Origin of the sequence: Bradyrhizobium japonicum USDA 6 (genome assembly GCF_000284375.1) — a bacterium.
GTDB lineage: Bacteria > Pseudomonadota > Alphaproteobacteria > Rhizobiales > Xanthobacteraceae > Bradyrhizobium > Bradyrhizobium japonicum.
Genome location: NC_017249.1, coordinates 340622 through 396929 on the forward strand (window position 1 = coordinate 340622; position 56308 = coordinate 396929).

The 56308-nt window shown below is 64.5% G+C and carries 51 protein-coding genes, 1 tRNA gene and 3 pseudogenes (1 of these 55 only partly in view); 18 read left to right on the plus strand and 37 right to left on the minus strand.

Translation table 11 applies throughout. From position 1 onward, the window contains the following. A protein-coding gene (locus tag BJ6T_RS01550) for a thermonuclease family protein (protein WP_014490529.1) crosses the window boundary here: on the plus strand, window positions 1–538 show its 3' portion. It extends 188 nt beyond the left edge of the window; 538 of the gene's 726 nt are visible here — the last part of the coding sequence; its start codon lies off the left edge, out of view; the stop codon is at window positions 536–538. Window positions 539–702: 164 nt separating this feature from the next. Beyond that, window positions 703–1890 carry a pyridoxal-phosphate-dependent aminotransferase family protein gene (locus BJ6T_RS01555; protein ID WP_014490530.1) on the plus strand — a complete coding sequence of 396 codons (1188 nt, stop codon included), beginning with the start codon at window positions 703–705 and terminating at the stop codon, window positions 1888–1890. A 175-nt stretch (window positions 1891–2065) separates the two neighbouring features. Here the strand turns inward: BJ6T_RS01555 and BJ6T_RS01560 are convergent, their stop codons facing one another. Together BJ6T_RS01560 and BJ6T_RS01565 are read right to left on the minus strand one after the other, a co-directional pair. Next, window positions 2066–3169, minus strand: a complete 1104-nt coding sequence (locus BJ6T_RS01560) for a hypothetical protein (protein ID WP_014490531.1) — start codon at window positions 3167–3169, stop codon at window positions 2066–2068. Then, window positions 3169–4605 (minus strand): MBOAT family O-acyltransferase, encoded by a 1437-nt coding sequence (locus tag BJ6T_RS01565; protein WP_014490532.1) that lies wholly within the window; start codon window positions 4603–4605, stop codon window positions 3169–3171. Before BJ6T_RS01565 ends, BJ6T_RS01560 begins: the two co-directional genes overlap by 1 nt. 229 nt (window positions 4606–4834) lie before the next feature. On the opposite strand from BJ6T_RS01565, the gene BJ6T_RS01570 reads away from it, so the two are divergent. Then, window positions 4835–6940 carry a S9 family peptidase gene (locus tag BJ6T_RS01570; protein ID WP_014490533.1) on the plus strand — a complete coding sequence of 702 codons (2106 nt, stop codon included), beginning with the start codon at window positions 4835–4837 and terminating at the stop codon, window positions 6938–6940. Window positions 6941–7062: 122 nt separating this feature from the next. Here BJ6T_RS01570 and BJ6T_RS01575 read toward each other — a convergent pair whose 3' ends face one another. From BJ6T_RS01575 to BJ6T_RS01600, 6 genes are all read right to left on the minus strand, one after another. Then, window positions 7063–8154, minus strand: a complete 1092-nt coding sequence (locus tag BJ6T_RS01575; protein ID WP_014490534.1) for an SMP-30/gluconolactonase/LRE family protein — start codon at window positions 8152–8154, stop codon at window positions 7063–7065. A gap of 74 nt (window positions 8155–8228) precedes the next feature. Then, window positions 8229–8948: a ribonuclease activity regulator RraA gene (locus BJ6T_RS01580; RefSeq protein ID WP_014490535.1), complete on the minus strand. Its 720-nt coding sequence runs from the start codon at window positions 8946–8948 to the stop codon at window positions 8229–8231. Between the two features lie 126 nt (window positions 8949–9074). Next, entirely contained in the window at window positions 9075–10814 is a 1740-nt protein-coding gene (gene araD / locus BJ6T_RS01585; protein WP_014490536.1) for an L-arabinonate dehydratase, read from the minus strand. Beyond that, window positions 10811–11674, minus strand: coding sequence for an ABC transporter permease (locus BJ6T_RS01590; protein WP_014490537.1), 864 nt, complete (start codon window positions 11672–11674; stop codon window positions 10811–10813). Before BJ6T_RS01590 ends, araD begins: the two co-directional genes overlap by 4 nt. An 11-nt stretch (window positions 11675–11685) precedes the next feature. After that, window positions 11686–12447, minus strand: coding sequence for an ABC transporter ATP-binding protein (locus tag BJ6T_RS01595; protein WP_014490538.1), 762 nt, complete (start codon window positions 12445–12447; stop codon window positions 11686–11688). Then, window positions 12447–13466 (minus strand): ABC transporter substrate-binding protein, encoded by a 1020-nt coding sequence (locus tag BJ6T_RS01600; RefSeq protein ID WP_014490539.1) that lies wholly within the window; start codon window positions 13464–13466, stop codon window positions 12447–12449. The genes BJ6T_RS01595 and BJ6T_RS01600 overlap by 1 nt, the downstream gene beginning before the upstream one ends. 95 nt (window positions 13467–13561) lie before the next feature. On the opposite strand from BJ6T_RS01600, the gene BJ6T_RS01605 reads away from it, so the two are divergent. From BJ6T_RS01605 to BJ6T_RS01620, 3 genes and pseudogenes are all read left to right on the plus strand, one after another. Beyond that, a complete protein-coding gene (locus BJ6T_RS01605; RefSeq protein ID WP_014490540.1) occupies window positions 13562–14278 on the plus strand; it encodes a GntR family transcriptional regulator in 717 nt (238 codons plus the stop codon). A 204-nt stretch (window positions 14279–14482) separates the two neighbouring features. Beyond that, entirely contained in the window at window positions 14483–14899 is a 417-nt protein-coding gene (locus BJ6T_RS01615; protein WP_014490541.1) for a response regulator, read from the plus strand. A 67-nt stretch (window positions 14900–14966) separates the two neighbouring features. Then, a pseudogene (locus BJ6T_RS01620) lies at window positions 14967–18468 on the plus strand (PAS domain S-box protein). Between the two features lie 193 nt (window positions 18469–18661). Here the strand turns inward: BJ6T_RS01620 and BJ6T_RS01625 are convergent. Continuing rightward, the gene (locus BJ6T_RS01625; RefSeq protein ID WP_014490543.1) at window positions 18662–19297 is read right to left on the minus strand and encodes a response regulator transcription factor; all 636 of its coding nucleotides are present in this window, start codon (window positions 19295–19297) and stop codon (window positions 18662–18664) included. Window positions 19298–19446: 149 nt separating this feature from the next. On the opposite strand from BJ6T_RS01625, the gene BJ6T_RS01630 reads away from it, so the two are divergent. Further along, the gene (locus BJ6T_RS01630; protein ID WP_014490544.1) at window positions 19447–19737 is read left to right on the plus strand and encodes a hypothetical protein; all 291 of its coding nucleotides are present in this window, start codon (window positions 19447–19449) and stop codon (window positions 19735–19737) included. A gap of 54 nt (window positions 19738–19791) precedes the next feature. Here BJ6T_RS01630 and BJ6T_RS01635 read toward each other — a convergent pair whose 3' ends face one another. The 7 genes and pseudogenes from BJ6T_RS01635 to BJ6T_RS43020 all read right to left on the minus strand — a co-directional run. Next, window positions 19792–20295 (minus strand): response regulator, encoded by a 504-nt coding sequence (locus tag BJ6T_RS01635; RefSeq protein ID WP_014490545.1) that lies wholly within the window; start codon window positions 20293–20295, stop codon window positions 19792–19794. Window positions 20296–20450: 155 nt separating this feature from the next. Further along, on the minus strand, window positions 20451–20768 hold the full coding sequence (locus BJ6T_RS01640; RefSeq protein WP_014490546.1) for a hypothetical protein: 318 nt from the start codon (window positions 20766–20768) through the stop codon (window positions 20451–20453). Window positions 20769–20770: 2 nt separating this feature from the next. Then, entirely contained in the window at window positions 20771–21652 is an 882-nt protein-coding gene (locus BJ6T_RS01645) for a CheR family methyltransferase (RefSeq protein WP_014490547.1), read from the minus strand. Between the two features lie 59 nt (window positions 21653–21711). Then, the gene (locus BJ6T_RS01650; RefSeq protein ID WP_014490548.1) at window positions 21712–22098 is read right to left on the minus strand and encodes a response regulator; all 387 of its coding nucleotides are present in this window, start codon (window positions 22096–22098) and stop codon (window positions 21712–21714) included. Window positions 22099–22134: 36 nt separating this feature from the next. Then, on the minus strand, window positions 22135–22608 hold the full coding sequence (locus tag BJ6T_RS01655; RefSeq protein ID WP_014490549.1) for a chemotaxis protein CheW: 474 nt from the start codon (window positions 22606–22608) through the stop codon (window positions 22135–22137). A gap of 84 nt (window positions 22609–22692) precedes the next feature. After that, window positions 22693–25506 (minus strand): hybrid sensor histidine kinase/response regulator, encoded by a 2814-nt coding sequence (locus BJ6T_RS01660; RefSeq protein WP_014490550.1) that lies wholly within the window; start codon window positions 25504–25506, stop codon window positions 22693–22695. A 462-nt stretch (window positions 25507–25968) separates the two neighbouring features. Next, window positions 25969–26229, minus strand: a pseudogene (locus tag BJ6T_RS43020) (response regulator); the annotation flags it as partial. A gap of 437 nt (window positions 26230–26666) precedes the next feature. Between BJ6T_RS43020 and BJ6T_RS01670 the strand changes: the two are divergent. The 4 genes from BJ6T_RS01670 (at window position 26667) to BJ6T_RS01685 (ending at window position 29216) form a co-directional block, all read left to right on the plus strand. After that, a complete protein-coding gene (locus tag BJ6T_RS01670; RefSeq protein WP_028169660.1) occupies window positions 26667–27377 on the plus strand; it encodes a Crp/Fnr family transcriptional regulator in 711 nt (236 codons plus the stop codon). 190 nt (window positions 27378–27567) lie between these two features. Beyond that, a complete protein-coding gene (locus BJ6T_RS01675) occupies window positions 27568–28266 on the plus strand; it encodes a Crp/Fnr family transcriptional regulator (RefSeq protein WP_014490553.1) in 699 nt (232 codons plus the stop codon). A 152-nt stretch (window positions 28267–28418) separates the two neighbouring features. Beyond that, entirely contained in the window at window positions 28419–28796 is a 378-nt protein-coding gene (locus BJ6T_RS01680) for an Hpt domain-containing protein (protein WP_014490554.1), read from the plus strand. A 171-nt stretch (window positions 28797–28967) separates the two neighbouring features. After that, complete coding sequence (locus BJ6T_RS01685; RefSeq protein WP_014490555.1) at window positions 28968–29216, plus strand: hypothetical protein; 249 nt, start codon at window positions 28968–28970, stop codon at window positions 29214–29216. Between the two features lie 63 nt (window positions 29217–29279). Here the strand turns inward: BJ6T_RS01685 and BJ6T_RS01690 are convergent, their stop codons facing one another. After that, the gene (locus tag BJ6T_RS01690) at window positions 29280–29903 is read right to left on the minus strand and encodes a helix-turn-helix domain-containing protein (RefSeq protein WP_014490556.1); all 624 of its coding nucleotides are present in this window, start codon (window positions 29901–29903) and stop codon (window positions 29280–29282) included. 340 nt (window positions 29904–30243) lie between these two features. On the opposite strand from BJ6T_RS01690, the gene BJ6T_RS01695 reads away from it, so the two are divergent. After that, window positions 30244–31407 (plus strand): hypothetical protein, encoded by a 1164-nt coding sequence (locus tag BJ6T_RS01695; RefSeq protein ID WP_014490557.1) that lies wholly within the window; start codon window positions 30244–30246, stop codon window positions 31405–31407. Between the two features lie 13 nt (window positions 31408–31420). Here BJ6T_RS01695 and BJ6T_RS45150 read toward each other — a convergent pair whose 3' ends face one another. Continuing rightward, window positions 31421–31921, minus strand: a complete 501-nt coding sequence (locus tag BJ6T_RS45150; RefSeq protein ID WP_141379510.1) for a hypothetical protein — start codon at window positions 31919–31921, stop codon at window positions 31421–31423. 314 nt (window positions 31922–32235) lie between these two features. Here BJ6T_RS45150 and BJ6T_RS01700 point away from each other — a divergent pair, with 314 nt between their 5' ends. Beyond that, window positions 32236–33450, plus strand: a complete 1215-nt coding sequence (locus BJ6T_RS01700) for an EAL domain-containing response regulator (protein WP_014490558.1) — start codon at window positions 32236–32238, stop codon at window positions 33448–33450. 10 nt (window positions 33451–33460) lie between these two features. Here the strand turns inward: BJ6T_RS01700 and BJ6T_RS01705 are convergent, their stop codons facing one another. Next, window positions 33461–34321, minus strand: coding sequence for a DMT family transporter (locus tag BJ6T_RS01705; RefSeq protein WP_028169662.1), 861 nt, complete (start codon window positions 34319–34321; stop codon window positions 33461–33463). A gap of 161 nt (window positions 34322–34482) precedes the next feature. Here BJ6T_RS01705 and BJ6T_RS01710 point away from each other — a divergent pair, with 161 nt between their 5' ends. Beyond that, window positions 34483–35841 carry an aminotransferase-like domain-containing protein gene (locus BJ6T_RS01710; protein WP_240538014.1) on the plus strand — a complete coding sequence of 453 codons (1359 nt, stop codon included), beginning with the start codon at window positions 34483–34485 and terminating at the stop codon, window positions 35839–35841. Between the two features lie 7 nt (window positions 35842–35848). Here BJ6T_RS01710 and BJ6T_RS01715 read toward each other — a convergent pair whose 3' ends face one another. The 4 genes from BJ6T_RS01715 to BJ6T_RS45160 form a co-directional block, all read right to left on the minus strand. After that, window positions 35849–36463 carry a GDYXXLXY domain-containing protein gene (locus BJ6T_RS01715; protein WP_014490561.1) on the minus strand — a complete coding sequence of 205 codons (615 nt, stop codon included), beginning with the start codon at window positions 36461–36463 and terminating at the stop codon, window positions 35849–35851. Continuing rightward, entirely contained in the window at window positions 36460–37731 is a 1272-nt protein-coding gene (locus BJ6T_RS01720; RefSeq protein ID WP_014490562.1) for a DUF2157 domain-containing protein, read from the minus strand. Before BJ6T_RS01720 ends, BJ6T_RS01715 begins: the two co-directional genes overlap by 4 nt. A gap of 344 nt (window positions 37732–38075) precedes the next feature. Beyond that, window positions 38076–38585: a hypothetical protein gene (locus BJ6T_RS45155; protein ID WP_141379512.1), complete on the minus strand. Its 510-nt coding sequence runs from the start codon at window positions 38583–38585 to the stop codon at window positions 38076–38078. Continuing rightward, window positions 38582–38773, minus strand: a complete 192-nt coding sequence (locus BJ6T_RS45160; protein ID WP_141379514.1) for a hypothetical protein — start codon at window positions 38771–38773, stop codon at window positions 38582–38584. Before BJ6T_RS45160 ends, BJ6T_RS45155 begins: the two co-directional genes overlap by 4 nt. A gap of 278 nt (window positions 38774–39051) precedes the next feature. Here BJ6T_RS45160 and BJ6T_RS01730 point away from each other — a divergent pair, with 278 nt between their 5' ends. Then, window positions 39052–39447 carry a VOC family protein gene (locus BJ6T_RS01730; protein ID WP_014490564.1) on the plus strand — a complete coding sequence of 132 codons (396 nt, stop codon included), beginning with the start codon at window positions 39052–39054 and terminating at the stop codon, window positions 39445–39447. Between the two features lie 17 nt (window positions 39448–39464). Here BJ6T_RS01730 and BJ6T_RS43025 read toward each other — a convergent pair. From BJ6T_RS43025 to BJ6T_RS01745, 4 genes and pseudogenes are all read right to left on the minus strand, one after another. Further along, window positions 39465–39599 (minus strand): annotated as a pseudogene (locus BJ6T_RS43025) (IS5/IS1182 family transposase); the annotation flags it as partial. Between the two features lie 163 nt (window positions 39600–39762). After that, complete coding sequence (pip, locus tag BJ6T_RS01735) at window positions 39763–40719, minus strand: prolyl aminopeptidase (protein WP_028169665.1); 957 nt, start codon at window positions 40717–40719, stop codon at window positions 39763–39765. A 122-nt stretch (window positions 40720–40841) separates the two neighbouring features. After that, complete coding sequence (locus BJ6T_RS01740; RefSeq protein ID WP_028169666.1) at window positions 40842–41822, minus strand: Bug family tripartite tricarboxylate transporter substrate binding protein; 981 nt, start codon at window positions 41820–41822, stop codon at window positions 40842–40844. A 79-nt stretch (window positions 41823–41901) separates the two neighbouring features. Further along, window positions 41902–43542, minus strand: a complete 1641-nt coding sequence (locus BJ6T_RS01745; RefSeq protein WP_080593939.1) for an FAD-dependent oxidoreductase — start codon at window positions 43540–43542, stop codon at window positions 41902–41904. A gap of 116 nt (window positions 43543–43658) precedes the next feature. On the opposite strand from BJ6T_RS01745, the gene BJ6T_RS01750 reads away from it, so the two are divergent. Then, the gene (locus BJ6T_RS01750) at window positions 43659–44552 is read left to right on the plus strand and encodes a LysR family transcriptional regulator (RefSeq protein ID WP_014490568.1); all 894 of its coding nucleotides are present in this window, start codon (window positions 43659–43661) and stop codon (window positions 44550–44552) included. A gap of 39 nt (window positions 44553–44591) precedes the next feature. On the opposite strand, the gene BJ6T_RS01755 is transcribed toward BJ6T_RS01750, so the two are convergent. The 9 genes from BJ6T_RS01755 to BJ6T_RS01795 form a co-directional block, all read right to left on the minus strand. After that, window positions 44592–45467 (minus strand): ABC transporter permease, encoded by an 876-nt coding sequence (locus tag BJ6T_RS01755; RefSeq protein ID WP_028169667.1) that lies wholly within the window; start codon window positions 45465–45467, stop codon window positions 44592–44594. After that, window positions 45464–46297 (minus strand): ABC transporter ATP-binding protein, encoded by an 834-nt coding sequence (locus BJ6T_RS01760; protein ID WP_014490570.1) that lies wholly within the window; start codon window positions 46295–46297, stop codon window positions 45464–45466. The genes BJ6T_RS01755 and BJ6T_RS01760 overlap by 4 nt, the downstream gene beginning before the upstream one ends. Next, window positions 46294–47343, minus strand: coding sequence for an ABC transporter substrate-binding protein (locus BJ6T_RS01765; protein WP_014490571.1), 1050 nt, complete (start codon window positions 47341–47343; stop codon window positions 46294–46296). Before BJ6T_RS01765 ends, BJ6T_RS01760 begins: the two co-directional genes overlap by 4 nt. Then, window positions 47343–48482 carry a 3-isopropylmalate dehydrogenase gene (gene leuB / locus BJ6T_RS01770; RefSeq protein WP_014490572.1) on the minus strand — a complete coding sequence of 380 codons (1140 nt, stop codon included), beginning with the start codon at window positions 48480–48482 and terminating at the stop codon, window positions 47343–47345. Before leuB ends, BJ6T_RS01765 begins: the two co-directional genes overlap by 1 nt. Continuing rightward, window positions 48479–49126, minus strand: coding sequence for a 3-isopropylmalate dehydratase small subunit (gene leuD / locus BJ6T_RS01775; protein WP_014490573.1), 648 nt, complete (start codon window positions 49124–49126; stop codon window positions 48479–48481). The genes leuB and leuD overlap by 4 nt, the downstream gene beginning before the upstream one ends. Then, window positions 49127–50560, minus strand: a complete 1434-nt coding sequence (gene leuC / locus BJ6T_RS01780; RefSeq protein ID WP_202557019.1) for a 3-isopropylmalate dehydratase large subunit — start codon at window positions 50558–50560, stop codon at window positions 49127–49129. It abuts the gene before it with no gap. Window positions 50561–50702: 142 nt separating this feature from the next. Further along, a complete protein-coding gene (locus BJ6T_RS01785; RefSeq protein WP_014490575.1) occupies window positions 50703–51656 on the minus strand; it encodes a LysR family transcriptional regulator in 954 nt (317 codons plus the stop codon). A gap of 126 nt (window positions 51657–51782) precedes the next feature. After that, on the minus strand, window positions 51783–52910 hold the full coding sequence (locus tag BJ6T_RS01790; RefSeq protein WP_014490576.1) for an FUSC family protein: 1128 nt from the start codon (window positions 52908–52910) through the stop codon (window positions 51783–51785). Window positions 52911–52930: 20 nt separating this feature from the next. Beyond that, window positions 52931–54031: an HlyD family secretion protein gene (locus tag BJ6T_RS01795; protein WP_080593822.1), complete on the minus strand. Its 1101-nt coding sequence runs from the start codon at window positions 54029–54031 to the stop codon at window positions 52931–52933. A 107-nt stretch (window positions 54032–54138) separates the two neighbouring features. Here BJ6T_RS01795 and BJ6T_RS01800 point away from each other — a divergent pair, with 107 nt between their 5' ends. After that, the gene (locus BJ6T_RS01800) at window positions 54139–55014 is read left to right on the plus strand and encodes a LysR family transcriptional regulator (protein WP_014490578.1); all 876 of its coding nucleotides are present in this window, start codon (window positions 54139–54141) and stop codon (window positions 55012–55014) included. Window positions 55015–55073: 59 nt separating this feature from the next. Here the strand turns inward: BJ6T_RS01800 and BJ6T_RS01805 are convergent. Beyond that, a tRNA-Ser gene (locus tag BJ6T_RS01805) sits at window positions 55074–55163 on the minus strand. A 234-nt stretch (window positions 55164–55397) separates the two neighbouring features. Here BJ6T_RS01805 and BJ6T_RS01810 point away from each other — a divergent pair. After that, window positions 55398–56261: an alpha/beta fold hydrolase gene (locus tag BJ6T_RS01810; protein ID WP_014490579.1), complete on the plus strand. Its 864-nt coding sequence runs from the start codon at window positions 55398–55400 to the stop codon at window positions 56259–56261. Window positions 56262–56308: the final 47 nt, after the last annotated feature.

A 56308-nucleotide genomic window follows, 5' to 3' on the forward strand; every position in this document is an offset into this window, starting at 1 on the left:
CTGGACCTGCGGCATCGCGGCGCGCGACGAACTCGCCAAATACACCGAAGGCAAGAACTGGGTCTGCCACGCCCGCGCGATCGACCGGCGCGGCCGCACCGTGGCGCGCTGCGAGGTCGGCGGTGAGGACATCCAGAAATGGCTGGTGCGCAACGGCTGGGCACTCGCCTACACCCGCGTCTCTCGCGACTACGAACCCGACGAGGCCGCCGCGCGCGAGGCAAAGGCCGGCATGTGGCAGGGCGCCTTCATCGCGCCGTGGGACTGGCGCGTCCGCAACAAGAAGACCCCCATCCTGGGCGCGACCAAGCCGCCCGAGGGCGCGCATGCGGTGCTGCTCGCCTCGGCCTCCGGGCCGGTCGCGCCGTCGCCGGACTGCACCATCAAGGGCAACGTCAACACCGCCGGCGAGTGCATCTATCACCAGCCGACCAGCCGCTGGTACACCCAGATCAAGATGAAGATCAGCAAGGGCACCCGCTGGTTCTGCTCGGTGGAAGAGGCCGAAGCCGCCGGCTGCCGCGAAACCAAGAGATAAGTGCATGGTCCGGAAAAGTGTGAGGCGTTTTTCCGACAAGACCATGCTCGAAGCAAAAACCACCCCAGACCTGCGTTTTGCGTGCTTTTCTTGGGCTTCCACGGCGCGTAGAACGTGAGTCAGCGACCCACCAGCCTGTTCTCAAGCAACAAGGACCAACAGCAATGACCGTTCGCGCGGGCCGGGAATTTCTGGCCATCCCCGGGCCCACCACGATGCCCGACGAGGTGCTGCAGGCGATGCATCGTCCGGCGATCGACATCTACTCCAAAGAGATGCACGGGCTGACCGATACACTTCTCGCAGACATCTCGAAGCTGTTCGCGACCAAGGGCAAGTCCTACATCTACATCGCCAACGGCCATGGCGCCTGGGAAGCCGCGCTGAGCAACGTGCTGTCGCGCGGCGACAAGGTGCTGGTGCTGGAGAGCGGGCGCTTCGCGATCGGCTGGGGCAACGCCGCCGCCCTGATGGGCGCCGAGGTCGAGGTGCTCAAGGGCGACTGGCGCCGCGCGGTGCGGCCGCACGAGGTCGAAGAGCGCCTGCGCCGCGACAAGGAGCACACCATCAAGGCCGTCGTCGTCGTCCAGGTCGACACGGCCTCGGGCGTGCAGAACGACATCGAGGCGATCGGCAAGGCGATCAAGGCGAGCGGCCATCCCGCGCTGTATATGGTCGACACCGTCGCTTCGCTCGGCTGCATGCCGTTCGAGATGGACAAATGGGGCATCGATGTCGCGATGTCCGGCTCGCAGAAGGGCCTGATGACGCCGCCCGGCCTCGGCTTCGTCGCCGCCAACGCGCGCGCGCTCGAGGTGCAGAAAAAGGCCAACATGTCGACGCCCTATTGGAGCTGGAGCGAGCGCGAGGGCACCGAGAATTATCGCAAATATGCCGGCACCGCGCCGGTGCATCTGCTGTTCGCGCTGCGCCAGGCGATCGACCTGCTGCACGAGGAAGGGCTGGAGAACGCGTTCCGCCGCCACAGCCTGCTCGGCGAAGCCGCGCGCCGCGCCGTCGCCGCCTGGTCGGAAGGCCAGGTGCTCGGCTTCAACGTCGCGGAGGCGAGCGAGCGCTCCAACACCGTGACCACGGTAACCATGAGCAACGGTCATGATCCGGCGCTGCTGCAGCGCTATTGCAAGGACAAGTGCGGCGTCGTGCTCGGCACCGGCATCGGCGATCTCTCCGGACAAGCCTTCCGCATCGCCCATATGGGCCACGTCAATGCGCCGATGCTGCTCGGCACGTTGGGGGTGGTCGAGATCGCCCTGAATGCGCTGAAGATCCCGCACGGCAAGGGCGGGCTGGAAGCCGCGGTCGCGTATCTCGGCGAGCAGGTGGCGGTGTAAGGCGGGCTCCGCTGTCGTCCCTGCGAAAGCAGGGACCCGTACCGCGTGATCTGTCGATAAGGCGCGGTGCCAGTACCGAGGGCCTTTCCACCACGAGTCTTCGCCAAACTCCTCCCTGTGGTCATGGGTCCCGGATCTGCGCTTCGCTTGTCCGGGACGACAGCGGAGTGTTTGGTTACGGCCGCGGCACGCGATACGCCTCGATCTGCGACTTGAGCTCTTCGAGCGATCTTAACGGCGCCTCGGGATCGACGCGATACTCTCCGCGCGCCAGCCATTTCAGCACCATCGCATCGACCGTCGGCGAATGGTGGATGACGTCGCTGTAATTGCCGAGATCGTGCGTCACCTCCCTGGTCGCGCGGAAATCGTACAAACGCACATTCGGAAGCTGCGTCAGCCGCTCGGCGATGCGCGCGGTGAGGTCGGTGACGATCTTCAGCGTCGCAGGCGAGGCATCGCGCATCGCGACGAACTGCAGGATCGAATAGGGCGGCAGGTAGATGTCGAAGGTCACGTCGGGATGACGCGTGATCAAGCCGACGGCGTCGCGTTCGAAATGCCGGAGCATGGCGTCGTAACCGTAGCCTTCGCCGAGGAAGCGGCTGCGCACGGGGCTCGTGATGTAGGCGAACGAGGCAAGCGTCTTCTTCGCATTATAGTCACGCGCGACGTCGAAATCGCGCGGCAGCGCGTAGATGTCGTCGACGTCGGACAGCGCGAACTTGACGGGCAGAAACGGCGCCGCCTGGGTCAGCTTCTGCTGCAGCGGCGGTATCGACCGCAGCAACGCGAACAGGGATTCCTTCGCCATCGCGGCGCTGAACAGATAGGACGCGATGCCCTTCGTTGTCTGGCGATAGAGATCGACGGACAGATAAGGATCGGCCTCGATATCGGCTGCATCGACAAAGATGAAATCGTCCATCGCCCAGATCACGCGCCGGGTCCCGCGCTCGATCGCCCGTTCCAGCACAAAACCCTGCTGGCGCGAATTGGACCCGGTCATTGCCAGCTTGAGCGAGTGGACGCCAAGCGCGCGATCGATGTCGCTCTGGCGAAAATGGATCGCGAGCGAGGTCCCCATGAAGGCGGTGTCGAACGACTGGCTGCGGATCAACCCGGCATTCTGCACGCGCGTGTCGTCGGAATAGAAGGCCAGTCGCGACGGGCGAAACAGTTGCAGGGGATCGACGAGATAGGTGAGCACCGCCGCGCCCAGCACGCAGGCGATGCTGGCGAGCAGAAGACGCCTCAGATGTGTGAAAGTCCCCCGCATCAGAACCGGAAATAGATGAATTCGCTGTGGCTCTGGATGCCGAGAATCCCGAGAGCGAGCACCAGCGACGCGCCGTAGAGAATCAGCGGCCGCATCCGTCCTGCCGGCAGGGCCTCGCCGACCCTGCGATTGTCGTGATCGTATCCCATGATCGCTTGCGTGTTCGGCGTCAGCCACACCAGCGCGGCGTAGATCGACACCAGAACCAATGCGGCGATCTCCTCGCGGCCGAGGACGATATTCGACGGATCGGCCATCGCGTGGAGGACGCGCAACGCCCAAGTAACGCTCTCGGCGCGGAAGAAAACCCAGGCCACGACGACGGCGAGGAACGTCAGCACGGCTCCGACGATGCGGACCGGGCGCACGAGCAATGTCGGGACGTTGGGCACCAGCGCGTTGAAGGCATGATTGACGCAGAGATAAGCGCCATGCAGCGCGCCCCAGGCGACAAAAGTCCAGGCCGCGCCGTGCCAGAGCCCGCCGAGCAGCATCGTGATCATCAGATTGACGTAGCGCAGGACGCGGCCACGGCGATTGCCGCCGAGCGAGATGTAGAGATAGTCGCGCAGGAATTGCGACAAGGTCATGTGCCAGCGGCGCCAGAACTCGACGATGCTGGTGGCCTTGTAGGGTGAGTTGAAATTCACCGGCAGGAAGATGCCGAACATCAGCGATATCCCGATCGCCATGTCGGAGTAACCGGAGAAGTCGAAATAGAGCTGGAACGTGTAGGCGAGCGCACCACACCAGGCCTGATCAAAGCTCGGCGAGCGCGCCTCGAAGGCGAGCGCCACCAGGGGCTGGATGCCGTCGGCAAGGCAGGTCTTCTTGAACAGGCCGATCGCGAAGATGACGATGCCGCACAGGATCAGGTGCTCGTCCGGATGCTTGGTCTCCTTCCGCTCGAATTGCGGGATCATGTCCTTGTGGTGGAGGATCGGCCCCGCGATCAGATGCGGAAAGTAGGTCACGAACAGCGCATAGTGCGGCAAGGCGTAACGCGCGACCTGGCCACGATAGGCATCCACCAGGAACGCGATCTGGGTGAAGGTGTAGAAGGAGACGCCGACAGGCAGCAGGATGTGGACCGCGACATGCGTGCCGGCCAGCGCATTGATGTTCTCGGCGACGAAGCCGGCATATTTGAAGATGCCGAGCACGAGGAGGTCGCCGACGACGCCGAGCGCGAGCGCCGCCTTTCGTTGCATTGTGGCGAGCTTCGCCGCGATCAGGAGATGACCGACGCCGTAGTTGAAGGCGATCGAGATCAGCAGCAGGGCCACGAACTGCCAGCTGCCGATGGCGTAAAAGGCGAGCGAGGCCAGCGCCAGCCAGATCACCGGCGCCAGATTGCTGCGCCGCCCGAGCCAGAAATAGCCGGCCAGCACGGCCGGCAGGAACAGCAGGATGAACGGGTAGGAATTGAACAGCATCAGGCTGGACCGGCGGCGGGGTATCGCCCCTAAAGCATACAAGGGGGCGATCAACAACCCGGCGACTTGGCGCAGTCCTTGGCGCAGCGGCGCTGGCAATTCGCGGAATCGGGACGATATAAGGTGGAACACGGCGAGCGATGCGGCGCGCCTTTCTTCTCCCTCTCCCCGTTCTTACGGGAAGAGGTAAAGAGGGAGCGCAGCGCGAGTACGAGATGATGAGGACCGAGTGACCCAAGCCAAGACACCTTCCCAGCCCCCCGTCGCCCCGCGCCGGCCGCATTCCTTCACGCGGCACGGCATCACCGTGACCGATGACTATGCCTGGCTGAAAGACGAGAAATGGCAGGAGGTGCTGCGCGATCCCGCCGTGCTCGATCCCGACATCCGCAAATATCTCGATGAAGAGAACGGCTACACCGAGAGCCTGCTCGGCCACACCTCGTCACTTCAGAAGACGCTGGTGCGCGAGATGCGCGGGCGGATCAAGGAGGACGATTCCAGCGTGCCCTCGCCCGACGGCCCGTTCGCCTATTTCCGCAGGTTTCGCGAGGGCGGCCAGCACGAATTGTTCGGCCGCATGCCGCGCGACGGTGGCGAGGGCCATATCGTGCTCGACGGCGATGCGCTCGCCAAGGACCACAAATATTTCAAGTTCGGCGGCAGCCGCCACTCGAACGATCACAAGCTGCAGGCCTGGAGCGCCGACACCAAGGGCTCGGAGTATTTTTCCATCCGCGTCCGCGACTGGGCCACGGGCAAGGATCTTGACGATTTGGTCGAGGAGACCGACGGCGGCGTCGTCTGGAGCAAGGACTGCAAGAGCTTCTTCTATGTGAAGCTCGACGACAACCATCGCCCGATGCAGGTGTGGCGGCACAGGCTCGGCACCAAACAGGCCGACGACACGCTGGTCTATGAGGAGCAGGATCCCGGCTGGTTCACCCATCTGCACGAGAGCACCAGCGGCCGCTTCTGTGTGATCGCGGGCGGCGATCACGAGACCTCGGAGCAGCGGCTGATCGATCTCGCCCATCCCGAAGCGCCGCCGCGCCTGGTCGCAGCGCGCGAGGACGGCGTGCAATATTCGCTGGCCGACCGCGGCGACGAGCTGTTCATCCTGACCAATGCCGACGACGCCATCGACTTCAAGATCGTCACCGCGCCGCTTGGCGCGCCCGAGCGCAAGAACTGGCGCGACCTGATCCCGTATCGTCCCGGCATCTACATCATCGACCTCGATCTCTATGCCGGCCATCTGGTGCGGCTGGAGCGCGCCAATGCGCTGCCGTCGATCGTGATCCGCGATCTCAAGACGAGTGAGGAGCACGCCATCGCCTTCGACGAGGCGGCCTATTCACTTGATACAATGGGCTCCTACGAATTCGAGACGACGAATTTGCGCTTCTCCTATTCGTCGATGACGACGCCGTCGGAAGTCTATGACTACGACATGGTCAAGCGCACGCGCACCTTGCGCAAGCGCCAGGAGATTCCGTCCGGCCACGATGCGGCCGACTATGTCACCACGCGCATCATGGCCAAGGCGCATGACGGCGCCGAGGTGCCGGTCTCGATCCTCCATCGCCGCGGGCTGAAGCTCGACGGCTCGGCGCCGCTGCTGCTCTACGGTTACGGCTCCTACGGCATGGCGATGCCGGCCTCGTTCAACGCCAACCGGCTGTCGCTGGTCGACCGCGGTTTTGTCTACGCCATCGCCCATATCCGCGGCGGCGCCGACAAGGGCTGGGGCTGGTATCTCGACGGCAAGCGCGAGAAGAAGACCAACTCGTTCGATGATTTTGCCGCCAGCGCCCGGGCGCTGATCGATGCGCACTACACCAGCGCAAAACGCATCGTCGGCCATGGCGGCTCGGCCGGCGGCATGCTGATGGGCGCGGTGGCAAACCGCGCCGGCGAATTGTTCGCAGGCATCGTCGCCGAAGTGCCGTTCGTCGACGTGCTCAACACCATGCTCGACGACACGCTGCCGCTGACGCCGCCGGAATGGCCGGAATGGGGTAACCCGATCGAGAGCGAAAAGGATTTTCGCACGATCCTGTCCTACTCGCCGTACGACAATGTCGCTGCGAAGGACTATCCGGCGATTTTGGCGATGGGCGGCCTGACCGATCCGCGCGTCACCTATTGGGAGCCGGCGAAGTGGATCGCGCGCCTGCGCGCCACCATGAAAGGCGGCGGCCCGGTCCTGCTGCGCACCAACATGGGCGCCGGCCATGGTGGCGCGTCGGGGCGGTTCGATCGGCTGGATGAAGTCGCGATCGTGTACGCGTTCGCGCTGTGGGCGGCGGGGATGCCGGAGGCCGGGGTGTAGCCCCTTGTAGGGTGGGCAAAGGCGCATCGCGCCGTGCCCACCATCTTTCTGCGATTGTGACGAGAGCGGTGGGCACGCTTCGCTTTGCCCACCCTACGGCAGCTTAGCTGGTCACCTCTGCCTCACACCGCGCCGTGCGCCTCGACGTACAGCGCGTACACCGAATGGCTGCTCGCCATGTACAGCCGGTTGTTCTTGGGGCCGCCGAAGCAAAGATTGGCGCAGCGTTCCGGCAGCTTGATGAAGGCGAGCGGCTTGCCTTCAGGGTTGAACACCATCACTCCGTCGAGATCTTCGGACTTGCCCCTGAGCTGAAACACCCTGCGGCCGCCGATATCCGTTGGTTCGGCTTGCAGCGCGCCGTTGGAACCCCAGCCGCACCAGAGATTGCCGTCGCGGTCGACGCGGAAACCATCGAGCGAGGCCTGGTCGGCGGCGTCGATCAGCTTGGTCTTGCCGCTCAAGGCACCGTCGTCGCCGACATTGTAGCTCCAGATGCTGCGGTTGGGCGTGCCCTTCCATTCGACGATGTAGAGCTTCTTCTCGTCCGGCGAGAAGGCAAGGCCGTTCGGATTGACGAGGTCGGTGAGGACGGCGCTGATCTTGCCGTCCTTGGCGATGCGGTAGACGTTGGTGGTGGCCTGCTCGGCCTTCTCCTTCTTGCCTTCCCACTCGCCGTTGATGCCGAACAAGGGATCGGTGAACCAGATGCTGTCGTCGGACTTCACCACGATGTCGTTCGGCGCGTTCAGCCGCTTGCCCTCGAACTTGTCGGCAAGAACCGTGATCTTGCCGTCCTTCTCGGTGCGGGTGATGCGGCGGGTGACGGAATGCTCGCAGGTGACGAGGCGGCCCTGGCGATCGCGCGCATTGCCGTTGGCGTAATTGGCGTTGGCGCGGAACACGCTGGTCTGGCCGCTCTTCTCGTCGAACTTCATGATCCGGTTGTTGGGAATGTCCGAGAACAGGAGATAACCGCCTTCGGGGAAATAGGCGGGGCCTTCGGCCCAGCGCATGCCGGTCGCGACCTGCTCCACCGTCGAGGAGTAAAGCCGGTATTTTCCGAAGCTCGGATCGAGGATCTGGACGGCGGGATCGGGGTAGCGCTGGTTGGGCGTGAACGGAAACGACTGGGCACCGGCGGCGCGGGCCAGAAGTGCGGAAGCCGCCGCCGCACCGGCGCCGGCCATGAGACTACGTCGCGTGAAATTCATAAGTATCCTCCCTGCTCGATAAAAGGCCGGCGCTTGATGCGCCGGCTCGTTTCTTGACGTGACTTAGCTTCGGCCTAGCGGCCGTTCTTCTTCCGCCATTCCGCGAAATCGGTGAGCGTCTGCGGATCGGTGGCGGGATAGAGACCGAAGATACCGCGACCTTTGCCGACCTCCTCGGTGACAAAATCCTCGAACGCGGTCATCTCGAAGGTTTCGTTCGCGATCTCGTCTGCGAGATGCGCGGGGATCACGATGACGCCGTCGGCATCGCCGAGGATGACGTCACCCGGAAACACCGGCGCATCGCCGCAGCCGATGGGGACGTTGATCTCGATCGCCTGGTGCAGCGTGAGGTTCGTCGGCGCCGAGGGACGATGATGGTAGGCAGGAATGCCGAGCTTGGCGATCTCGGCGGAATCGCGAAAGCCGCCGTCCGTCACGACGCCGGCAACGCCGCGCTTCATCAACCGCGTCACCAGGATCGCGCCGGCGGAGGCCGCGCGCGCGTCCTTGCGGCTGTCCATCACCAGCACGCTGCCGGGCGGACAATCCTCGACCGCCTTGCGCTGCGGATGGGAGCGGTCCTTGAAGACGTCGATGGTGTTGAGGTCCTCGCGCGCCGGCATGTAGCGCAGCGTGAAGGCCTCGCCGACCATGGTCGGCTGGTCGGCTCCGAGCGGATGCACGTCCTGGATCATCTGGATGCGCAGGCCGCGCTTGAACAGTGCGGTAGCAACGGTGGCAGTGGAGACGGATTTGAGCTTGTTGCGGGTAGCTTCGGAAAGTTTGGTCATCTCGTGCTCTCTCATCTTCGTCATTCCGGGATGCGCCGGAACGGCGCAGGCCCGGAATCCATAACCACGATCGTGAGTATGGATTCCGGGCTCGCGCCAAGCGGCGCGCCCCGGAATGACAGGTGGCTAATAGATGGACGGCTCGCCGATCGGCGCGCCGAAATCGGTCTCCAGGAAGTCGAAGTCGCAGCCGTCATTGGCCTGCTTGATGTGCTTGGTGAACATCCAGCCATAGCCGCGCTCGAAGCGGCGCTCGGGCTGCTTCCAGGCGGCGCGGCGTTTTTCGAGCTCGGCTTCGCTCACATCGAGATTGATGGTGCGCGCGGCGACGTCGAGCGTGATGCGATCGCCGTTCCGCACCAGCGCCAGCGGGCCGCCGATGTAGGACTCCGGCGAGACGTGCAGAATGCAGGCGCCGTAGCTGGTGCCGCTCATGCGCGCGTCCGAGATTCGCACCATGTCGCGCACACCCTGCTTCACGAGCTTGGTCGGGATCGGCAGCATGCCCCATTCCGGCATGCCGGGCCCGCCCTGCGGCCCCGCATTGCGCAGGATGAGGATGTGATCCTCGGTAACGTCCAGGTTGGGATCGTCGACCGCCTTCTTCATCGATGGATAGTCGTCGAACACCAGCGCGGGTCCCGTATGCTTGAGGAAGCGCGGCGCACAGGCGGAGGGTTTTATGACACAGCCGTCGGGCGCGAGATTGCCCTTGAGCACGGCAAGCGCGCCCTCCTTGTAGATGGGATTGTCGACGCCGCGGATGACATCGGCATTGTGCACTTCGGCGCCTTCGATGTTCTCGCCAACCGTCTGGCCCGTGACGGTGATGCAGTCGAGATGCAGATGCGGCTTGATCTGCCCCATCAGCGCCGGCAGGCCGCCGGCATAGAAGAAGTCCTCCATCAGATAGGCATCGCCGCTCGGTCGGACGTTGGCGATCACGGGCACCTTGCGGCTCGCCTTCTCGAAATCGTCGAGGCCGATGTCCTGGCCGGCGCGGCGAGCCTGCGCGATCAGATGGATGATCGCGTTGGTCGAGCAGCCCATCGCCATGGCGACGGCAATTGCGTTCTCGAACGCCTTGCGGGTCTGGATCGTCTTCGGCGTCAAATCCTCCCACACCATCTCGACGATGCGCCGGCCGCATTCAGAGGCCATCCGGATGTGGTTGGCGTCGGCGGCCGGAATCGAGGAGGCGCCGGGCAGCGTCATGCCGATGGCTTCCGCGATCGCGGTCATGGTCGAGGCCGTGCCCATGGTCATGCAAGTGCCGTAGCTGCGCGCAATGCCGGCTTCGATATCGAGCCAGTCCTTGTCGGAAATCTTGCCGGCGCGCCGCTCGTCCCAATATTTCCAGCCGTCCGAGCCGGAGCCGAGCGTCTTGCCCTTCCAGTTGCCGCGCAGCATCGGCCCCGCCGGCAGATAGATCGCCGGGATGTTCATCGAGGTCGCGCCCAGGAGCAGCGCCGGGGTGGTCTTGTCGCAGCCGCCCATCAGCACCACGCCGTCGACGGGATGGCTGCGCAGCAGCTCCTCGGCGTCCATCGCCAGCAGATTCCGGTAGAGCATCGTGGTCGGCTTCAAGAGCGATTCCGACAGCGACAGCGCCGGCAGCTCGATCGGCAGGCCGCCGGCCATCAGGATGCCGCGCTTGACGTCGTCGACGCGCGACTTGAAGTGCATGTGGCAGGGCTGCGCGTCCGACCAGGTGTTGAGGATCGCGATGATCGGGCGGTCCTTCCACTCCTCCGGGGCGTAGCCCATCTGCATAGTGCGGGAACGGTGGCCGAACGAGCGCAGGTCGTCGGGCGCGAACCAGCGCGCGCTGCGGAGCTGGTCGGGCGTGATTTTCTTCTTGGTCATGATTGGGTGCCCCATTTCTGGACCGTATTCCGCTCGATGGCGCGGAAGATCAGGTTCTCGACAAAAAGCCCGATGATGATCACGGTCAAGAGGCCCGCGAACACTGCGGGTATGTCGAGGAGATTGCGGTTCTCGAAGATGAACCAGCCGAGCCCGCCCTGCCCCGAGGACACGCCGAACACCAGCTCGGCCGCGATCAGGGTGCGCCATGCAAAGGCCCAGCCGATCTTGAGGCCGGTGAGGATCGAGCCGAACGCCGCGGGAATCAGGATCTTGGCCACGTAAGGCAGCCCGCGCAGGCCGTAATTGCGTCCGACCATGCGCAACGTGTTCGACACGCTCTTGAAGCCGGAATGGGTGTTGAGCGCGACCGGCCACAGCACCGAATGAATCAGCACGAAGACGAGACTGCCGTTGCCGAGCCCGAACCAGATCAAGGCGAGCGGCAACAGCGCGATCGCCGGTAACGGGTTGAACATCGCCGTGACCGTTTCCAGGAAATCGGTGCCGATCCGCGTCGAGATGGCGAGCACGGTAAAGATCGCGGCCAGCACGATGCCGGCCGAATAGCCCATGAACAGCACCTTCAGCGAGGTCCAGGCGCGCATCGGAATGGTGCCGTCTTTCACGCGGTCGTACAGCGTAGCGATCGTATCGTGAAGGGTTGGAAACAGCAGGGGATTGTCGAGAAAGACCCCGTAGGCCTCCCAAACGGCCGCGAGGAACAGGATGATCACACTCTTGCGGACAAAACCGTCGTTCCACAACAGCTCCGGCACGCTCAGCTTGCGCTCGACCTCGCCCGCACCGCCGGTCACGGCGACCGACGCGTCACGCAGCAATATTCTCGCTTCGCCCATGACAGGCTCCCCTAGTGCGACGCGGCTTCGGCCGCGAACAGGAGATCGTGGATCTCCTTCTCCAGCCGGCCGGCGCTGCCGTCTCCATTCGAGACCTTGTCGACATCGACGACCTCGGCCTTGACGCGGCCGGGATGCGGCGACAGCAGCAGGATGCGGTTGCCGATGCGGATCGCTTCCGCAATGGAATGCGTCACGAACAGCACCGTGAACTTGGTTTCGTTCCAGAGCTGAAGCAGTTCGTCCTGGCAGGTGCGGCGCGTCAGCGCGTCGAGCGCTGCGAACGGCTCGTCCATCAGCAGGATATCGGGCTCCATCGCCATGCCGCGCGCGATCGCAACGCGCTGCTTCATGCCGCCGGACAGCGTGTGCGGATAGGCATCGACGACGCGGGTGAGGCCGACCTTCTCGATATAGGACCGCGCGCGGGCTTCAGCGTCCTTGCGCGACAGTTTTCGCGCGGTCAGCAACGGGAACATCACATTGGCGAGCACGCTCTTCCAGGGCAGCAGCTGGTCGAACTCCTGGAAGATCATCATGCGGTCGGCGCCCGGACCATGGATCTCGCGATCGTTGATGGTCATGCGGCCCTCGCTCGGCGTCATGTAGCCGCCGACGGCCTTGAGCAGGGTCGACTTGCCGCAGCCGGACGGCCCGAGCAGCACGAAGCGGTCGGACCTGTCGACAGTGAAGCTGACCCTTTCGGTGGCGGTGACGACCGCGCTGGAGGTCTTGTAGCGCAGCGTCACCCCGTTGACGTCGAGCAGCACCATCAGTTGCCTTTCAGGTCGTGCGCGACGGGGAGATAGTAGTCGGTCCAGGCCTTGGGCTGGTTCTTCAGCGTGCCGGTCCTGAACAGATGGGCTGCGAACTTCATCGTGCCCTGCGGCTGGAGATTCCATTCCATCATGCCGGGCTCCTTCAGGAGATCGAGCAGCTCTTCCACCGAGGTCTTGTCGCCCGTGATCTCCTTGTAGATCTCGACCGCCTGCTTGGTGTCGCTGCGGATCAGATCCTGCGCTTCCTTGGTGGCATCGCGCACCGCCTGGATGATCTTCGGATTGGCGTCGGCGAATTTCGTCGTGGTGAAGAACTGGGCCTGGCTCAGCGGGCCGCCCATCACATCCGGCGAGTTCAGCACGACATGCGCGCCCGGCACGTTCTTCAGCTCGAGGAAGGTGAAAGGTGGGATCGAGAAGTGGGTGTGCACCTCGTGCTTGGGATTGGACAGCGCCGCATAGGCGTCGGGATGGCCAAGCTGCACGGTGTTGGCGTCCAGCTTCGACCATTGGTCGGCGCCGAAGGCCTCGGCGGCCGCGATCTGAAGCACGATCGCCTGCGTTGAAACCTTCACCGTCGGCACCGCGATCTTGTCGCTCGGACCAAAATCCTTGATCGACTTGATGTTGGCGTCGCGGGTGATCAGCGTCATCGGCTGCGCCGAGGTCGCGACGATGCCCTTCACGCCGCCGCGGGTGCGGTCCCACAACAAAAGAAGATTGCCGGTGCCGGTGTTGAGGATGTCGACGCCGCCCGCGAGCAGCGCATCGGTCTGCGCGCCGCCGCCGGAAAAGGTCACCCATTTGGTGGTGACGCCGGGTACGCCGAGCGAAGCTGCGTGCTTCTCGATCAGCTTCTGCTTTTCCATGATGTGGCTCGGCATGTAGAAAATGCCGGGCTGGCGCGACAGCGAGATCTCGGATTTCTGCTGCGCATGCGCCGCGGATGCCGGCAGGACGGTTGCGGCGATCAGGGCGGCAGCCGCAAGCTTGCTACGAAGATGCTTGATCATTGTTGTGTGTTTCCTCCGGGTGCGCGTCGCGCTGCGTTGACCCTGCTGATGCACTAATATATTAGTGCATCAAAGGCAAGCCCGCGGGACCCGCCATGGAAGCAACCCATACCGCGCCGCGCGCGGCAAAGACCGCTTCGACCCGGCTCGACCGCGCCCGCCAGGCCGCGCCGCAGGTGTTCGAGCGGCTGCGCAATGCGATCATCGCCCTGGAACTGCCGCCGGGCGCGCCCCTCTCACGCGCCGAGCTTGCCGGCCAGTTCGGCGTCAGCTCGACACCGGTGCGCGATGCGCTGATGCGCCTCGAGGAAGAGGGCCTGGTCGACGTGTTTCCGCAGCACGCAACTGTCGTCAGCCGGATCGACATCAGCCGCGCCGAGCAGGCGCATTTCCTGCGTCAGGCACTGGAACTGGAGATCGTCCGCCTGCTCGCGGCCGGCAGGGACGCGGCGCTCGTGGTCCGCCTGGATCACGCCATCGCGCTACAACAGCAATTTGCCAAGGCCGGCGACTTCGAGGCCTTCATGGCCGCCGACAACGACTTCCACGCGCAGCTCTACGCCGCCGCCGGAAAGCAAGACCTGTGGACGCTGGTGCGCAGCCGCAGCGGACATATCGACCGGCTGCGCCGGCTGCATTTGCCCTCGCCCGGCAAGGCCCAGAACATCGTCCGCCACCACAAGCTGATCACGCGCGCGATCGAGGCCGGAGAGGCCGATGCCGCGCAACAGCATCTGCGCAAGCACCTGTCGGGCACGCTCAGCGAGCTCGACAGGATCCGGAGCCACCATCCCGAATACCTGACCGATTAGGCGCGCGACACGATCCGGGCGTGCGTCAGGGACTCCATGTGCACGTAAGCATGCATATGGCCGACCTCGCCGGAAGCGCGCGAGGTGGACAAGGTGTCGGCCGCGAAGTGCTTGCAGGCCGGACGGAAACCGCGCAACAATTTCGCATTTGATGCTTTGATTTGGGGCCGCTCGACGTCCCATCCGGCCCGGAGGGTTTCAGACGTGGCCAACATCCTGATTGTGGATGACGACCCGGCCGTGCAGATCACGATCCGGCTGATCCTGGAGAGAGCGGGTCATCACGTCACGGTCGCCGGCGATGGCTACGAGGGACTTGCCCGGTTCGAGACGAGCCAGTTCGACCTCCTGTTCCTCGACATATTCATGCCCGGCATGGACGGACTGGAGACGATGCGCCACATCCGCGTGCTGCAGCCGGCCCTTCCGATCGTCGCCATTTCCGGCCGCCGCGCCGTTTCCCCGGACGCCTACGCCGAGCCGGACTTTCTGAAGATGGCGACCAAGCTCGGCGCGGTCGCGAGTCTGCAGAAGCCGTTCCGGCCGGACGCCCTGCTCGCCGCTGTCGACGGCTGCCTCACATCAGCGCCGCAAGCTAATGTCGGCTCCGGCAGCCGATGACGGGGCGATCCATGTTGCAGCGTAGCAGGACATTCGGGACCGCTCGCGACGCGGCGCGAAGGCCGATATGACCCTCGCGACCCGGCTGGCCATCGCAATGATCCTGCTGGTCGCGGCTGCGGTCGCCGCTGTCGGATGGCTGAGCCATTACAGCCTGGAGCAAGCCTTTCTGCCGCGCGTGCTCGACCGTATCGAGGGCCACTCGCGGCTCCTGGCCTCGCAACTCGAAGCACATGTGAACGGCGCCCGCGCCGACGTTGCGACGTTCCGCTCCCGTGCCGCCGCGCGCGGCATGATCGATGCCCATTTCAACGACGGGGTCGATCCGGTCGACCACCTCTCGGAGAAGACCTGGCGCGACCGGTTGCTGACGCGCCTCCTGGCCGACGTCGGGGCCAACCCGGCCTACGCAAAATTCCGCATCATCGGCGCCGACGGCGTCGAATATCTGCGCGTCGACCGCTCCGGCCCGAACAGAGCGGTGCGAGCAGTTCCCGACGATGCCTTGCAGAACAAGGGCGAGCGCTCCTTCTTCCAGGCGGCGGTCAGGCTGGCAGAAGACCGGGTCGTCGTCTCCCCGGTCGAACTCGACGTCGACGACGGCGTGGTTCAGATGCCCTATGTTCCGACCTTGCGCGTCGCGGCGCCCCTGTTTGGGTCCGATCACCGGCTGTTCGGCATCGTCGTCGTCAATGTCGACATGCGCCAGGTATTCGATCGTATCAGGATATCGATCCGGAACGGTGAAGCGGTCTATGTGGTCGGCCGTAGCGGCGATTATCTCGTGCATCCGGACCGCACCCGCGAGTTCGGTTCGCAACTGGGGACACCAACACGCTGGCAGGACGACTTCCCCTATTTCGCAGCCATCACCGGATCGACGCAGGGCGCGACCCAGGTCGTGCCGGGCAGTGACGGCAAGCCGAGCGGCACCGCGATCGCACCCGCAATCCTGGCCGAGGACCAGTGGGTCGGTGTCATCCGCGTCGTGCCCAACGCCGTCTTCATGGCGCCGGCCGTCACCATCGAGAAATCGACCATCACGATCGGCCTCATCGCGGTGCTGGTCGCCGCCCTGCTGGCCGTGCTGCTGGCGCGGTCGTTGACCCGGCCGATCGGGCAGCTCACTGCTGCGGTCGAGTGGCTCGGCCGGGACAGTTCCATCAGAATTCCAACCGACGCCCCCGGCGAGACCGGCGTGCTGGCGCGGGCATTTGCCCGTCTGATCGATGAAATGCGGGCGAAGACGGCAGCGCTGGAGCATGAGGTCGAGGAACGGCGGCGCACCGAGGCCGCGCGCGACCAGCTCGCCGTCCGCGAACGCCTATTCAGCGCGGCGGTCGAATCCTCCGACGATTCGATCGTCATGCAGACGCTCGACGGCATCATCATCGGCTGGAATGCGGCGGCCGAGCGTCTCTACGGCTATACGGTCGAGGAAGCGGTCGGACAGCCGACCTTGATCCTCCTGCCACCCGATCGCCGCGAAGAGGGCAAGGACTATCTGCGGCGGATTGCGACCGGCGAGCGGATCGAGCATTTCGAAACGGTGCGCCTGCGCAAGGACGGCAGTCCGGTCGAAATCTCGGTGAGCCTGTCACCGATCAGGGACGATTCGGGCGAGATCATCGGCGCGTCCGGCACGGCGCGCAGCCTGACCGACGCGCGACGGACCGAGCGCGCGCTGCAACAGCAGATCGAGGAGCGGCGGCAGCTGTTCGACGCCTCGGAAGATCTGATCATGATCATGAACTCGCGGGGCCATATCGTGCAGGTCAGCCCGAGCAGCCAGGCCGTGCTCGGCTATGCGCCGGACGAGATGATCGGCCGCAGCGGCGTCGATTTCATCCATCCCGCGCATCTCGAGCAATCCCGCGAGGAGATGCGCGCGCTCCGGCGCGGCGGGCACCCGAAGCTCGCCGACACCCGCTGCATCCACAAGGACGGACGCGAGGTCTGGCTGTCCTGGCTCGGCAACTGGTCCGATCAGGCCAAGCGCTTCTTCTTCGTCGGACGCGACATGACCGAGGCGCGGCGCGCGGAAGAGTCCTTGCGAGAAAGCGAGCTGCTCGCGCGGAATATCGTCGAGACCGCGCTCGACGCCTTCGTCCAGACCGATGACCGCAGCATCATCCTGAACTGGAGCTCGCGGGCCGAAGAGCTGTTCGGCTGGCGGCGCGACGAGGCGCTGGGCAGGAATGGGGTCGACCTCATCGTCGCCGAGAGCGAGCGGGAGCGGGTCAAGGCCGGCCTCGCGCGCTTCCTCGAGTCCCGGGACGGCCAGACGCTCAATCGTCGCCGCGAGCTCATGGTTCGTCGTCGCGACGGCAAGGAATTCAGGGCCGAGCTGAGCGTCACGGCGCTGAAGCGTCGCGAAGGCATTCTGTTCAACGTGTTCTACCGCGACCTCACCGACAAGATCGCGTCCGAGGAGCGCATCCGCCACGCCGAGAAGATGGAGGCGGTCGGCCAGCTCACCGGCGGCGTGGCGCACGACTTCAACAACATCCTCACCGTCATCACCGGGACGATCGAAATTTTGGCCGAGGCGGTCGCGAAGGAGCCGGAGCTTGCGGCGATCACGAAGATGATCGACGAGGCCGCCGGGCGCGGCGCCGAGCTGACCCAGCACCTGCTCGCCTTCGCGCGCAAGCAGCCGCTCCAGCCGCGCGAGGTCGACATCAACGCGCTGATCATCGACACCGCAAAGCTGTTGCGCCCGACGCTGGGCGAGCAGATCCAGATCGAATCGGTGTTCGAGGACGAGAGCTGCGTCGCGATCGTCGACCCCAACCAGCTCACCACCGCGATCCTCAACCTCGCGCTCAATGCCCGGGACGCCATGCCCGGCGGCGGCAAGCTGATCGTGGAGACGGGCGCCGCCTATCTCGACGAGGTCTATGCCAGCGTCAACGACGTCAGGCCCGGACACTATGTGCTGATCGCGGTGAGCGACACCGGCTCGGGCATCCCCGCCAACATGCTGGCCCGGGTGTTCGATCCGTTCTTCACCTCGAAGGGACCGGGCAAGGGCACCGGGCTCGGGCTTTCGATGGTCTACGGCTTCATCAAGCAGTCCACGGGCCACATCAAGATCTATAGCGAGGAAGGCCACGGCACCACGATCAAGATGTATCTGCCGCCCGGCAAGACGCCCGCGGCCGTGGGCGAAGGCGTGACGCCGTCGACGATCGAGGGCGGACACGAGACGATCCTCGTGGTCGAGGACGACCGGCTGGTGCGCGACTACGTGCTGGCGCAACTGCATTCGCTCGGCTACGTCACCCTGCAGGCCGCGAACGCCGCGGAGGCGCTCGCGATCGTCGCCACCGGCAAGCCGTTCGACTTGCTGTTCACCGACGTCATCATGCCCGGCAAGTTGAACGGACGGCAACTTGCCGACGAGGTGTCGAAGACACGTCCCGACCTCAGGGTCGGTCTACACCTCAGGCTATACCGAGAACGCGATCATCCATCACGGCCGGCTGGATTCAGGCGTCCTGTTGCTGGCGAAGCCGTATCGCAAATCCGATCTGGCGCGGATCATTCGCAAGGCGCTGAGCAGTTGAGGAACCGTGTCCCCGACAAGGCGCAGCGTGCCATAAGCGCGTTCACGCGCGTCTTCGACGCGCTATGGCCGCGACGCAGAGCCGGGACCCAGAACTGTCAGCCGTAAAATTGGAGAGATATGGGCCCCGGCTCAGCGGCGCATCATTTCATGATGCACCGCGTCCGGGGCACGAGAGAGGAGAGCCAGTCGCCTTACGACGCGCGCTGCGCCGCGGTCATCACGATGCGGATCAGATCGGCGGCGTTGCGCGCCCCGAGCTTCTTCATGATGTTCGCGCGATGGTCCTCGATGGTGCGCGGGCTGATGCCGAGCGTGCGGCCGGCTTCCTTGTTGGACGCACCGGAAGCGAACTGCTCGAGCACCTCGCGTTCACGCCGCGTCAACGGCTCGCGTCCGGGGAAGTGCAACGAAGAGAATTTCGGCGACACGCTCTCTGCCTGCCTGCGTGCATAGGCTCCGATCGCCTCGTCCAGCCGGCCGACGATCTCGCTGCCGCGGAACGGCTTTTCGATGAAATCGAGCGCGCCGCTCTTGATGGCGCCCACCGCCATCGAGATGTCGCCCTGCCCCGAGATCATGAAGATCGGCGCCGGATAATCTTCGCCGTGCAGTTCCTTCAGAATGTCGAGGCCCGGCTTTCCGGGAATGTGCACGTCGAGCAGGATCGCAGCCGGCGTACGGTTCCGCGCGACGGAGAGCAGCGCTGCGCCGTCCGCAAAACAGATCACCTCATAACCCGCAGCCTTCAACACCATCGACAAGGTGTCGCGAACCGCAGGGTCGTCGTCGACCACGAAGATTTCACCACGAGAGGTTTGCTCGGCCATGTGCCACATCCAGTTGGCATTACGGACTCGCGTCCGCGCCAACCGTTATGGCGTTCGGCGCGGATTCGGCCCACCCGTATTTGTACGGGACATAGACTTAACGCACAAGTAGCGGCATTGCGCCTAATTGCAGGAGACGGAGAATATCCATGCTAAATTTGGCCGATACGCCGCCGCAGGTCGCGACATCCGAGGCCGACAGCCAACGATTGATCGCCGCCGACCTTCGCTTGCTGATCGCGCAGATCGAGACCAGTATGCGCCGGATCGCCGCAGCCATGGATCGAGAACACAGCAACGATCCGGAAGGTTCCGCCGACGTCTTCATACTCGACGACGTCACGCCGCGTTATGCCACCGCGAACGCCGCTCTCAACGCCTGCAGGGCAGGCCTCGGCCACGCCCTGCAATGCCTGTCTGAATCCGGCAACCCGGCTTGAATTGCGACCGGCGCGGCAGAGTGCCCGCGTCCGATCGCATGGCAGCTCCGCGCCTCAGGCGCGGTGCCGTTCCACGATCGCGTCGGTGGCGACGCCACCCCAGGTGTGGATCGCCGGCAGTCCCATTGCGGTCTTGCCGAGATTGGCGAGGCTGATGCGCAGCGCGGCGAGATCGAGCGGCTTCGGCAGGCCCTGGAGCTGGATCCCGACGGAACGGGCGAAGCTGCGGGCGGCGCTGCGGCGCTTGCCGTCCATACCGCTGATGACGATCACGTGGCCTGCGAATTTCGCCGCCGCCATCTCGCGCAGCACCTCGATGCCGTCGCCATCCTCCAGCACCAGATCAAGCGTCACGCAATCGAAGCGGGCGGCGCGGAGCTTCTCGATCGCCTCGGCAACGGACGGCGCCACCGTGACTTCATGGCCGGCCTGCCTGGCGGCGACCGTGATCAGGCTGCGCTGCGTGGCGTCATCGTCGACCACCAGAAGCTGAAGCGCACGCCGCTCGGCGACGTCGGGCAGGTTTGACGGGATCGGGGAGAGGGAGCTTCGGGGCATTGCCGTATCCTGAGATTGAGACGGGCAATTGCTACACGGCTCGCGCTTAGGCCACGTAAAGCCGGTGCGGCGAATTCGTCCGGATGTTTTAGCAAATATGAACCAACGTCTCGGAAAACGGCGATGGGGCGCGCGGGACGAGGCCTATTTGGCGATCACGCTGCCTCGTCACGACCGCCGGCGGCGCCGCGCTTCTTGCGGTTCTTGCCGCGCAGGAACTGGATGTCCATTTCGGCGCCGTTGACGCGCACCAGCTCGCAACGACGATAGGCGAGCCCGGTCGACGACAGCAGCAGGAAGAATTCCTTCAGGTTCAATCCCTGGATCGAGCCATCGACCGTGAGGATGGCGTCGGTGTCGGAAATCGCATTGAGCTTGCAGTCGCGCCGCCACGTGCCGTCGATCGCCATGATGCAGACGTCATAGCCACGACTGAACGTGACGCGCTCCGCGCCCTTGCCATCCTCTGCCATGCCTATCGTCCTGCCACCACCGCCATGCGCGGCAGCGCGGCGCCGGCGATAACCGGTTTGGCTGCCGCTGCACGCGGGTCGTTCGGCTTGTAGAGGCCGCGACGATCCGGGATCGGCCTGAACGTGTCGGTCAGCCCGACCACGGTTTCGGCCGCGCCCAGCACCAGGAAGCCGTCTCCCTCGATCTGGCGGGCGAGGCGGTTGAAGATGTTGATCTTGGTGTCCTGGTCGAAATAGATCAGCACGTTGCGGCAGAAGATGACGTCGAAGGTGCCGAGCTGGGCAAAATCATGCAGCAGGTTGAGCTGCCGGTGCTGGATCATCGCGCGCAGCTCGGGATTGATCTGCCACGTCTCGCCGGTCTGCTTGAAATATTTCATCAGCATCTGGATCGGCAGGCCGCGCTGCACCTCAAACTGGCTGTAGATGCCGGCCTTGGCCTTCTCGAGCACCTCCTGCGAGAGGTCGGTCGCGATGATCTCGACACGCCAGCCGGTCAGGGCCGCGCCCATCTCCTTCAGGCACATCGCCAGCGAATAGGGCTCCTGTCCGGTCGAGCCGGCGGCGCACCAGATGCGCACGCTCCGTCGGCCGGCGCGCGCCTTGATGACCTCAGGCATGATGGTGTCGCGGAAATGATCGAACGGGACCTTGTCGCGGAAGAAGAAGGTCTCGTTGGTGGTCATGGCTTCGACCACGCTGGTGACGAGCGCGCTCGAGCCGCCCTGCAGCTTCTGCACGAGCTCGCCGATCCCGGAGAGCCCGGCCTTGCGGGCGAGCGGCAACAACCGGCTTTCGATCAGATATTGCTTGTCTGCAGACAGGTCGAGCCCGGAATGATCCCTCAGGAACTTACGCAGATACTCATACTCGGTCGGGGTCACGGATAGCCTCTCGGAAGCTTTACTGGGGACACTCTGGCTGAAACGCTCGGGCCAGATACTCAGACCATGGCTTGCCCGACCGGGATCAAGCCGACTTCAGCGAACTTGTCGGCGATGATGTCTTTGTCGAAGGGCTTCATAATGTACTCGTTGGCGCCGCCGCTGAGCGCCTGGGCGATATGAGCCACGTTGTTCTCGGTGGTGCAGAACACCACTTTCGGCTGGTCGCCGCCGGGCAGGCGGCGCATGTGGCCCATGAACTCGAAGCCGTCCATCACGGGCATGTTCCAGTCGAGCAGCACCGCATCGGGCAGCTGCCGCTGGCAGATCTCCAGCGCCTTCGAGCCGTCCTCGGCCTCGGTGACTTCGAATTGCAGGCCTTCCAGGATGCGGCGCGCGATCTTGCGCACGACGCTGGAATCATCGACCACCAAACAGGTCTTCATCTTGGTTCTCCGGCTTTAAATGTCTTTCGTGAAAGTTCAGGCAGCCATTTGTACTTCGGTCTTGAGTTCGAGGACGCGATCGACGTCGAGGACGACCATGAGCTGGCCGTCGAGGCGGTGGACGCCGCCGGCGAGCTTGGCCATGCGGGGATCGAGGTTGACGGGGTTCTCTTCCTTGCCGTCCTCGGCAAGCCGCAGCACCTCGCCGATCTGGTCGATCAGGAGGCCGTAGGATTCACCGCGCAGGTCGACGCCGACCGCCATCGCCGTCTTGCCGTCCTCGGGCTTGGGCAGGCCGAGCCGGGCGCGCATGTCGACCACGGTGACGATGCGGCCGCGCAGGTTCAGCACGCCCGCGATCTCGCGCGAGGACAAGGGAACGCGGGTGACGCGCTCGGGCATGAACACGTCCTGGACCCGGGAGATCGGCAGCCCGAACAGCTGGCCGCCGATCATCGCGGTGACGTATTCGACCATGGCGCCTTCGCTGGTCTGCATCTTGTTGCTCATCTGCGTATCTCCTGATCCCGAAGGCTCTTTTGATTGAGCATGATCTCGTCGGAAAACCGCTTCACACTTTTCCGGATCATGCTCTTAGGCCGCTGCCCGGCTCAGCTCGGAGGCGCCGGCGGCACCCGCAGTCTGTTCCTTCAGCGCCGCGATCAGACCGGGACGGTCGAACTTGGCGACATAGTCGTGGAAGCCGGCCTGCCGGCCGCGCTCGATCGCCGCCGGCGACACCAGCGCGGACAGGCCGATGATCGGCATCGCGCCCAGATTGGTGTCGGAGCGGATCACTTCGGCGAACTCGAACCCGTTCATGTCGGGCATCTCGATGTCGGTCAGGACCACGTCGAAGCTCTGCGCACGCAGCGCAGCCAGGCCCTCCTGCGCGGTCGGCGCGGTGCGGACGCGGTAGCCGGCCGCCTTCAGCACCGGGGCCAGCATGTTGCGGAAGAACGCCGAGTCGTCGACCAGGAGCACCGACTGCGAGTGCATCGACGGCTTCATCTCCTTGCGGGTGAACCAGTCGGCGAACGCCATCGGCAGGAAGTGGCCGACGTCGATCACTTCGGTGGCCTGGCCCTTGATCACGGCCGAGCCGAGGATGCCGGAGGCGGAGCCGCCGACCTCGATGTTGAGCCGTTCCTCGACGATGTCGATGATCTCGTCGACGACGAGGCCCATGGAGCGGCCGTCATCGGCGAACACCAGGATCGGCTGGGCGCCCTGGCTCGCGATGGTGACGCTCTCCATGGCGACGAGCGGCATCAGCTGCTCGCGGTACTGCACCATGTAGCGGCCGTTGGAGAACTCGATCTTGTCGGCCGGGAGCTCTTCCAGGCGGGTGACGAGCCCGAGCGGGACCGCCTTGGGCTGGCTGGAGCCGGCGCGGAACACGAGCAGCGAGGTGGTCTGCTCGCCACTTCCGATGTGATGCGCGCCGTTCTCGTCGCCCATGTCATGGGCCGAGGAGCCGGCGGCGCCGAGCGCTTTCGCAATGCCGTTGGGATCGATGATCATGATGACCGCGCCATCGCCCAGAATGGTGTTGCCGGAGAACATGTCGATGTGACGCAGCTTCGTCGACATCGGCTTGACCACGATCTCTTCGGTGTGGAACACGCCGTCGACCACGATGCCGAAGGTCTGGCTGCCGACCTGGGTGACCACGATAAAGCCGTTCTCGGGATCGCTGGCGGCGCCGTCGTCGATCTTCAAGAGCTTCTTGAGGTGGATCAGCGGCAGCAGCTTGTTGCGCAGCCTGAGGACGGCGGTGTCCTTGATGCGCTCGATGCGGTGCTCGCTGTTGGCGCGGGCACGGACGAGCTCGACCACCGAGAGCTGCGGGATCGCGAAGCGGTCGCCGGCGGCCTCGACGATCAGCGCCGAGACGATCGCCAAGGTCAGCGGGATCTTGATGGTGACGGAGGAGCCCTCGCCGGCCACCGACTTGATGTCGATGGTGCCGCCGATCTGGTCGATATTGGTGCGCACCACGTCCATGCCGACGCCGCGGCCGGAGACCGAGGTGATGGCGGCCGCGGTGGAGAAGCCGGGCGCGAAGATGAACTTGTGGATCTGGGCTTCGCTCATCTTCTCGAGCTCGGCCTCGGTGACGAGGCCTGAGGAGATCGCCTTGGCCTTGATCCTCTCGGTGTTGAGGCCTCTTCCGTTGTCGGCGATGCAGATGATGATGTGGCCGCCCTCGTGATAGGCGGACAGGCGGATGGTGCCCTGCTCGCCCTTGCCGGATGCGAGCCGCTCGGCGGGGGTCTCCAGGCCGTGGTCGGCGGAGTTGCGCACCATGTGGGTGAGCGGGTCCTTGATCAGGTCGAGCACCTGGCGGTCGAGCTCGGTGTCGGCGCCGTGCATCTCCAGCTCGATCTGCTTGCCGAGTTCGCTCGACAGGTCGCGGACGATGCGGGGCAGCTTCTGCCAGGCATTGCCGATCGGCTGCATGCGCGTCTTCATGACGCCTTCCTGCAGCTCGGCGGTGACGTTGGACAGGCGCTGCAACGGCACCTTGAACTCGGTGTCCTCGTTGCGGCGGGAGATCTCCAGCAGCTGGTTGCGGGTCAGCACCAGCTCGGAGACCATGGTCATCAGATGCTCCAGCGTATCCACGTTGACGCGGATCGACTGGTTGGCGATGCGGTCGCCCTCGGCGGCGCCCTCGTCGGCCATCGACTTCTTCGGCGCGGCCTTCTCCTTGGCGGGCTTCGCAGCTTCCTTCGCAGCTTCCTTGGCGGCTTCCTTGGCGGCGGGCGCGGGAGCTTCAGCGGCCGGCGCGGGCTCGGCCTTGACGACGGGGGCCGGCGCTTCGATCGCGGTCTCGCGGAAGGCGCGCTCGAGCTCGTCGAGCGAGACTTCGCCCGGACGTAAGGGCCGCTCCAGGGTCTGGTCGATCAGCGAGCCTGTGGTCATCTCCTTTGCGGGTGCGGCCTTGGCTTCGACGGCAGCTGGTGCTTCCGGCGCCAGCGGCGGCGCTTCAGCCACGGGAGCAGCGCTGCCAGCGGCCATAGCCGCCATGCCCTGCTCGACCATCGCTTCCAGCTTGTCGATGAGATCGCGGTCGGTGCCCTCGGGCTCGGCTTCGGTCGCCTCGAGGCCTGCGAGGATCTCCTTGATGCGGTCGATCGAGGACAGGATCACCGTCACAGCCTGCCCCGTCACCGGCATGCCGTCGCGGAATTTGCCCATCAGCGTCTCGCCGGCATGGGCCAGCGCTTCAAGCCGCGGCAGTCCGAGGAAGCCGCACGTGCCCTTGATGGTGTGGACCAGGCGGAAGATGTTATCCAGGATCTTGGCGTTGTTCGGCTCCTGCTCGAACTTCACCAACTGATTGTCGACGGTGTCCAGGCTCTCGCTGGTCTCCGTCAAAAACTCCCGCAACAGATCATCCATGAGCTACGCCTTACTGAGCCGGACTTCGACGCCTGGGCCGCACCTGGAGTTCGGCGGAGGTCGGCAGCTGGATCGTTAGACAACCCCTTTCACGGTCCCGTTAATTTCAGCCTCCGTGCTAATACGGATATTGAAGACAAGTTTGCGCTTCGAGACCTGCGACAGCGTCCTTCAGCAAAAGCGGCGCCGCATCTCACGCGACAGACGCGATAGGTAAACGCTCCGATAACGACACTGCGACGTGCGTAAAAAATCACGCTGGCGAAGCACGATATGCACGGGCCGCGCGAATTGAATCAAATCACGCGCAATCAGAATCGCTCACACCGCCGCCTGCTGCGCGCCTGCTCGATCCGCAAGAGCTGCGCTTGCGGTAAACGGACGCTTATTTCGCGGCCGCCACGAATGCTACCGCGCTAACCCAATCGCGGAGACAGCACGATGCTCCGCGAGGCGCGCGCCGTGGAAGATCCGGATCGACTCGCCTCCCGCGCATATGCGGCATGAAGATGTCGATCATCATCAGATCGACCTGCTCGTTTTCGAGAGCGCGGAGTCCGGCTTCTCCGTCGGCAATCGTCACCCGGAAATGATTCCGCTGCAGATAGATCTGGATGGCCATGCACACCATCGGGTCGTCGTCGACGACGAGATGTGGCGCGGGCCTGCTGTCCCCGTTTGAGCTTCGCGTTTCGGCGATTCAAAGATCGAACCGTGGGGCACGCCGTTCTCCTCTGGCTGGGGTCGAAACGTTGATGGCCGCAAGCGTCAACGGTGCTGTCGGGAAATCAGAGACAGGTGCGACTGTCGTGGCGCTGCGAAGCCGCGCAGACCAGTCTCGGATGGATGGAAATGCGCGTTTGAGGGGAAGCCGCAGGTGCCGGCCGGCATCCGATGGCGGCGCGGATGCGGTGCTTCCGGTTCACGACAGCCCCGTTGCCGCTTTTTCCTGCCGCCCGGCACAAGACGGACGCCCCTAATCGGCGCGCGGATCAGCGTGCGTTTCTCAATTTCCGCCGCAAATGCCGCAGCCTGTCTGCCCCCCAACGGGTATATGGACGGCCCCACAACCTTTATAATATGTTTTGGTTGCCGTGCAACTGGATGACGCACAGGACGCGGCGTCCGATCGTGCTAATGAACGCGCCGGATTGACCTGCATGACCGCGAGCGGCCACCCGTCCAACCAGTTGCTGCAAATGCTCGGCGTAGCGGATTTCGAACTGCTGCGCCCCCATCTCGTGACAGTCGAAATGGTCAGGGAATCTGTCTTGGCCGAGGCAGGTGCCGCGCTGCGACATGTCTACTTCCCGCACGGCGGATCCGTTTCGATCACGGTGGGTCTCTCCGAGGGACAGATGATCGAGGTCGCGATGCTGGGCCGCGACGGCGCCGTGGGCGGCGGCGCTGCGCTTGCCGACGGCATCGCACCGACGGACGCCGCCGTGCTCTTCCCCGGGACTGCGTCCGTGCTCGAAATCGCGGCCTTCCGGGCGGTGGCGGCCGCAAGCGCGCCGTTTCGCGGCCTGATGATTCGCCATGAGCAGGTGTTGCTCGCGCATGCGCAGCAGTCGGTGCTGTGCAATACGGTGCACCCGGTCGAAGCGCGGCTGGCGCGCTGGCTCCTGCGTGCCCGCGACCTGTCCGACAGCAAGTTCCTTCCGCTGACACAGGAGATGCTGGCGCAGATGATGGGCGTACGGCGCAACGCGATTTCTCTCGTCGCAAATGCGCTCCAGCGCGCCGGCATCATTCACTACACCCGCGGCCAGATCGAGATCGTCGACGAGCGCGCACTGGAGACGAGATCCTGCGACTGCTATGCGGCGGTGAAGGGCTGCCACGCCCGGCTGCTGGGAGCCCCGCGGTGAGGATAACCCGGCGCAACCGGCCTGCGGGATGCCGGTGTGCACACAGTGCGGCGGGGCGCCATCGCAGCCGGACATCTTGTCCCAATTGCCAATATATCCCGACGAGAACATGATCAAACCTGTCCGTGCAGCGAGCAGCCCGTTCGCTTCGAGTTCGGGGGCTGACGAGACGGAGGCAGTCTTGGAAACGATGGCGCGCCCATCCAACGGTTTCCTGTCCGCACTGTCGGCGGAGGATTACGAATTGATCCGCCCGCATTTGCGCATGATCGATCTGCCGCATGAAGCGATCCTGGTGGAGACCGGCGAGACGCTCAAGCGCGCCTACTTTCCCCACCGCGGCGTCATCTCGCTGGTGGTGAAACTCGCCAAGGGCGAGCATGTCCAGGTCGCCATGATCGGCCGCGACAGCCTGCTCGGAACGCTCTCGACCATGGGCGATGCCTGCGCGCTGAACACGGCGGTCGTGCTGGTCCCCGGTGCCGCCTCCGTGATGGATCTCGACCGGCTGCGCGACGCGGCGGACCAGAGCAGCACCTTGCGGACGCTGCTCACCCGTCACGGGCTGGCCGTCTACGCACAGGTCCAGCAGACCGCAGGCTGCAACGCCGCCCATCCGGTGGAGTCGCGGCTGTCGCGTTGCCTGCTGCACACCCATGACCTGTCGGGCGACTACCGGCTGCTGCTGACCCAGGAGGCGATGGCGCAGATGATCGGGGCGCGCCGCAACAGCGTATCGCTGGTCGCCAATACGTTGCAGCACGCCAATTTCATCCACTACAGCCGCGGACACATCCAGATCCTCAACCTGGACGGCCTGCGCCAGACGGCGTGCGAATGCTACGCCACGGTGAAGGCCCAGTACGACCGGCTGCTCGGCCCGCGCTGACCGGCGCCTTGGTAAACCGCCGGCTAACGCCGGCCCGCAAACACGGATCGTCCTGCTACCGGAACTGAAATTCGGATGCCGTAGACACGGGGCGTGCCTCGCGCCGTACAGGCCGCGCGGCAGACGAATCGTGACCAGGACAGGCCAAAGCCATGTTTGAAGTGACCGCCGCGCCGATGCCAAAAGCGCTCGATGCCGCGCCCGCGCGCGAGCCGGGTGCGTACGAAGCGCTGGTGCGGGAGATCGGCGAGGACGGGGCCGGTGAAGTCCGTGACGTGTTCTGGAGCGAGACCTGCGCGCGCCTGCAACTGTTCCGCACGCTCTCGCTGGCGCGGCAGCTTGCCAGGATCACCCGCGAAGCGCATTCCCTGAAGAGCGCGGCCGGAACGTTCGGCTATGTCAGGCTTGCGGCGCTGGCGCTGCGGCTGGAGCAGGCCGCGGAGACGCTTGGCGAGGCCGAATTCCACGGCCTCCTCGACCTGATGGATGCCGCCTACGCCGCCGCGCGCGCACAGGAGCCGCAGGGCTAGAGCCATTTTCGTTGCGATGGAATCGGAGCAGGGCTTGCGCAGACCCTATCCACTTCGCTCAAAAACGCTTTGACGAAAACCCTGCCAAGCCCGCCGTACTTCTACGGTTTGGGATTTTCACAGATGGCTAATCATAGGTGGCGATAGTCGCCGGAAACCAGGAGGGTTTCCATGTTCACCTATGAGACTGCGGATCAGAAAGAGGTCCGTCGCTTCCGCATTGCACAGTTCAACGGCAGGACGGCGACCGTGAAGTCTGGCGAGGCGACGGTGACTGGTTTCGTTCGCTCGGTGCTGGAGCAGGAATCGAGCATGCCGCCGCGCTGGACCATCACGATCATTCCGAGCGCGCCCAAGGAAGAGCCCAAGTCGCTGCGGCCGCCGTCGCGGGTGCGCCCTTTCGCCGAGGATTATCTCTGAGCCCATCGGGTACCCTGGCCATTCTCGGGCTTGATCGCCCGCTCGGCCGCTCAGGACAGAACCTCAATCGATCGAATGCAGCAGCGCCGCACGGACGAGGTCCGCGGTGTTGCGCGCGCCGAGCTTGCGCATCGCCTCGGCGCGATGGCTCTCGAATGTGCGCGGGCTGATCTGCATCCGCAGCGCGCCCTGCTTGTTCGAGTAGCCCTCGCTGATCAGCCTCAGCACCTCGCGTTCGCGCTTGGTCAGCCGCTTCTGGCCCGACAGGCCCAGCAACTCGGTGCTCGGCACACGCTGCTGCTGCTGTGCGCGGGCGGCGTTCGATTCGGCGCCCTCGGTCCTGGACGGGATCGGCAGGGCATCCCTGTGAGGACCGGCAAGCTGCTTGACCACGCCGCAAACACGTTCGGTCTGCGCCAGCGCATTCTCCACCACGCGCTGCAAATAGGCCCGATCGGCCGTAACCGGCGCAAGCTGGTCGCTGTGGTGCTTGATCTCGCCCATGTAGAGCAGGAGCGCGGTCAGGGGGCCGTTGAGCTCGCGGGCGATGGCGCTGGCCATCTCGTCGGCGGCCTTGGCGCGGACCGCGTTCAGGCGGGCGAAATCGAGCTCTTCGGTCGGAGCAGAGCTGCTTTCGAACCATTCCGACGGCCGCGAATCGGTGGCCGTATCGTTCTGTGACCCCATGTGACTCGTTTAGCGGAACCGAGGCCGGTCTGTGGTTAACTTTTTGCTCCGTAAGACTACGGTAATTCTGGCAGTTTTGTGCTGAAATACCGGCATAGGCACAATTTATGCTTGAGTGCCCACGCAATCGACCACGCGCAGGTTGAGGTTTTCGCCCAGAACTTGGGCAGGCGACGAAATGCCTCCTTAACCAACGCTCCCCAGCGGGCGCCCGCGCCTCCCGGCTTTTACGGATAAATTAACAATGACTTGCTTCTCTTGGTCACGATTGAGAGCGCGCAAATGCCTCCACGCATGAGGCCGGCAGGCCTGCGGGAAACGCTGCGGAAGATTGCGTGCCATGAACGAGATCGATCGGCTGTCCGAGTTCTTGCAGAGGCTGACGCCGCTCTCGCGCAGCTGTCTGCTCAGCGAGCTCGAGCGGCTCGAACTGTGCGGCATCGACATGCCGGGCTCCTCCGACATCCAGGCGAAGTTGCGCGCTGAATTCCGCAAGGACGGATCGACCCAGGCACGCGCCACCAGTCCCTCGCGCTATTTCTTCGCGCCACTTGAACTGCTCCTGATCGACGGCGCACCCGAGCATGCCAATGCGGGGCGGATTTCACGCAACACGCTCACGCCGATCTGGGAGTGGATCTGCCGCGACCTGCTGCCGACCATGGCTCGCGACTACATCAAGGCAATCAACGACCAGGTCACCGCCAACAACCCGAAGGAAGTGCTGAAGACCGCGTCGATCTTCCAGACCAAGGTCCTCAAGGTCCTCGAGAATACCCTGGCATCGGCGGAGACCACCGAGTTCGCACGCGCCAAGCTCACGCAATACACGGCCTCGCGCACCGCCTTCGACGACGTGAGGAAGATGCAGCAGGTGCTGCGCGCCGGCGACGCGCTGTCGAAGTTCAACGAAAAGCTGCCTGAGAAGATCACGAAATTCGACGACGGCCAGGTTGCCCAGATCACCGCACAACTCGATGCGTTCAGGAAGTCCCACCCCGACGCGCTGCCCTTTGCGCTGGCGCTGGTGGCGAGGCGCCTGAAGACGTCCTGGCAAATGGTGCGCCTTGCCACCAGGGCCGCCGCGAGCAAGAGCGTGGCCGACGTCGCCGCCACGCCCTATGCCGGCGTCGTTCCCATGGTGCTCGACCGGCTCGACGACAAGCGGCTCGCCCTGCGGGTCGCGCTCAAGCACAACCGCGTGCTGGTCGCCCGCGACCTGCTCGCCGACATCTACGACACCGAATACGCGCTCAAGGTCCGCATCGACGGCATCGAGGGTTGCGAATGGGGCGTCCGGCTCCAGCAATTGATGGATGCGATCGCGGCGCTGGTGTCCGCCGAAGTCAGCCGCTTCCCCTCCAATGTCGGCCACATTCTCGGCTCGCGCCGGCTGCGCAGCCACGACACGCTCGGCGGCAAGCTGTCCTATCTGGCCTGGAAGGGACGCGACGCCGTGCAGGACGGCGCGGCGGCGTTTCGCAAATTGATCGGGCAAACCTGATATTGCGGCGCGGCTACTCCGCCCGCGGCAGGCACAGGAAGCGATCGGTAAATCGCCCTGACAGAACGAATCTGAACCACCAATACATCAATCGCCGCGTCGTCATTGCTGTAATCCTCGACAGCCCACCACCGGCTGCGCACAGCAATAGCGCAGGTGCAGCAAGACACATGTGATGTGCTTCACATTTGCGCCGCCGCAGCCGGCCGCGTTGTCGCAGAATTGTCACGCGTAAACCATGGAACATGCGCGCATCGCGTGAAAATGAACCCTCCCATCCCTCCCATCCCTGCCATCGCGTCGATCCTGCGATGCACCGCAAGAGCGACGGGAAGGAGGTTGCGATGAGAGCGAGCCGGCGGACATCGACGATGGCGGCATTGCACGCGCGCCGGCGCCGCGCGAAGCGCGAGCGGTTCGTAGCGCGTTGAACGAGCTGAATGCGCAGCTCGACAAGCACGTATTCTACAAGGCGTTTCCCGTCCTGAGTCGCGGTCGCGAGCTGGTGCTGCATGACCCAGCACGCCACGGCCACAGACAATTGAGGCGTCCATTATTCAATTGGGCGAAGTGCGCGCGACCTCGTCCGATTACAGGACAGCGCGCGTGTCCGCAGCCAAGCCGTGTCTTGCAAGAATTGCGCGGGATTGCCGCACGCCCGCGCGCGACGCGCGGGCAGACGTAAAAACTTCCGGAAGAAGATCCAGACAATTTTAGACGTGATGCGGGCTTTAACGTTACCCAGATAATTCAACAATCGACTGAAGCTCTCCATATTTGAAACTGCTCCCATCGCTAACACCTGTCGCGGAACGGGAGTGGTTTGCGATGAACGATGAACTTGTTGAACTCGCCGGACGGAGGCCCAAAACCTTCGGACGGCGAAAGGTAACGCCGCGCGCATGCGTCGCCGACGGCAAGCGCCATCTGCGCGCATTCCTCGCCGAGGTGCTGGAGGATCTTGGTTTCGTCACCAGCGAATGCGCCAGCGCGGACGAGCTGCAGACCGTGCTGACTCGCGAGTTGCCGGACCTGATCCTGCTCGGCATCGCCGCCGACGGCATCGAGCCCGGCACGTTTCTGGAGACGCTGGTGCGCGAGGCCTTCGACGGCAAGGTTCTCGCCGTCGGCGCCCGCGAGTCCATCATCGTCAGGGCTGTGCAGCAGGTCGGCGAGGAATATGGCCTCGCGATGCTGCCGCCACTGACCACGCCGTTTGCCGCGGAGACGCTGCGCGAGCGCGTCGCGATGCTGCTGCCGGACGAGCCGGCGCCGAGCCCGGCCGTGTATGTCGGCGAGGCGCTTCATGCCGGCTGGCTCGAGCTCTGGTACCAGCCCAAGATCGACGCGCGCACCTTGGTCCGCAGCGGCGCCGAGGCGCTGGTACGGATGCGGCATCCGACCTGGGGCGTGGTGCCGCCCGCCTACTTCATCCCCGAAGAGCACGATCCGCATTTGCGCGAGCTCTCGGAGTTCGTGATCGAGCGCGCCTTGCAGGACTGGCACTATCTCCTGGAGCAGCAGAGCCCGGTCGATCTCTCGATCAACCTGCCGACGTCATATCTGAAGGAGCCGCTGGCCGTGCGCGATCTCTGCCGCCGCATGCCGACGCATCCGGCCTTCGGCGGGCTGACGATCGAGATCGACAGCGAGGAGGCGATCCGCGATCTCGAATTCCTCGTCGAGGTTGCCCGTGAGGTGCGCCTGCACAATATCGGCCTGTCGATCGACAATCTCGGCGCCAACTGGCCGTCACTGATGGATCTGGACAAGATTCCCTTCATCAAGCTGAAGGCCGACCGGCACTTCGTCACCGGCAGCGGCAGCGATCGGCTGAAGCGCACGGTCTGTCGTCACATCGTCGAGCTCGCCCACGCCTACGGCGCGCGCACAGTGGCCGAAGGCGTCGAGAGCCGCGCCGACCTCGTCGCCGCCAACGAGCTCGGCTTCGACCTCGTGCAGGGTTTCCTGTTCGGCAAGCCGATGCCGCTGAAGAAGTTTGCCCGGAGCGCGCTGACGCGGACGGTGATGGGGCAGGCGTGAGGCGCCAGCCTCACGCAAATCGCCGCGCGAAGAACACGCAGACGACCACGAGCGCGGTCGCGGCGACCATGCTCCATGCGACCGGCTCGTGCAGCAGGAAGCCGGCGAGCGCGAGGCCGAAGAATGGCTGGAGCTGCTGCAACTGACCGACGCGGGCAATGCCGCCGACCGCAAGGCCCCGGTACCAGAAGATGAAGCCGACGAACATGCTGAAGACGGAGACGTAGGCGAGCCCGATCCAGGCGGGCACGCCGACGCCGCTCCACGTCGACGGCCATGTCAGAATCGCGACCGGCACCATCAGCGGCAGGGCGAGCAGCAGCGCCCAGGAGATCACCTGCCAGCCGCCGAGGCGGCGCGACAGCGCGGCGCCTTCGGCATAACCGAGCCCGCACAGCACGATGGCCGCGACCATCAGGAGATCGCCGGTAAGCGAGGCCGAGCCGCCGTTCGACAGGGCAAAGCCTGCGACCGTGGCGCTGCCGAGGACAGCGAACAGCCAGAACAGCGGCTGCGGCCGCTCGCCGCCGCGCAGCACCGCGAAGATCGCCGTCGACAGCGGCAAGAGGCCGATGAAGACGATCGAATGCGCGGAGGTGATGTGCTGGAGTGCGAGCGCCGTCAGCAGCGGGAAGCCGACCACGACGCCGATGGAGACGATGGTGAGCGAGACGAGATCCTTCCGCTGCGGCCGCGCCTGGCGGAGCAGGAAGAGCACGGCCACACCGATCAGTGCCGCGATGACCGCGCGGGCGGACGTTAGAAACAGCGCGGAGAAGCCGCCGACCGCCACGCGGGTCGCCGGCAAGGAGCCGCTGAAGATGATGACGCCGAGAAGCCCGTTGCCCCAGCCGCTGCCTGCAGATTGCATGTCCGTCCCGCTTGTTGGGTCACGATCATCGGCCGTCGCCGGTGGCGAGACCAGCGACAATCCAGTACAATCTGGCAGAACTGTATGGATATGGAAGGTAATACACTTTGGATGGCGAGGCACAAACGAAGGGACGGGGCGGGACGCGGACCAGCGACGTGATGGGCGCGATCCGCGCCAAGGTCGCGGCCCGCGCACTCGGTGCCGGCGACCGCCTGCCGTCGATCCGCAGCCTTGCCGCGTCGATGGGTGTTTCGCCGTCCACCGTCGTCGAAGCCTATGATCGGCTGGCCGCCGACGGCCTGATCCGCGCCCGTCGCGGCTCGGGCTTCTATGTCTCATCGGCCGTCACCTCACCTCTGGCGTTGGCCGAAGTCGAGCCCCGCCGCGACCGGGCCGTGGACCCGTTCTGGGTGTCGCGGCAATCGCTCGACACGGACGATGCCGTGCCGAAACCCGGCTGCGGTTGGCTGCCGCCGGAATGGATGCCGGGGGCGGCGTTGCGCCGCGCCACCCGTGCGCTTGCCCGCACCGATGCGAGCGTTTTGACCAATTACGGCAGCACGAGCGGCTCCCCTGCCCTGCGCCGGCTACTGCTCACGCGCCTCGCCGAAGACGCGATCGAGGCCTCGATCAACCAGTTGATGTTGACCGGTTCGGGAACGCAGGCAACCGACCTGATCTGCCGCTTCCTGCTCCGTCCCGGCGACACCGTGCTGGTCGACGATCCCTGCTATTTCAATTTTCGCGCGCTGCTGCGGGCGCATCAGGCGAAGATCGTCAGCGTGCCCTTTACGCCGTCGGGCCCCGATGTCGCGCGCTTCGAGCAGATCCTCGCAGCTGAGCGGCCGCGGCTCTACATCACCAATTCAGCGCTGCACAATCCGACGGGCGCGACGATCTCGCTCCAGACCGCACACCGGCTTCTGACTGCAGCCGCGACGCACGACCTCACCATCATCGAGGACGACATCTTCGGCGACTTCGAACCGGAGCGCTCGCCGCGCCTTGCCGCGCTCGACGGATTGAACCGCGTGATCCGCATCGGCAGCTTCTCCAAGACGCTGTCGGCCTCGGTGCGCTGCGGCTACATCGCAGGGCGAGCCGACTGGATCGAGCACCTCGTCGACCTCCAGGTCGCGACCAGTTTTGGCGGCCCGAGCCCGGTGGCGACCGAGATCATCGCAAAAGTCCTGGCCGGCGGCAGCTATCGCAAGCACATGGACGAACTCCGGCAAAGGCTCACGCGCACGCGCCGCGACGTCGCGCGAAAACTTCAGGCGCTGGGCATCGAGCCCTGGCTGATGCCGCGCGGCGGCTTCTTCCTCTGGTGCCGGCTCGCGGGCGGACAGGATGCCACCGCCGTCGCGCGCGCCGCGCTCGAGGAGGATGTGGTGCTCGCGCCGGGCAACGTCTTCAGCGTGTCGCAAACGGCATCGGACTTCCTGCGCTTCAACGTGGCGCATATGAGCGATCCCCGGATGTGGGACGTGCTGCGGCGGGCGCTGAAAGCCAAATGATCAGTCCCTAGTACAACGGCTCCTCATAAACCGGCTCGCCGTCGAGCAGCAGGCGCTTGATGGCGGCGCGGCCTGAGGGGAGCACGGCGGCGACGACCCGGAGTTTCTGCTGGTTGCGGGCTTGCTCGAGCTTCTTGCCCTCGCCTTCGGGCACGAAATAGCTTTCGAGACCGTATTTGATCGCCAGTTTCTCGCAGAAGACGCGCGGGCCCGAGCCGCAGGTTCCGCCGTAATAGGAGACGCGGCCGCGGATCAGCACTTCGGGCGCCGTGACCGTGACGTGCTCGCTATGCACCGAGACGGCCTCGTAGAGCCCATTGGCATTCGGCGCGAGCTTGACGAACACGACGGGCTTGCGCTCGGCCGCCGGCTGGCCGGCAAGCGTGCCCGCCGGCAGTTGCGAGATGTCGTAGCGGAGCACGACATAGTCGCCGCGCAGGAGATCGCGGGGATCGACCGGCTGCGTCTGCAACGTCACCTCACGGCCTTCGCGCAGGATCTGCATGCGATCGGCGACCATCAGCACCAGCAGCGTGCATTGAACCAGGACGGCGACACCGAACAGCACGGCTTTCGGGATGCGCTGCCAGAGTTTTGTCACGGAAGCGGTCAGCTCCATCATCGCTGGGCCCTCGGCAGCGCGCGATTGAGCGCGGTGGCAAATACGACGGCAACAATACCGGCCGCGGCAAGGAAGGCCGAGCGGCGCAGCAGCGAGCCCTTCACCGCCCAGGTGATGCCCGCGATGACGCCGGCGATCCCGAGCCAGCCAGCGACGATCCGCGGACGCACATCATCGAGCACACCGGAGACGACGAGGCACAGCATGGCGGAGAGCAGCGCGGCATAGGCGAACCAGGGCTCGCCGGCCGTGGATGCCGGCCAGATCGGCGCCGCGACCAGGACGAGCCCGATCGAACATGCCGCAAGGATTTCACCTGCACGCCTGGTGATGCCGGCGGACGCAAGCGCGAGGATCACGCCAGCGGCCCCGCACAGGATCGCCCAAAGCGGCTGGGCCGGCACCGTACTGTTCCGGAAGCGGATGATGTCGTCGACCGTTGTCACCTCCAGGCAAGCAACGGCCGCGAGCGAAAACGCTCCGTAGATCGATAAAACGGTCCCGAGACGCCGCGCCCGCGGCAACGGCGCAGCGGCGATGGCGAGTCCGGTGCCGAACAGCAAGGCGGCGCCGTTCGCGAGCACGAACGACGGCTGGGCACCATCGAGCTCGAAGCGGAGCGATGTCGCGATCCACCACGGAAGCAGCGCGACCGCGACGAGATGGGCCGCGACGCGGGAATTCCATGCCAACGCTAGCGCGGCGGCGATCAGCCAGACCGCCACGAACGGAAGATGCAGGACATCAGGGGCATCATGGCTGCGCATGCAGGTCCAGATGCAGGCCGCGACGAGGGCGACCGCAAGCGCGCCGCGCGATCCGGTCAGCAATGCGGCGGCAAATGCTCCGATCGACCACAGCAGCATGCCGCCGGCGAAGTCCTCGCCGAGATGATACATCTGGCCGACCAGCGCGATGCCCGCGCCGAAGATGATCGCCCCGATGCTCGCGCAGAGATCGGCGAGAACCGTGCGGCCCGTCGCGGCGAACCACGCCCCGAGGCCGCCGGCGACGACCATGCCGGCGACCAGAATCGCGAACCGCAGCAGCCGCGCGATCTCCGTCCAGTGCGCCGCGACGAAGGCGAGGAAGGCGGCTGCGATCAAGAGGCCGCCGACGATGGCAACGACGACTGCGATGTTGATGCCGGGCGAGAGCGGCGGCAGCGCGCTGCGGATGGAGGTGGCCGCCGCCGGCGCGATCACGCCGTCGGCTTCCCATTGCGCAAGATCAGCCTCGAGGCGCTGCCGGTAGGTTTTGTCGAACATCGTCGTGAAACACCTCGCTCCCTGCCGGCTGGCGGGATGCTGTTGGTCGGGCCGCGACGGCAGCAGGTTCAACCTGTCACCGCTCTGGTCGCGGGGGCACCGGGCGCGTGCCCCCGCGCGACAGTGGCTTCGCGTTCACGGTCGAACCGAGTAAGTAACCGGCCGTCGTGATGATGACCCGCCATGCAGAAACTGACGAACTCGAGGCAGGACGAGATCGACCGCACTCAGTTCGGCTTCATGGGTCAGGCCGTCCAGAATCACGAGCGGTACTTTGGTCGACTGTAACGCAGTCCCGATGGTCTGCGCGTTCCCGAGCGCGGCCGGGTTTTCCCGGCCAACGATCAAAAGTGTCGTAGGCAATGCGGCTGCCGTCGCTGGACGTTGCGAAGAGACTTGTCATATGTCGATGGCTTTCTGAAAGAATTGACGCGAAAGCGGCGCGCGGGCGCCGCCGGCCTGCGACCGATTGGAAGGCGACCACGGGTCGCTGTCAGCCGCAGATGGCAGAGGGCGCGCCAGGCGGGCGTGCCATAGCTTGCGAGGAGATCGCGCCGGGTTTCCTCCCACAGCGGTGTTTCGGGGTCGAGCCCCAGCATGCGCACGAAATTCTCGTCGCCCACGACGACCTGCCTGGCGTAAGGAAACAGAAAGCGGGTCGCCCCATGCTTGCAGAAAACACGAGCTTCGGTGTAGCTCGCAAACCAGTTGTTCAGCAGAAGCTGGCAACGGAAATCGTACCACAGCCCGCCCATGTCATCCGTTGGCTTGGCCTGCCCGCCAAGCACATGACGTGCATGTTCCCAATCCTGGAAACCGAGCTCCGTGCAGACTATATTGAGAGCGTGGTTCAACTTCCATTTCGCGGCCACGCCCAGCGCCGCCGCCTCGATATCCAGCGTGCATAGAAGATGACGTCCGGCGATTCATTGGTCAGATCGTTCAAGCGCAGCCGCGCGCGAATTTTGATTTCACGCAGCAATTCATCGCACGTGCTTGGGAATTCGAGCGTTGCAACACCCGACGAGAATACGGTGTTCATGACAACCCCAATGAGGCGTCCGACACTCCCGCTATTGCCGAACAAAGGGCTCGTCATCGTTAGCCTTCCCGGATGCCGATCGAAGGATCGTATCGCCGGAAAAAAACGGACATCCTCTCGAAGGGTGAGAGCCTCTTGTCCGGGAAGGCGCCCCTTCGGCACCTGCGCGGGGTTACAAGGTCGTCTTCAAAAGGACGCAAGCCGGTCGGGACGGCAGGCCGAGACGACTTTGAACCTTCCGTCCCCACGTATCGGCGAACTAACGCAAAGGGATTCGCATGCCTCCAACTCACGCACTGACGTCCATCCTTCCCTGCAACGACCTCGCCGCCTCGGAGAAATTCTACGCCCGGCTCGGTTTTACGCGCGCGGACGGCGACAAGCCGGCGGACGGTGAGGACAGCTATCGCATCCTCTCCGATGGAAAGGGTGGCCATCTCCATCTCACCGATGCCGTCGAAGGCTGGCTGATCAGAGGCCGCAACCCGTTCGGCCTCTATCTCTACACCGAGGCCGTCGACGAACTCGCGCGAGAGTTTTCGGGCGAGTTGGCCAACGGACAGGGGCCGGAGGACACGCCGTGGGGAATGTACGAGTTTGCGCTGTCGGACCCGGACGAGACCCTGGTCAGGATCGGCTGGCCGTCACGGCTCCGTCAGAACAAGCAAGCTTGAGCGGCGGAGAGGAAGGCCTAGGACGTGGACTCGTTAGCGCCGAGCCATAGCCTGATTGAAGCGAGATGGACGAAGGCGAGATAGTTGGCGGCAAGCTTGTCATAACGCGTCGCCACATGACGGCATTGCCTGATCCTGTTGAAGAAGCGCTCAGTGCTGATGCACGCGGACAATCGACGTGTCGCAGACGCTCTTCTTACGTGGAGTAGCAAGCACCCAGCGTGCCGATGATGCGGCCCCAGAGACCAGCCCGCCACCAACGGATGATTCTCCTCTTCTGCGCCCGGATTTATTCCGACTTCGTCGTTGCCCTCATTATAGTGCTGTCGCGAAGCGATCGGTGGCGCGCACCAGTTGATCGAGGATACCCGGCTCCGACCAAGCATGACCTGCACCCTCGACCAGATGGAATGCGGCATCAGGCCACGCCCTATGCAGCGCGTACGCATATCGGGCTGGACAGGGCATGTCGTACCGGCCGTGAACAATGGCTCCCGGGATGCCGCGGAGGCGGTGAGCGTTGCGCAGAAGCTGCCCATCCTCCAGCCAGCAATCGTGAACGAAATAGTGGTTCTCCAATCGCGCAAACGCGAGCGCAAATTGGTCGTGGCCAAACGATGTCGAGAATGCTGGATTGGGCAGCAGCGTGATCGTTTCGCCCTCCCAAATAGCCCAAGCCCTGGCTGCCTCGAGCTGGGTGGCTCGATCGTCGCCCGTCAGCCGGCTGCGATACGCCGCAATCATGTCGCCTCGCTCGCTCAGGGGTATGGGTGCCTGGAATTTTTCCCATTTCTCCGGAAAGATCTCTGAGACGCCGAACTGATAGTACCATTGCAGCTCCGCCTTGGTGACGGTGTAGACGCCACGGAGAACAAGCTCGCTGACGCGGTCGGGATGCGTTTCTGCATAAGCTAACGCGAGAGTCGATCCCCACGAGCCACCGAACACGAGCCATTTGTCGACGCCTGCAAGTTCACGCAAGCGCTCGATGTCCGATACCAAATGCCAAGTCGTATTCGCTTCGAGCCCCGCATACGGAGTTGATTGCCCACATCCTCGCTGATCGAAGAGCATGACATCATATCGATTGGGATCAAACAGACGTCTATGTTCAGGGGACAAACCTCCGCCCGGTCCGCCGTGCAGGAAGATCGCCGGCTTCGCGCCCGGCGTCCCCACCCGTTCGTAATAAACCCGGTGACCTTCTCCAACGTCGAGGGTGCCAGCGCTATAGGGCTCGATGGGTGGGTACATGGACCTCAACTGACTCATACGGCCTCCGTTTGGCACCACGAGGTTCGATTAGCACGCCGCGATCATGGTGGTTTTGCTTATAGGAGCAAAGCGGACGACGCCACTAGTCACATGTCGCACCGGGTTTATAGGCACGCGGCCTAGTTCGCCTTGATGCCGGCCTCGCTGATGAGCTTGCCCCATTTCGTGCTCTCGCTCTGAATGAAGCGGCCGAACTGCTCCGGTGAGGTCGGCGCGGGCTCTGCGCCGAGGGTCCGGATCTTCTCGGCCACCGCCGGGTCTTTCAGCGCTTTTGTGAAAGCCTCGTTCAACCTGCTGATGACGTCCGCAGGCGTACCCGAGGGAGCAACGAGCCCGAACCAGCCCACGGATTCAAAGCCCGCAATACCGCTCTCGGCCAGGGTCGGCACATCGGGCAAGGATGGGAGGCGGCGCGCTGAGGAGACGCCGACGGCGTTGAGCTTGCCTTCGAGAATCAGTTGCCTCGATGCGGGGATATCCAGCACCGCGAAAGGGACATGTCCCGCAAGGACATCAACCGCCGCCGGCGCCGTCCCGCGATACGGAACGAGCTCCATGCTGATCCCCGCCTTCTGCGTGAACAGCGCAGCCGTCAGATGCATCGCGGTCGAATTGCCGCCATGTCCGATCGACAGCGCGCCGGGCTTTGCCTTGGCGAGCGCGATCGTCTCCGTCGCGTTGTGCGCTGGCACGCTCGCGGACGCGACCAGCACGAAGGGAATTTCGGCCAGCAGCGTGATCGGCGCGAGATCCTTTGGGTCGAACGGCATCGACGAATTGAGGTGCGGGTTCACCGTCAGCGCGCCCGCCGGCGCAACGCCAAGCGTGTAGCCGTCGGGCTTGGCCTGGGCGACAGCGGCCATGCCGATATTGCCCCCAGCGCCTGCGCGGTTCTCGATCACCAGGCTCTGCTTGAGCTCGGCAGTGACCAAGGGCTCGAGCGCACGGATGACGGTGTCGGCGCTGCCGCCGGGCGGGAAGGTCACGATGATCTTGATCAATTGCTCCGGATAGGCCGCCTCGACCGCCTCCAGCGGCAACACAACGAAAGTCGCGGCCGTCAGCGCGGCCAGGATGCGGCGCCTTGCAACGTAAAACAATTTCTCCTCCCCCATTACGTATTCTTGTTTGTAGGCACGACCAGGCTGCCGTGCAGTCGGCAGGCAGCCTGCTATTCGATCACGCCGCAGCACCAGTGATGCGCGCAAGCAGGCCTTGCGGATCTTCGGGCGCGGCGTGCCCGCGCCAGGCGATGTGCTGGTCGGGCCGCGCCAGCACGAGCTTCTCGGCATAGGCCCCGTTCGCCTCATCCGGCGCGATGTCGACCAGCGCGAGCGGCATGCCGCGCTGTTCTGCGGCAGCGAGCAGCCGCGCCACATCGATCGCCGGGTCGAGCCGAAGCAGCGTGTAGCCCGCTCCGAAAGCATCGTAGAGTGATCGTCCGTCGCGGAGAAACACATGCGGCGCGCGGGCGCCCGGCACGGTGGAGGGCGTAAAGCTTCCCATCGCGTAGGCCGGCGGGGTTTCGCCGTCATAGGCAATGATAGGCGAGGCATCGTAGTAGTAGCCGAAGTTGAGGCCCGCGCAGCAATATTGTTGCACGTTGAGATCGTAGGCCGCTCTCGCAAGCGAAGCGCGCGCCGCATGGCCGCGCGGCGTGTCGTCCTCGATCTCCGCGGACACGCCGCCGCGCTGCGCCATCATCTTCATCGCATGATCCATGGCAAAGCGCGACACCTGGTCGGTGATGGGCTGACGCTCCGCCTCATAAGCATCGAGGATCGAAGCCGGTGCCCAGCCGTTCAGATGCGCCGCCAATTGCCAGCAGAGATCGACGGCATCGGCAATGCCCGCATTCATGCCGTAGCCCGCATAGGGCATCCACAGATGCGCGGCGTCGCCACAGATGAAGACCCTACGGTCGCGGAAGCGATCGGCCACCAGCCGGCGCCCGACCCAGTCCTCCTTGCTGAGGATCTTGTACTCGAACCGCGCGTCGACGCCGAGGATGGCGCGGATCGACCAGTCGCGATCGACCGAGTCGAACTCGGGCTCGTCGGGCCTCAGATGATTATGGATCAGCCAGCGGTCGTGGCCGTCGATGGCAACGGTGGTGCCGGAACGGCGCGGGTTGAGCGAGAGCACCATCCAGGCCGGCTTGTGCGCGCCCATCAACTCCCTCAGTTGCGGCGCTTCGATGAAGGTCGATTGCACACGCTGAATCACCGGCGTGCCGGACAGGCTTGCGCCCATCGATTTGCGGACGAGCGAACGACTGCCATCGCAGCCGACCACGAAGTCGGCTTCGATGCGGAGCGCGTTCCCACTGTCGAGATCGCGACCGAGCGCGACCACACGATCGTCGTCCTGCTCGATATCGGTGATTTCCGTGCGCGCCAAAATGATGATGCGCGGCTGAGCGGCAGCGTGGCCGAACAGGATCGGCTCGAGATAGACCTGGTTGATTCGGTGCGGCGGCTCGGGCGTCGGCCACCAGGTGTCGGGGCCGCCGGTGGCGCTGTAGCGGCGCGCGCGTGAGGGAATGTCGATACGACACAGTTCGATGCCGGTCGCCGTGGTCCGGTAGGAGCAATCGTTCGGGAAGTCGGCGGGCAGGCCCGCGTCGCGCAGCTTTGCGGCGACGCCGAGCCTGCGGAAGATCTCCATCGAGCGCGCCGAGACGTGATTGCATTTGACGCTGGGCGGATCGCCGGCGTGGCGGATCTCCGCGACAACGACGTCGATCCCGCGCGAGGCCAGATCCATGGCCGCGGTCAGTCCCACGGGCCCGGCGCCCACGACCAGCACCTGTGTCCTCATGCTCGTTTCCATCCCCTTGCACCACCGCGGATTCGTTGCCCGCGCAGCATGCATTTTATTGCAGGCTCTCTTATGCGATAAGTCGGAAAGATCTCATCAATTCATGAGCTTTTCCGATGAATGTCACCTTGCGACAATTGCGGGCCTTCACTGGCGTGTATCGCACGCGCAGCATCACGCGGGCCGCCCGCGAGCTGGGCATCACGCAATCGGCCGCGAGCCTCCTGATCCAGCAGCTCGAAGTGCAGCTCGGCGTCAAACTGTTCGACCGCTCCACGCGTTCGGTGCAGCCGACGCTGGCCGCCGACGAGGCGTTTCACGCCGCCGAACGCATGTTGAGCGATGCGCTGGGCCTGTCACGGCGCATGCATGACCTCGCGCAGGCGCGCGTCGGCCGCGTCGCGTTCGTCGCGTCGGCGGGCGCCGCTTCGGCACTGTTGCCGCAGGTTCTCGCGAAATTCCGCGCAGGCCACCCCGAGATCGACATCGACATGCGCGACGTCGCCGCCGACGACCTCGTTCCGCGCCTGATCGCAACCGATGCCGAGTTCGCGATCGGCAGCGTCGAGGGTGAGTTCGCGGAGATGACGATCGAGACGCTGACCCGCGGACGGCTGAGCGCGATCGGCCGTCGCACCGCCGACTTCGCCGCGCGGCGCGCGCTGACATGGGACGAGCTGGCGCAGCTTCCGACCATCGCGATGCGCCGCGAGACGCGAATCCGCATGCAGATCGACCAGGCCCTCGGTGCGCAGGGCAAGCGCCTTTCTCCGACCTATGAGGTCACGCTGATCAACACCGCGCTCGCCATGACCGCACAGGGCCTCGGCCTCGCCATCCTCCCCGCGACGATGCTGCCAGCCGACCAATTCCCGACACTGATCGCAAGACCGCTGATACGCCCGGCGATCACCCGCCCGGTGTCGCTGCTGCAGCGTCAGGGACGGACGCTGTCGCCGGCGGCGCAGGCGTTTGTGGCGACGGCGCGGATGGTGCTGGCGGGGCCGTGATCGAGGCAGCGTCTGGAGAGACCGCCCTGCGGTTCACAGCTACTCCGCGAGATTATGCTGCTGCCAGCGCAACAGATAGGCCTGCAATCGCCAGATCAACGCGGACAGCGCGACGCCCACCAGCATCAGCACGACGACGGCGACCATCATTCCCGATGCCTCCGCGCGCGCCTCGGATTCGATGATCAGGCGGCCGATCCCACGTTCCGCGCCGATGAACTCGCCGACGATCACGCCGATCAGGGCGAAGGAGATCGCAGGCGTCAGCGAGGCGAAGACCCAGGCCATGGTCGAGGGAATGACCACCGTGCGGGTGATCTGCCACTCGCTGGCGCCGAGCAGCCGCGCTGCGTTGACAAAGCCCTCGTCGATCGAGCGCGCCCCTTCGAACGTGTTGAAGAACACCAGGAAGACCACCACGATCCACGACGTCACGATCTTCGAGGTATCGCCGATGCCGAAGGCCAGCACGATGATCGGCGCCAGCGCGATGCGGGGGATCGAATTCACCGCCGTGATGAACGGCTGGAAGATCGCGCTGAGCCGGTCCGAGCGGCCGAGCAGGAGGCCCGCGGCGAAGCCGCTGCTGACACCGGTGACGAACCCGAAGAAGGTGTTCTTCAGGGTGACGGCGGTCGCGATCCAGAGATTGTTCTCGGATCGCGCCATGCAGCGGGCGAATTCGCCATTGAACCAGCCGTTGAACACGCCGAGCTTCGACTTGAGGCAGCTCAGGATCAGGAAGTGCTCGAAGATGTCGGACGGCTTGGACACGAAATAGGGGTCGAGCAGATCCGGCACCAGCCAGGGAAGACGGCCGTGCAGATCGTATCCCCACTGCCAGATCGACAGGAAGCCGACGCAGATCAACATCTGCCATGCCAGGGTTCTACCGGGGCGGCGCGCTCGTCTCATGGCTTGCGGCCCTTGATGAACTCCTCGCCAAGCGAGTGCCAGATCAGCTGAAACAGCTCGGCATAGCGCGGCGTCTCCCGGATCTTCACGGCGTTGCGCGGGCGGGCGAAATCCACCTCGAAACTCTCCTTGATCCGGCCGGGCCGCGCGGAAAACAGAATGATGCGGTCGGCCAGCGTCAGGGCCTCGCCGAGATCATGGGTCACGAACAGCACGGTCTGCTTTTCCCGTTCCCAGATGCGCAGCAGCACGTCGTGCATGTCGATCTTGGTGTGGGTGTCGAGCGCGCCGAACGGCTCGTCCATCAGCAGAACCTGCGGCTCGACGACCAGCGTTCGCATCAAGGCGGCGCGCTGGCGCATGCCGCCCGACAAGGCCGACGGATAGGCGTTGCCAAAATCCTGCAGCCCGGCCTGCCTCAGGCATGCATCGATGCGCTCCTTGCGCTCCGCCATCGGAACGCCGGCCAATTGCAGGCCGTAACCGATGTTGTCGGCGACGGTGCGCCAGGGAAACAGGGTGTCGCGCTGGAACACATAGCCGACATTGGGCGTCGCCTGTCCGGGGACGACGGGCGTACCATCAATCAGGATCTGACCGCTGGTCGGCTTGACCAGGGTTGCGATCATGTTGAGGACGGTGCTCTTGCCCGAGCCGGATGGCCCCAGCAGGGCGACGAATTCGCCACGCCGGACATTGAAGGAGACGTCGCGCACGGCCTCGATGGCCGCACCCGCCAGCTGGAACGTCTTGCACAGACCGCGCACGTCGATGCGGCGCGTGTCAGGCGGCGCATCGACGTGTGGTGCGTGTAAAGCCTGGATCGTCAAGCCGGATAGGCCTTGCGTGCCGCTTCGATGAAGCTGGTGTTGACGACGTCGGCCATCGCGAGCGGCTTGATGCCGGTCATTTCACGGAACCAGACCTTCTGGCCGCGCGCGAAGCTGGCGGCATCGATGATGCCTTCGTAATCGGTGACCTTCTTCATGACGCCGCTGTCGAAAATATTCGCATCGCGCGACGTGCTTCCGACGTAAGGCTCGATCATATCGTAGATCTCTTCGGGAGAGTGCCCCTTGATCCACAGGGTGGCGCGCCACAGCGCCGTGACGAACGCCTGCATCTTCGCCGGGTCCTTGTCGATGGTCGCCTGCAGCGTGAAATGAGACGTCACCGGGACCTTGCCGCCGATGTACTTGGTCCAGACCGCTTCGTCCGTTCCATCGAACAACAGTGCGCCCCAGCCCTGCTCGACCGAATCCTTCAGGATCGATGGCGAGTTGATGAGAACATCGACCTGCTTCGTCTTCAACGTGCCCATCATGGTGTCGACATTGCCGGTGCCGATCCAGGTTACCTTGTCGTCCAGCCCCATGGTTTCCATGTAGTAGGACGCCCAGACGTGGTTGGTGCCGCCCAGCGACGACACCGAAACGATCGGCTTGCGTCCGTCGGGCCGTTTCCACTTCGCCAGCGCCTCCAGGGTGGTGATACCCTGGTCGAACAGATCCTTGCGGATGATGAATATCGCGGCGTTGCTTCTTGTATCGACCGGCATCAGGACCCGCGCGCTGCGGCCGTGATTGCTGAGCTGCATCGGGTGGGTGATGTCGCCGATACCGATATCGCCCTGGGATGAAGCGATGATCTCGCGCGTCTTCACGCCGCTGCCGCCCTGGATCAGCTTGCAGTCGAGGCCGGCCTCCTTGAAGAACCCGGCCCGGTCGGCGACGAATTGAGACTGATAGACCGGAATGGCCACCGGATAGATCACGCGGCCCGACGGGGTATCCGCCCACGCCCGTCCTGCCGCCATGGACGCACCGGCGCCGGCGACGATCGTCAACGCGGCCCGTCTGGTGACCCGAGTCCTCATCACGCGTGCTCCCTCTCCTTGCCGACCACCTTGTCGAGCGCGTTCAGAACCGCATCGCCCATCTCCTGGGTCGAAAGTCTTTTTGCGCCGGGCTCGGCGATATCGGCCGTTCTTGCGCCGGCAGCCAACGCCGTATCCACGGCCTTCTCCAGCAGCACGGCATCATCGGGCCGATTGAGGGTGATGCGCAACATCATCGCGACGCTGAGGATCGAGCCGAGCGGATTGGCGATGCCCTTGCCCGCAATGTCCGGCGCACTGCCGTGGACCGGTTCATAGAGCGCCTTGCGGCGGCCCAGCCGGTCCGGCGGCCCGAGCGAGACCGACGGCAGCATGCCGAGCGAGCCCGACGCCATCGCGGCGCAATCGGAGAGAATGTCGCCGAAGATGTTGCAGGTCACCATGACGTCGAACTGCGAGGGCGCACGCACGATCTGCATGGCGGCGTTGTCGACATAGAGATGCGTCAGCTCCACATCGGAAAATTCCGCTTCATGCAGCGCGGTGACCTCCTCGCGCCACAGCACGCTGGTTTCCAGCACATTGGCCTTGTCGACCGAGCAGACCCGGCCCTTGCGCGTCCGCGCCAGTTCGAACGCGGTTCGCGCCACCCGGCGGATCTGGCTGGTGGTGTATTGCTGGGTGTTGAAACCGCGGCGCTGGCCGTCGGGCAGCGTTTCGATGCCGCGCGGCTCGCCGAAATAGATGCCGCTGGTGAGCTCGCGGATGATGATGAAGTCGACATCCTTCAGCACTGCGGCCTTGAGCGATGCCGAGTCCGCCAGCGCCGGATTGGCGACGATGGGCCGGAGATTCGCATAGAGGTCGTATTTGCTGCGCAGCGACAGCAAGCTTCCCGCCTTGCGCGCCGCCGGAGGGACCTCGGTGGTTTCGGGGCCGCCGGTCGCGCCCCAGAGAATAGCGTCGGCCTCCTCCATCGCCTCGACGGTGTCATCGGGCAGCACCTTGCCCGTCGCCAGATACGGGATGAGACCGTATTGCGCTTCGCGCAAAGCCACGGGAATGCCGCGCCTCGCCGAAAACCATTTGAGAATGCGATGGGACTGGTCGGTCACTTCAGGACCGATGCCTTCACCGCCGACCACGGCGACCTTGATCATGTTCGAGAGCGTGTTCATGCCAATTGTCCTGCCTGATGTCCTGCAAAGTGAATCCACGGCCGCGCGTCGCGGTCGGATGCCTGGAAGGCGCGGATCTCGTGGTCGCGCCGCAACGTCAGCGAAATCTCGTCTAAGCCTTCGAGCAGACCCGCACGCCGGCGCGGATCGATCTCGAAGACGTGCCGCACCCCCGATGGCGAGGTGACCGTCTGTTCCTGCAGGTCGACACTGACACGTCCCGCGCCCTGGCTCGCTTCGATCTCCGCGGCGAGGCCGTCGATGACGGCTTTATCCAGCACCACAGGCAGGATGCCGTTCTGGAAGCAGTTGGCGAAGAAGATGTCGCCGAAGCCGGATCCGATGATGGCGCGGATGCCCATTTCCTGCAGCGACCACACCGCCGCCTCCCGCGACGAGCCGCAGCCGAAATTCGGCCCCGTGACCAGGATCTCCGCGGCGCGATAAGGCTCGCGATTGAGGATGAACTCCGGATTGTCCGAGCCATCGGGCAAATAGCGGAGCGAACCGAACGCCCATTTTCCGAGACTGCCGCGGACGGAATTTCCGATCATGCGGTTGATGCTGATGATGACGTCGGTATCGACATTGGTGCGCATGATCGGCGCAGCCGTCGCGGTCAGTTTGGTGAAGGCTTGGGGCATCTAGCGCTCCATCGTTCGGACGTCGGCGATGGCGCCGGACACCGCCGCCGCGACGGCCATGGCCGGGCTCGCCAGATGGGTGCGGGCACGCGGCCCTTGCCGGCCGATGAAATTCCGGTTCGACGTCGACACCGAACGCTGGCCGGGCGGCACGGTTTCACCGTTGGCGGCAAGGCACATCGAGCATCCGGGCTCGCGCCATTCAAAGCCCGCGTCGATGAAGATCCTGTCGAGCCCCTCGGCCATCGCATCGCGCCTGACGGTCTCGGATCCCGGCACGACCCAGGCCCGCACGCCCGGCGCCACCTTGCGTCCGCGCGCGACTTCGGCCGCGGCGCGCAGATCGCTGAGGCGGCTGTTGGTGCAGGAGCCGATGAAGACCCAATCCACCGGCGTGCCGGCGATCGGCGCACCGGGCTTCAGGCCCATATAGTCGAGCGCGATCTCGATCGCGCCGCGGCGTGCCGGATCGGCAATGTCCGCGGGATCCGGGATGCGGCCATCGACACCGAGGACATGTTCCGGACTGGTGCCCCAGGTGATCTGGGGGATGATGGTTCCGACGTCGATCGACACCTCGCGATCGAACACGGCATCGCTGTCGCTCCGAAGCGTCCGCCACGCCGCGACAGCCTGCTCCCACATCTCGCCTTGCGGCGCATAGCGACGGCCGCGGATGTACGAAAACGTCGTCTCATCCGGCGCGATCAGCCCCATCTTGGCGCCGAGCTCGACCGACAGATTGCAGATGGTGAGCCGCCCTTCGATCGGCATGTCCCTGATCGCACTGCCGGCATATTCGACGGCATAGCCGGTGCCGCCAGCGGCGCCGACATGGCCGATCAGAGCGAGGATGAGATCCTTCGCCGTCACGCCGAACGGCAGCCGGCCGTCGAACGTCACGCGCATGGTCTTGGGCCGGCGCTGGATGATGGTCTGGGTCGCCAGCACATGCGTGAGCTCGCTGGAGCCGATGCCGAAGGCGAGCGCGCCGAGCCCGCCGTGGGTGCAGGTGTGGCTGTCGCCGCAGACGATCAGGCAGCCGGGCAGGCTGAGACCGAGCTCGGGGCCGATGACGTGGACGATGCCCTGCCCGGGCTGGTCGATGTCGAACAGACGGATGTTGCTTGCCGATGTCTCGGTCCGCAGTGCCGCCAGCAGCTCCCACCCGGTCTTGATCGTGCCGGCACGCCCGGACGCCGTCGAAATCGCATGATCGGGCGTCGCGAAGGTCAGTTCGGGATTGTGGACCGGAATGTTGCGGCTTTTGAGGTCGATCAGGCCGCGGGAGCCGCCGAGGTCATGCAGCAGATGGCGATCCACGTGAAGCAGATCGGTATCATCGCTGACATGGGCGATGACATGCTGGTCCCAGATTTTGGCCAGCAGCGTGCGACCTCGCGTGTCCACGATCCGTCCTCCCCTGTTCGGCATCTGATGTGCCGTGTTGCCGCCGATCATGCCGACCGACAGCGACTTCGGGAAGCAGGATAGAAGTCCGTCGCGGAAATGTGCAGTGACGGTTGAGCAGGGAGCCATCGCGGCCGGCGATGGCTGGCCGTCCGCAGGCGCGAGGCTAGCTTCTGCCGCGCACGACCGTCAGCCGGTCGGAGAAGCCGCTCGTGGTGAGAAGCGCATCATCATGGGTCCGCAGATGCTCCACCAGCAGCTTCGTCACCGAAGGCAACGACTTGTAATCGCGCACGCCGATGACCAGGTCGCGTCGCGCCCAGGACTCGTCGAGCGGGACCGTGACGAGACTGTCGACGCCGTAGCGATCGCGAACGATCTCCAGCGGCACGATCCCGACCCCCATCCTGGCATCGACGACGCGGAACAGCGCATCGAAACTGCTGACGCGGATGCGCACCTTGAGGTGCTGCCCGAGCGCCGCGGCGGCCCTGACGCACAGCGTCTCGATCGAGCTGCCCTTCTCCAGGCTGACGAAGTCGAAATCGACCAGCTCGCGGAAGCGAACGCTGTCGCGGCCCGCCAGCGGATGGTCGCGCGTGACCAGCGCGACCAGGCTGTCGCTGCGATAGGACAGCAGCTCCAGATCCTGTCCGTCGATGTTGCCGCCGAAAATGCCGATGTCGGCCCGGTTCTCCACCACCGCGCGCACGATCGCGGGGCTGAGATCCTCCTCGATGTCGATGTGGACCAGCGGATGCCGTTCCAGGAACAGGCTGAGCTCGTCGGCGAGCGCTTCGAGGATCGCGGACTTGTTGGCGCAGATCCGGATCAGCCCGCGCTTACCCTGCCGGTATCCCGTCAGCTCGCTCTCGAGCTTGCTCAAATTGCCCAGGATGATGCGGGCGTGCTCGAGCAGGGCAAACCCGGCAGGAGTCGGCTCGATCCCCTTGGAATGACGATGCAGCAGCTCGACCTGGAACAGCTCCTCGATATCCGAGACGCGGCGGCTGACCGCGGACGCCGCGATGTTCTTCTTCTCCGCCGCCTTCGCGATACTCTGCTCCTCGACGATCGCCACGAAGAGCTGCAGCGTCAGGAGATCGATTTTGGCCGTCATCGGGAGGATCCTCGGGCGGGGTGTCATGAGGGCCACTATAGCCCTTTTTAGATGGCAGCCAGCGACTGACGGCCCTGCCGGGCTTCCTCTCGGAGAATGCACGGAGCCTCACCTGAGCGATAGTCGTTATGGCGACGTTGCATCCGGTCCTTTGTCTTCAGTTAACGGCCAAACGAGGATCATCAAACACAGCATGGCGGACCCGATGGCGATTCCAAGCAGGCGCTCCAGCCCGGGGGTAATATCGGTGATCGGAGCTGGTCCCTGAACAAGAGTAATCAGGAGCCCAAGCGTGAATTGCACTCCGAGATAGCTGATCTGCTGTCCTGTCTGGATATGGTGGCCAACCCAGACGCCGGCGGCGAGGGTGAGGATGGTGACCGGCAATCCCGTGCCGAAGAAGCCTATGGAGACAAGTGCGGCCCCGCTACCAAGCAGGCATCCGAGCGTCCTGTGAGCGATCCTCTCGTAGATCGTAGCATATCGATGTTCCCCAACCGCCGCCCCCGGGACGATCATAACGACGTACGATGTGATTGCGGTTTGCGAGAAATCCTCAATGCTGAACCATCGCCAGACAATGGGAAGCAAGGCGACGGCCAGTGCCGCGCGCGTACTATGCTCGAACAGCGGCCAATGCTCTCGCAGCCAGTCTTGATCCAACGCATCGCGCGGGCGCCCGCACCAGAGCATGCCGTAAGCGGGTTGTTGCGTGCGACCCGGCGTCTCCGAGAACAAGCTTGCAACAACAAGGCCCGCGCACGTGCCGACTGTAATTTCCGCCACTCGCGTGGCTGCGAAATGCACGACAAGGTCCGGCGAGGCCAGCGCCTCGGTGATGACCATGCCGGACGTAAGGCCAAAGAACAGCCATGCGTAACTGTAACTGGTCGTCAGCGACTGAAAGGTGCCGATCCAAGACACGAAGAAGAGGAAGATCATCAACAGCAATGGGTCGCCCGCCGCGTTGGGCGCGAGCACGAGGCCCAGCAGCGCCCCTCCGGCAGTGCCGGCGATGCGCATGAGTCCCCGCAGGAATGTCTCGGCGGCGCTGCCGCGCATTACCATGTAGCCGCTGAACGCCGCCCAGGAGAGATCATCAAGATCGAGAAAGGTTGCCGCTGCGACAGCGACCAACACCGAGAGCACGCGTTTTGCTGCCTCTCTGGAGCGCACACCACGTAGCTCGAGCGATTTGAGCTCACGCAGCAACGCTCTCGGTATGGGTCGCAGGGCCGAGATCAGAAGCGGCATCGCAATTGCTCCTTCCCCAGTCAGTAAATGACAAGGACGCGGGCGTCGGCACCCATGAAGAGCTGGTCGGCACCGGGAGAGTCGAGAAGCGCAAATCGAACTGGAATCCGTCGCTGCAGGCGAATCCAGTTCACGGTTGGAGACACATAAGGCACCAGTGTCTCGTTTCCCGGCTGACGACTGATGCCGTGGGCGAGACCCTGGATGCGCGCCCGGTAGAGATGCCAGGGATGGCTATCGAGCCAGATCCAGGCGAGGCCGCCGGGACGAAGATGTCGCAGATAGTATTCCTTGTAGTTGGCAACGACGCGCCACGAATTTCCATCGACGATCGCGACCGCTGGCTCTCTCGAGGAGACCATGTCGCCGGCTTGAACGGAAAGATGCGTCACGTAACCATCGACGGGCGCCACCACGTTGGTTCGGCTCAAGCGCCATTCGGCGAGAAGACGTGCGGCATGGGCCGAGGAGACGGCAGCCTTATCCAGGCCGAGAGTCTCGGTCGCCTTCTGCAGAGCGGCTTCGGCGGCATGTTGCTGGGCTGTGCTTTGCTCCGCGGCGGTCCGGGTGTTGTCGAGGGCCTGGGCGGAGATCGTACCGGACTGACCAAGCGGCGTGTCACGGCGCAGATCTGCCGCGGCGAGCCTCGCGGCAGCATCCGCCGCGTCCTTCTGCGCCCGCAGAACCTCGAGCTGGGCCTGGTCGACGGGCAGCTGCGCCTCGGCGCGCGCCTCCTCGGCGCGCGCTTGCTCTACGGCCAAGCCGAAGGGAACCGGATCGATGGTAAAGAGAAGCGTTCCCCGCCCCACCCACTCGTTGTCCTTGACGTGAACAGCTTCGATCGGACCGGTCACTTCCGGCGTGATCGATACGACATCGGACGTGAGGTATGCGTCGTCCGTGTAGGCCAACAGATAGCCGGATATCCACCACGCGAAGACGGCCCCCGCAAGGACGAGCAGGAACAGCAAGGCGCGCTGGCGATGCGAAGGGAGGCGTGACCGATCGAGTTCGGGTTTCGTGGACAACGAAGGCACATCAACCAGGGGGCAGGTTTTTTTATCCCCGGTCGTCTGCCCGAGAACTTGCCTTTCAAGCTGAACTCTCAGCTGCTGGTTCATTGCGATTGTTCCAGGTCCAGACTGACTCCCGATAAGCGATATTTGATTTCAGCAACCCTGCAGTCAAATATATATAAGATACATCCTCGATAGCTTTTGGCACTGGCATGGAACTGCGCCACATCCGCTATTTCCTCGCGGTCGCCGAGGAGCGAAACTTCACGCGCGCCGCTGCGCGCGTCGGCATTGGGCAGCCACCGCTGAGTCAGCAGATCAAAGATCTTGAGGCCGAAGTCGGAGCTCCGCTATTCCATCGCATTCCTCAAGGTGCTGAACTGACCGAGGCCGGACGCGCCTTCCTAGAGAGTGTTCAGGTCATTCCCCGGCAGGCGGAGCGCGCAATCCGGGCCGCGCAAAGAGCTGCGCGGGGCGAAATCGGTTCGCTGCGTGTAGGCTTTACTAACTCGGCACCGTTTAATCCGGTTGTCACCTCGACAATCCGATCGTTTCGGCGAGCTTACCCCGAAGTCGACCTGACACTTGAGGAAGCATACACATCGCGCCTTGTTGTGGGCCTTCGGGAAGGGGAGCTGGACGCGGTGTTCCTGCGCCCCGACGACGGAGGAAGCGATCTGCAGTTCCGACGTCTCGCCAAAGAGTCGATGCTCGTAGTACTGCCCGCAAACCATCCCGCCGCGAAGTTAGACAGGATCGATCTTATCCGGCTGAAAGACGACGCACTCATTCTAACGCCGCGAAGATCGATCTGGTTTGACACGGCGATCCGGGCCTGCCGACAGGCAGGCTTCGAGCCGACTCTCGGGCAGTCCGCGCCGCAGATCAGCTCTGTTGTCAGCTTGGTGGCCGCTGAGCTTGGCTTTTCGCTCGTGCCGGCGTCGCTGCGCCAGCTACATGTAACCGGCGTTGTCTATCGCGAGGTCAAAGGAGGCGCTCCAACCGTGCACTTGGCCCTGGCTTTTCGGCGTGGCGAAACTTCGAAGATCGTCCTCAACTTCATTGCCATCGCCCAAGCGGCGGCTTGAGGCACTTGTGCATCGCGCCTCCGCGCGGCGATCGATCTCTGGGCTGGACAGGCGAATTATGGCGGAGAGGGAGGGATTCGAACCCCCGATAGGCTTGCACCTATGCCGCATTTCGAGTGCGGTGCATTCAACCACTCTGCCACCTCTCCTGAAGGCGCCATGGTAGGAGCAGGGCCCCTGTGGTTGGGGGCGTTAATAGGCGAGGATGGCGGGCCAGACAAGGCGCGAAAGGGGAAAATCCGCTGCCTCTTTCGCCGCCCCCAGAGCCGTTTCCGTTCCGATGAATCGGAACGGGGCTCAAGATTCTTGTTTTGACGCGTTTTCTCGAGGCGAACCGGCGTCCGCTTCGCTCGAAAACGCTCTCACCGCCGGGAGGAACTGCCGTGGAGCACCTGACCATCAAGGCCAATGGCGCCGATTTTCACCTGGTTCGCGCCGGACGGGGCAAACCGCTGCTTTTGCTGCATGGCTGGCCGGAATTCTGGCTGACCTGGGAGCCGGTGATATCAAGGCTTTCGGACCGTTTCATGCTGATCGCGCCAGATCTGCGCGGCTTCGGCGACAGCGACAAGCCGGACGGTCCTTACGGGCCGGACGGCCATGCGGCCGACATGCTGACGCTGATGGACGGGCTCGGCATCGACCGATTCGCCGTGGTCGGCCACGATGTCGGCGGCGCCGTGATGCAGCCGCTGGCCCGGCAGGCGCCCGAGCGGCTCAGCGGGCTGTTTTTCTTCGACTTCGTCTATCCCGGCATCGGGCCGCGCATGGCGGCGCCTGATAGGCTCAACCACATCTGGTATCAATCCTTCCACCAGATGGAGATGGCGCCCACGCTCGTCGGCGCCAGCCGCGAGAGCTGCCGGCTCTATATCGGCCACTTCCTCAAAGGCTGGGCGCATCGGAAGAACGCCTTCGACGATGTTCTCGACGCCTTCGTCGACAACTTCTTCAAAGACGGCAATCTCGCCGGCGGCTTTGCGCATTATCGCGCCTCGCATGCCCTGCGGGTCGCGATGATGAAGGGCGAGGCCCCGCGGCTAGCACCGATCAACGTGCCGACCTGCGTGCGCTGGGCCGAGCACGACCCGCTGTTTCCCTATGCCTGGACCGACCGGCTGGGCGAGACGTTTGGTGATCTCGATCTCGCGATGTTTCCTGATGTCGGACATTTCCCGCATCGGGAAGATCCGGATCGCGCAGCCGCGGAGATCGCGGCGTTCTTTCAGCGGATCGGCTGGCGCTGAAGACAGGGGTGGGACCGCCAGACGCGGTAAACACTGGCGGTCCCGTG

What these genes read in the sequence shown, in the direction of transcription:
- araD (WP_014490536.1), bottom strand. Translation starts at nt 10,814, where the DNA reads ATGACCAAGAAGAAAATCACGCCCGACCAGCTCCGCAGCGCGCGCTGG.
- BJ6T_RS01630 (WP_014490544.1), top strand. Translation starts at nt 19,447, where the DNA reads ATGCTAAATTTGGCCGATACGCCGCCGCAGGTCGCGACATCCGAGGCC.
- BJ6T_RS01650 (WP_014490548.1), bottom strand. Translation starts at nt 22,098, where the DNA reads ATGAAGACCTGTTTGGTGGTCGATGATTCCAGCGTCGTGCGCAAGATC.
- BJ6T_RS01700 (WP_014490558.1), top strand. Translation starts at nt 32,236, where the DNA reads ATGAACGATGAACTTGTTGAACTCGCCGGACGGAGGCCCAAAACCTTC.
- BJ6T_RS01705 (WP_028169662.1), bottom strand. Translation starts at nt 34,321, where the DNA reads ATGCAATCTGCAGGCAGCGGCTGGGGCAACGGGCTTCTCGGCGTCATC.
- BJ6T_RS01690 (WP_014490556.1), bottom strand. Translation starts at nt 29,903, where the DNA reads ATGGGGTCACAGAACGATACGGCCACCGATTCGCGGCCGTCGGAATGG.
- BJ6T_RS01655 (WP_014490549.1), bottom strand. Translation starts at nt 22,608, where the DNA reads ATGAGCAACAAGATGCAGACCAGCGAAGGCGCCATGGTCGAATACGTC.
- leuB (WP_014490572.1), bottom strand. Translation starts at nt 48,482, where the DNA reads ATGAACACGCTCTCGAACATGATCAAGGTCGCCGTGGTCGGCGGTGAA.
- BJ6T_RS01660 (WP_014490550.1), bottom strand. Translation starts at nt 25,506, where the DNA reads ATGGATGATCTGTTGCGGGAGTTTTTGACGGAGACCAGCGAGAGCCTG.
- BJ6T_RS01625 (WP_014490543.1), bottom strand. Translation starts at nt 19,297, where the DNA reads ATGGCCGAGCAAACCTCTCGTGGTGAAATCTTCGTGGTCGACGACGAC.
- BJ6T_RS01795 (WP_080593822.1), bottom strand. Translation starts at nt 54,031, where the DNA reads ATGAACCAGCAGCTGAGAGTTCAGCTTGAAAGGCAAGTTCTCGGGCAG.
- BJ6T_RS01675 (WP_014490553.1), top strand. Translation starts at nt 27,568, where the DNA reads ATGGCGCGCCCATCCAACGGTTTCCTGTCCGCACTGTCGGCGGAGGAT.
- BJ6T_RS01575 (WP_014490534.1), bottom strand. Translation starts at nt 8,154, where the DNA reads ATGAATTTCACGCGACGTAGTCTCATGGCCGGCGCCGGTGCGGCGGCG.
- BJ6T_RS01555 (WP_014490530.1), top strand. Translation starts at nt 703, where the DNA reads ATGACCGTTCGCGCGGGCCGGGAATTTCTGGCCATCCCCGGGCCCACC.
- BJ6T_RS01710 (WP_240538014.1), top strand. Translation starts at nt 34,483, where the DNA reads ATGGGCGCGATCCGCGCCAAGGTCGCGGCCCGCGCACTCGGTGCCGGC.
- leuC (WP_202557019.1), bottom strand. Translation starts at nt 50,560, where the DNA reads ATGCCGAACAGGGGAGGACGGATCGTGGACACGCGAGGTCGCACGCTG.
- BJ6T_RS01560 (WP_014490531.1), bottom strand. Translation starts at nt 3,169, where the DNA reads ATGCGGGGGACTTTCACACATCTGAGGCGTCTTCTGCTCGCCAGCATC.
- leuD (WP_014490573.1), bottom strand. Translation starts at nt 49,126, where the DNA reads ATGCCCCAAGCCTTCACCAAACTGACCGCGACGGCTGCGCCGATCATG.
- BJ6T_RS01790 (WP_014490576.1), bottom strand. Translation starts at nt 52,910, where the DNA reads ATGCCGCTTCTGATCTCGGCCCTGCGACCCATACCGAGAGCGTTGCTG.
- BJ6T_RS01590 (WP_014490537.1), bottom strand. Translation starts at nt 11,674, where the DNA reads ATGGGCGAAGCGAGAATATTGCTGCGTGACGCGTCGGTCGCCGTGACC.
- BJ6T_RS01580 (WP_014490535.1), bottom strand. Translation starts at nt 8,948, where the DNA reads ATGACCAAACTTTCCGAAGCTACCCGCAACAAGCTCAAATCCGTCTCC.
- BJ6T_RS01800 (WP_014490578.1), top strand. Translation starts at nt 54,139, where the DNA reads ATGGAACTGCGCCACATCCGCTATTTCCTCGCGGTCGCCGAGGAGCGA.
- pip (WP_028169665.1), bottom strand. Translation starts at nt 40,719, where the DNA reads ATGAGTCAGTTGAGGTCCATGTACCCACCCATCGAGCCCTATAGCGCT.
- BJ6T_RS01750 (WP_014490568.1), top strand. Translation starts at nt 43,659, where the DNA reads ATGAATGTCACCTTGCGACAATTGCGGGCCTTCACTGGCGTGTATCGC.
- BJ6T_RS01745 (WP_080593939.1), bottom strand. Translation starts at nt 43,542, where the DNA reads ATGAGGACACAGGTGCTGGTCGTGGGCGCCGGGCCCGTGGGACTGACC.
- BJ6T_RS01605 (WP_014490540.1), top strand. Translation starts at nt 13,562, where the DNA reads ATGGAAGCAACCCATACCGCGCCGCGCGCGGCAAAGACCGCTTCGACC.
- BJ6T_RS01715 (WP_014490561.1), bottom strand. Translation starts at nt 36,463, where the DNA reads ATGATGGAGCTGACCGCTTCCGTGACAAAACTCTGGCAGCGCATCCCG.
- BJ6T_RS01670 (WP_028169660.1), top strand. Translation starts at nt 26,667, where the DNA reads ATGACCGCGAGCGGCCACCCGTCCAACCAGTTGCTGCAAATGCTCGGC.
- BJ6T_RS01565 (WP_014490532.1), bottom strand. Translation starts at nt 4,605, where the DNA reads ATGCTGTTCAATTCCTACCCGTTCATCCTGCTGTTCCTGCCGGCCGTG.
- BJ6T_RS01695 (WP_014490557.1), top strand. Translation starts at nt 30,244, where the DNA reads ATGAACGAGATCGATCGGCTGTCCGAGTTCTTGCAGAGGCTGACGCCG.
- BJ6T_RS01680 (WP_014490554.1), top strand. Translation starts at nt 28,419, where the DNA reads ATGTTTGAAGTGACCGCCGCGCCGATGCCAAAAGCGCTCGATGCCGCG.
- BJ6T_RS01635 (WP_014490545.1), bottom strand. Translation starts at nt 20,295, where the DNA reads ATGCCCCGAAGCTCCCTCTCCCCGATCCCGTCAAACCTGCCCGACGTC.
- BJ6T_RS01600 (WP_014490539.1), bottom strand. Translation starts at nt 13,466, where the DNA reads ATGATCAAGCATCTTCGTAGCAAGCTTGCGGCTGCCGCCCTGATCGCC.
- BJ6T_RS01640 (WP_014490546.1), bottom strand. Translation starts at nt 20,768, where the DNA reads ATGGCAGAGGATGGCAAGGGCGCGGAGCGCGTCACGTTCAGTCGTGGC.
- BJ6T_RS01765 (WP_014490571.1), bottom strand. Translation starts at nt 47,343, where the DNA reads ATGAGGACTCGGGTCACCAGACGGGCCGCGTTGACGATCGTCGCCGGC.
- BJ6T_RS01785 (WP_014490575.1), bottom strand. Translation starts at nt 51,656, where the DNA reads ATGACGGCCAAAATCGATCTCCTGACGCTGCAGCTCTTCGTGGCGATC.
- BJ6T_RS45160 (WP_141379514.1), bottom strand. Translation starts at nt 38,773, where the DNA reads ATGAACACCGTATTCTCGTCGGGTGTTGCAACGCTCGAATTCCCAAGC.
- BJ6T_RS01595 (WP_014490538.1), bottom strand. Translation starts at nt 12,447, where the DNA reads ATGGTGCTGCTCGACGTCAACGGGGTGACGCTGCGCTACAAGACCTCC.
- BJ6T_RS01755 (WP_028169667.1), bottom strand. Translation starts at nt 45,467, where the DNA reads ATGAGACGAGCGCGCCGCCCCGGTAGAACCCTGGCATGGCAGATGTTG.
- BJ6T_RS01720 (WP_014490562.1), bottom strand. Translation starts at nt 37,731, where the DNA reads ATGTTCGACAAAACCTACCGGCAGCGCCTCGAGGCTGATCTTGCGCAA.
- BJ6T_RS01685 (WP_014490555.1), top strand. Translation starts at nt 28,968, where the DNA reads ATGTTCACCTATGAGACTGCGGATCAGAAAGAGGTCCGTCGCTTCCGC.
- BJ6T_RS01730 (WP_014490564.1), top strand. Translation starts at nt 39,052, where the DNA reads ATGCCTCCAACTCACGCACTGACGTCCATCCTTCCCTGCAACGACCTC.
- BJ6T_RS45150 (WP_141379510.1), bottom strand. Translation starts at nt 31,921, where the DNA reads ATGCAGCACCAGCTCGCGACCGCGACTCAGGACGGGAAACGCCTTGTA.